This window comes from Bosea vestrisii (genome assembly GCF_030144325.1).
In the GTDB taxonomy this organism is placed as follows: Bacteria; Pseudomonadota; Alphaproteobacteria; order Rhizobiales; family Beijerinckiaceae; genus Allobosea; species Allobosea vestrisii_A.
In genome coordinates this window covers 171,904-229,574 of record NZ_CP126308.1, presented here as the reverse complement: position 1 = coordinate 229,574, position 57,671 = coordinate 171,904, and the positions used below count along the sequence as shown (strand labels likewise).

Here is a 57,671-nt window from a genome sequence, read left to right as displayed (position 1 = left end):
TTCCCGATAACTGAGTGTCGATGGTGTCAATGTAAACATTCAGGCCGCCTGCCTTCAAATAGGCAGCGATTCCGGATGCAATCTGGCTATCTTCTTTCTTATGCGAGACAAAAACCCTCGGCATATTATTCTCCCTATTAACTAAATTCTCTTCAGGATCGCCAAATTTCTGTAATGTGCACCGAGGGCAGTCAGCCGACACCCCTTCTCTTCGAGCGCCGCGTAGAACATGTGCTCCGCATCGACTGGCGCGACCAATCCATGCCTGTTGCACATCTGAAGTTCCTTGAACGTGCGCTGGTTATCCTCGTTATTGGGGAAAGTACTCTGCTGTTCCTCCGACAGAGCTTTGCGATCGGGCTCAAAAAGAGGGGTCGAGTTTGAACTCGAACGCCGGATCCGGGAAATACTCAGGAAGCCTTCGGAGCACTTCGAGAGGTATCTTCGGCGCAACGCTACGAAGTACCACGAAGGTCTGGACGTTAGCCTTATAAACGGGCCGCTGCTCCCACTCACCAAGCGTCTGATCGATGAGCGAATACAGACCGGCTGGCGTGATGCGACCGCACACATCCGCGGCGCTGCCGCTCAAGCCGTCCAAAAGAAGGCCCGTGAAGAGGCCATGGCCTCCCGATTCACCTGCTACGCCGTCCCGGTGGCAGGCTGTTAGTATCGTGACGCCATTGCCAATGAGAGCTGAATGGGAGCCCGAAAGGCCCTGGAGTTCACCCGCGTAGCCGGACTGGCAGCTATCCAGTACAATGACGGTTGATTTGATCCGGGGATAAGCTTCGTTGGCCAGGCTTAAGACGTCGGATAGCGAAATTCCCCACGTTGGCCGGGTGCCGTCCTGGCTCACAAGATAGCCAGAGTTGGTCTCGGTATTGATGATGCCGTGCCCGGCGAAGAATAGCAGCGCAATGTCTGCATCCGCCTTGAAAAGCTCGACGATGGCATCGTACATCACAGGCGTAGATATTGGTCCGGTGTTGCTCGTGAGGACTCGTACGCCGAAATTCGGAGAGCCATCTCCGTTACGCTCAAGAGTGTTCGCAAGAGAGATCGCGTCGTTGACACAACCACCGAGCGGCTTCACTGAATAGTCGTCAATGCCGATGACCAGCGCGCGCTTCATTATCTGCCCCCATCGATGAGGATTTTCAAATTATCCCATGTCCACTTGTACATCTTGTCGGTGGTAAGGGCGGCAGTAGGTTTAATATTGGTCCGGTCCTTGTATCCTGACAGCAGGAAGTAGGGTATCGCCTCATCTCGGGCGATGGCGAGCTCAGCGCTCACTCCGGCGGCGGTATTTGTATTGAGTCCGCACAATACGATAACGACATCGACGCTTCGAATTCTGGCTCTAGCTTTTTCCTTCCAGTTTCCAGTCATATGCTCTTTGATTGACCAGTCAGCCAGTTCAAAAGGGCTGTCAGGCAGCTTGGCTTGGCCGATCAGAAATGTCTTTAGTGTTTCGTCGTGATCATAGTCGAAGCTAATGAAGACGCGTTTCTTCGCCATTTTATAGCGGCCCCCCGGACCTCGTTATTGCTGTGGATTAGCGAGTAATTCTAATGCTCCACTCTAACGCATGATTTTCCGTTTTGCACGCTATGGGCGTGCGTTGTCTACCAATATTCCGGAAAAGCATTGATTTGGCACCCGCGCCTGCCACGAGGTACGGATAACACGACGCGCGCAGTGGCCGGTCTACAATGCCTTGATAGCCGGTGCGTGGGGACAAAAGCTCAATTTGGGCGTGTGAGTTCGCCGCGAACAGCTCGTGCGTCAGCAAGAGCTTTTTTGTGCTTCTGCATAAAACGCCGCAGCGCCGAAAAAGTCGTGTGACTCGTGATCGAAGCTTCGAGCTTGTCGTGCCATTCAGGCAAGCCGGCGATGAGAGTCAGCGCATCGACTATTTTATCGACCACAATACCCCGGCTGGTTTTCGGGAATAATTTCCCGTTCAGGGCCGCTGCATAAGCCTCCATAAAGTTCAAGAATTCAATGAAGGCTTGTTCGCGCTCGAGCTCATTCTGACCTTTCGCGCGGAGGAGTGCGCCTTCGTGTTCCTTGGCGTCCCGTAGAAATGTCTGCAGCGCCTGGAGGTCGGTGGTTCGCCGGGCGACGGATATCTGCCAGCCGATGAACCCCAAGCCGAAGATACCAGCCGCTGCGGAAAGGCATTGCCCAATCGCGGAGGCAAGATCCGTCTCGGCACTCACGCCTTGTCAGATCCTGGGGAGGATGCAGCAGGTGCGGGTGCCGGCGCTGTAGGTTCCGAAGCGGCTGGCGCCGGAGCCGGCGCGGTGGGAGCGGTTAAAGCCGCCTGCAAGTTTGCCGAGCTCAGCCCCCTTTCAATGATACTCGAGCTAAGGCTGTGGTTCGACTGAACAACTTCGGACGGCTCGTCATCGGTCATGGCATTTTTCCTTGTTGATGCGTTTGAGTATGCATCACAACGTACCGTCGTCACACGCGGACGTGCAAGAACAAACCATGAAATTTGCACGCACTCAGGGGATCGCCCTGGAGACGGTCGGCGCTGAACTGCCGAGGTGACTTCGGGGCCATGCCTGAGGCGAAGGGAATTCATCCAACGTATGCCTGAAGGATTGGCGTTGCGGGTTTCGCCGCCTTGGATCGCCGTTCAGTCGTTTGTCTGGACGCGCGCCGGATAACTTCCAATTTGCGCTTATTGCCGTCAACGCAGGCCAAAATCGTCGCTTCGTCGGCATTGTCGATAGCAACCGGTTCACAGAGGCCGCTATGTGCGAGGCGGCAGTAGTCGCCTCGCAGGAGCTCATTGCCGGCCTCGCGTGCCAAATCAACGGCGGGAGCCGGGATCCCATAGGTCAAACGCACCGTCAGGCGCGACACGCGATCGCTGAGTTTCAGCGACGGATGAAGGATTTCAGCGACCTTAGCGGCTGTCGGTAATACATCACTGGTTCGCGCGGCAACGGCACGCACAGGGCCGGCGGCACCGCCAAAAGCGCCGCCAAATTGCGTGAGGATTTGCTCGATTTCCTGCATCGCCTGGCCGGAAACATACAGCAGGCAAGCCACAGCTTTCTTGGCCCGAAGCGTGGGTTGGTGGCTATCCACGGCAAACCGTTGGAACGCGTTTAAAATGCGATGGGCTACGCCTTGGTTGCGGAGTTCCTGGGCCCAGAGAGCGGGCTCCTTTTGAGTACTCTTCTTGGTGATCGGGAAGTGAAGCTGATCGAGCTCAAGCGTGGACTGGGCAGCGCTGATGAGAGCGGGGTCGGTCACGTCGTCAGGGGCGATTCCTGAAAGACTTTCTACCAGCCGAATTATCGAGCCCACTTCTGTTGCAGATTCGCCTGCCAAGCGGCCGAGCGGCAGCAGATGATAGGCCTCGTGCTGGTCGGTTTCGATGAGTCCATGGCTTTGCAGGTCGCCCAGCGCAGCCAGAAGATCGGTCCGGCTCCAGCGCCAGCTTTCCCGCTGAGCCGCTGCCTGAAACGCACCGAAGCTCGCTTCCAGGAAATCAATGATCTCGTCCGCTGTGACACCATCGCCGGTTGCGCGTCGGGCAGCAGCAAGGACCCGAACAATCAAGGAGCGGGGATCGGTTCCGGAGCTGAGGAAGCGGGAGACGAGGTCCTCAGGAGTGCCCGTGACATAGCGCGACCAAAAATTGAACTCTGTGCGCGGCTCCATCGCGATGAGATAGGCGGTCCCTTTTTCGGCGTAGCCCAGCCGGCCCGCTCGGCCGACCAGGTTCTTATATTCTGCGATGGAGTATGGCTTGTCGCCGGGATGTTGCAGCCCGGCGATGATCACCGATGATGCCGGCGTATTCACCCCCATGGCCAGGGTTGTCGTCGCCGCGATGACGCGCAGCTTCGCAGCAGGATCCCGGAACGCCTCCTCGACGATCCGGCGCTCCTCAGGCTCCAGATCAGCGTTGTGGAATGCGACCCCTTGGGCGAGCGTCGTTCGCAGATCTTGGCTGGCTTGAGAAGGATCGCCGGCCGGGAGCTGTTCAAGAGCTTCAGATGCAGGCGGTAAGCCCAACGCGTCTGCGAGATAACGCGCGCACCCCCGGGTTTCGCCTTTCTGCTCGCGAAAGACGATAACCTGCTGTCCCTCGCCGACCAGCTTTTGGACCAGAGGGATGATGAGATCCTGACTGGAACCCTTTCCAAACAAGCGCCGGATGATGGGACCATCCGAACGGCGTTCCTGGCCGGCTGCCGAGTCCAGAAAACGGTAGCTGCCGTCTCCTAGGAGAAGTCCCTCGTCGAGCGGTACTGGCCGCTCGGTGCGACGAAGGAGCTTCGCGCCGAGCCATCGTTCGAGGCCATTCGTGTCACCGATGACAGCGGATAGGGCGATGATTTGCGGCTCAACATCTGCGCGCCGCTGCATGCGGATCAAGGTCAGGACGAACTCGAGATTCGCGCCGCGGCTCTCATCAGCGATCATCTGGGCTTCGTCGACGACGATCACGCCTGCCTGGGCGAGCACGTGAGGATAGCTCAACGCGACGGCAGCGAATTTCTCATATGTCAGCAGCGCGATGTCGTACTGGCCACGGATGAATGGCGAGATGTCGTCTGTCTCACCCGTTGCTTCGATCGTTCGAACACCGAAGGCAGCGTAGGTGCTTTGAAAATGTCGTCTCTTGTCGGCAACCAGGGCCTTTAGCGGAAGGAGGAAGATGGCCCGCTTGCGTTCAAGAACCTGCTTCAGGGCAGCCAGCTCCCCGACCAGCGTCTTGCCGGATGACGTTGGCGCAGAGACGACCAGATGGTTGCCGTCGAGTACGCCGAACCCATTGATTGCGTCGACCTGAAGCGCGTTAAGCGACGGGATCGGGCCGGCCCATGCATCGACCAAGGCAGAGGGAAAACCAACCTTCTCAAGTGAGCGAATGTCCGTCGTCACCGGGGCCGGCATGCTATCGGGGAAGGCAGCGAAGAACTTCGCGCCTGGCACGAAGACAGGCCAGTGGAGGCCGCCGTCGATGCTGCCGCGGAATGTCGGATTCTGCGGCCGGCCGATCTGTTGGGCGGCTGCCTTGACGCGTTCTGTTACGTAGTCGAGCAGACGGTAGATCGGCAACTTCCCCGCTTCGACGATATCTTCGACACCGCGCAAGGCCTCCAGGAGATAGAAGGTCAGAAAGCCATGGCCATAGCGGTTGTGTTCGTAAGCAGGCTCGTGAGCGTTCGACGCCGTAAAAATAATACGACCTTGACCCGCAAGGTGGTCGAGTTTCATCTCAACCGAGCGCAGATCTCGCGGGCGAGCCTCAACCTTGAGTACCTTAGCCCCTATGCCGCCCGAGAAGCAGCAATCCAGGAAAAAGACCAAACGGCGTGCCGGGATGCGGGAAAACCATTGCTCAATGAGCTCAAGAGGTATGGCGGTCGCAGCAAGGTCGTCGATCTGCGTATCGTGGGTCACCAATTCATGCGTTTCCGAGCCGTGCCCGGAAAAGCAGATGACGACGGTATCCTCAGGAGCACATCCCTCCAGCGCTTCAAACTCGGTTTGGAGCCGCGCGCGCGTGGCATCTTGGTCAACGAGGAGAGTCGACGTTCCGCCCAATGTGTCCGCGAATAGCGCTTCCAGCGCCACGGCATCCCGGCGGGCACAGCTCAACTCATTGATATCCGTTGAAAGGTATCGATCAATCCCGACAAAAAGCCCGCGGAATGCCATGCGCTTTTCAGCCGCCAAGCTTTTTCAGCAGGTCCGCGGCTGAGCCGAGGCGTTGACGACGTGCCTTGACCCATTGCATCGCTTGGCCGGCCAGGCCGGCGTTATGCGGTTCGATCTGAGCAGCTTGGCGCGCTAGGTATTCCGGAATCTGGTTGATCGTATCCTCAATGTATTTGGCAGCCTCGTTCGCTTGTTGCGCGGGCACGGTGATCCCGACAATGAGATTGCCGCCGCGGATATCGCCACGCGGTGGGTTCATGTTGAAGGGATTTGTCCGCAGGCGCCAAAGATCAGGATCGCCTTTGAATGGGATTGCTTTGGTAGCCTTTAAGCCCGGAACGCGAGTGGGGCCCCGATTGAAACCGTACCGGTCGTGAACTTCGACTTGCGTTTCCTCAACGCTCGGCTTCGCGGCCGCAAAATCTACTTCCAGTGGCTTGATCGTCGCCTCTTTCGCAACGAGTTCCGCGATCTCATCGTCCGATTTCTCTGAAAAAAGCTTGTCTGAGAGTTTATCAACGTGCTGCCGCAGCAGCTCGGCGTGGTGCCGGAGAATCGCGTCGAGGTCGACCTGATCCCGCCGATAGAAAAGAAGTTCGCCCAAAACAGTCATTGCCACCTTCCAGCGATTTGCGATGCAGCCTAACGGATCATGCCCAACAAGGAACGTACCACGAACGGCGCCATATTACGACGCGAATCTCCTGCATCTCACAAGCTTTGAGTGTTGTTCTGGGCAACGACAATGCGTCGTCCACAGCTGTTTCATTCTGAGTCGTGGTAGCGCGCGAAGGGTTGCCCTTCCTCTCCGTCGGCCTGATGCCCGATTTTCCGGCCCTTGCCGATGGGCGGGGTTGGAGCAACCGATGTTGCGCAGTCCAATTTAGAGCTGACAGCAATGCCGTATGGGATCAGCGCTTCGGCAAGCGAGGCCGATCATCGGCGCCAACGCCGCTATCGTTTTCTCCGGGCCTCAGTTGGATTCGAGCTCTATCAATGCCATGTTGAGGAAGTAAGCGATGCTTTTCTGGCCTTTCGCTTGCGCGTCCGCGACCAAGGCTTCGATGCGGCCAACAAGATCATCGGCGCGCTTGAGTGGCACCCGAGGGACGATCGAAACCATGTGCAGCTCCTCTGCTAGCGACGGAAGTCTCTTCGTTGTCGCCTTCACTATCGCGTCGCTCGAACGCTCTGCCATCGGCTCCGCCGGGATATAGACAAGTTGCCAACCCGTCACCGGCGGTTCAGCCAACTGGCCTGTTCTCCTAATGCAGGCCCTTGTCGGTGCGTTGCTGCGGCTGACAAACTCTGGAACATACGAAGCAAGCTGACCGAGAGCAGCGAAGGTCGAACACCTCCCCGGCCCAGCCCCCCGCGGGCCGGGGGGTATTGTGTCGGGTTTAGGGGCAGGCCTCCCACCACAATTGGTAGCATCTGCGTCCTGTTCTCTGCACCCAGATCTGAAGTGAGCGAACGTCGCTCAAATCCTCGATGAGATCTGGAACCTCCGTATTCCGATGGCCCACCGCTCGCCGACCGGAAGCCTATCGTCGACAGACGCTATCGGATCATTGGCAGTGCACAGGTTGGATGAGCCGGAGGCAGCGGGGATTACGCAACATTGCTGTCGGCGCCATGGTGCCCTACCGGTGGGCGGTGGGGCATTGCAGAAGAACGGCCAGTAAAAATTGATACATAAGAACAGTAGTTATCTGGCACTCTCAAAAGATACAGACATTAGTGTTCCGCATTATAGCTTACTAAATTGAATTACCCCAATCTGCTACTCAGGTTGCCGACCCTGAACCAAATTCTTTCTGAAGCTGCCGCTCTGTCCGTACGTTGGCTTGGGTCGGAAGTTCGTGGACGTAAGCCAGCGGGGCGGGTCGGGTCGTGACCAGTCGCTTCAGTATCCTCTCAGGGGGCGCGAGACCAAGCCGCTGCGCGACGATTGACGAATTGGCCTCGATCCAATCGCAGCGTTGAAGATGTTTATGCAGCTTGTCGCCGTCGCGCCCATGGAAGTCCTGCATCCACGCGGCCACCTCGCGAGGGGTGCGGGCAGCTCCGAACCATTTGCATTCAACAACCACCCAGGTCTTGCCATTTGCGCTGACCGCCAGCACGTCGATTTCACCGAGTTTTTTGCTGGCCCCGAAGCGCGCCATCGGGATCGACTTATGCGGCGTCCAGCCGCCCTTGGCGAAGATGCTCGCGATTTTGTCTTCAAACGCGCGGCCGCGGCGGGCGACCTCGGTGTCCATATATTCCTTAGCCGCTGGAGAACGCAGCCTCGCCTTGTCCCAGATTCCCATTTCCAGCAATAGCATTGCATAATCGCTCCCCATTCGGACCTGGCGAACGCCAAACATGATCTCAGGATCGTCCTCGCCGCTCAGGACCAGCAGAGGACGGGTCATCAGCGATAGCCGACGCTCGTAGAACCAGGGAAATATGTCATTGGCGGTAAAGTCAGGAGGTGGTTTGTCCCAGGCAGAGCGCGTCGGTAAGCCGAAAGCCGCTATAAAGCGGTCAATCTCGCTGCTGGTAACGGCGTGCCCCAGCCGGCCAGTCATCTCGATCACGGCTGCCGTCAAGGCGGACTGTCGCAGACAGGTGACCTCAGAGGATCTCTCACCGGCGATGCTTTGCAAGGCGAATGCGATTGTCGCGACCGCCAAAATGGTCAGGCCGATTTCCTCCAAGACTGCATTTTCGAAGGCGCCGTTGTCTTCTGCCTCGATGTCAGGTGGCAGCAGATCGTCCTCATGCCCGGCGACCCACTCCGTGTCGTCTTGCGGTGTGTCGTAGAGGTTTGAATAGCCCTCCTCGTCCAAAGTTACGGACTCCTCGAGGCACGCGTGAAGATATTGCGTCATGAACTCCTCAGCGCCTCCGCCATAGGGCAAGATGGAGCCGTTAGGCAGAAATGTGAGCTCTCCCTTCACGAGTTTGCGCTGTGCAGCATCGCTGAACTCGGCCATGCGGACGAGCGCCGCCACCTGCGCTGCGATGGCGTCGATGTCCGAAAGTCCCGGTGGGCGTCCGCTTGTCAGCGGACAGGCGCAAAGCGCCATCTCGGCAACGACGCGATAGGTTCGGAAGGCTTGATCGCGCTGGTTGGCGCGCCGGACTCCAAGTTGTGGGTCATCTGCGTAAGCGATACGCCGTGCCCGCGCGCCGCGCTCGTCATCGACCCGATGTCTATGCGTCGCCTCGATCAATCCGAGGACAAGGCGCAACGTCGCGCTTCGGTCAAGGGTTGAAAGTCGATCGCGGCATGCCTCCCAGTGTACGTCCACGGCTGCGTTGAGGATCGTGTTGACCTGTACGGCATCGCCGATCAGCGTCATGGGGGGTGCGACCGTGAGGTCACCGCGGACGGTCAGGCGCTCGTCCATCCAGCGGCCTGCGGTCGCGAGGTCGTGTTCCTGCAGCGGGCGATAGCGGGTTTTATCCGCCGTAAGATCGATGGCGAAGGCCTGATCAACACCGTGAGTGATGTGGATCATCTTCAGATCCGGATTGGCGAGGATCTCGCGCGCCCAAGCCATCGGTTTGACCGTGGCGGTCTCGCCACGAAGCGTCAGGATGCCCTCGAGAACCCAAGCCAACACCTGAATCTCGGCCTCATTATCCACCCGGACCATGCGCTCCATGAGATCGGCGGGCAGCATAATCCTCACCTCCGAGCCATCTGGGCAGTAGAAAAACTGCGCGTTGTCCGGCCCATCGGTGATCGTGGTCGGTATCGGAAGCAGCGTCACAAGCAGAGGCTTCGCGGCAGCCGAAAGCCGCTTCGTTGCGCCGGCGGCAGCGCGAGTTAACCATTCCAGCACTGCCTGCCACAAAAGACCGAGAAACTGCCGATCTTCTGTGCTGAAGGGAGGGCGGCCAACCGATACCCACCACGGGCCGTGTTCGTTCTCGATCGCCCCGAGGAGTGTTCCTCCTGAGATCGCCAAATGATCATGGTAGACCGGGATCTGCAGATCAGGGGAGGTGCCATCGTCGCTAGGATATCGCTCCACCACAGCAATCTCACCCCAAGGGGTGCGTACACCATGGGTATGCCATGCTTCCCTAATCCGACGGATCAATGGTGCCAGAAGCGTTGTGTCGCCGATAAACGCAGTGCCGCGCATATCCGCCAGCGCCGGCGCGAATGTGAATCCGAAATTTTCCCAGACGCTCCAATAGACGAGCGGATCTGGCCAGAGTTTGATGATCGTGCCGCGTTGCATTAGCTCCCGGAGCTCGGCGAGCATTTTCCAGAGCTTGAGAAGCTCGAAACCCGGGGCGCGCAGGAGCATCGAAAATGAGTAGGCGCTCATCGTGACGACAAACCACTTTGGCCCAATGTCGGGTAGCTCGCCGATCTCAAGGCCCCAGCCCGGCGAGTTGTGCACGACCAGACTCAGGCCTGCGTCGCTGACACTGTCTTCTTCGAGAGTCTCATGGAGTTGAGCGACTAGACGGCTCACCGCGATAGCCAGCGCACGGCCACCACCCAACCGTATTAACTCGGCATCTTCGCGCGATTCTGGCCACTTAGCTTCCAGCAGCAGCAGATGCGCGTGCTTGTCATGGTCGAACTCAAGCGCCAAGGCACGATCCTTGATCGACCTGCTCCAGCCCGGATCAGGCAAGCCTAGCTCGCGCCCTGGAAGGGGTTTGGCGCGGGCCCGCGGCAGATCCACCCCAAGCCAGCGCACAAGATCACGCTGATATAGGGTTTCGGCGTGCGAGGGGCCCAGTGAGAACACCAAATGCGCCACAGCTGCATTCGCAAGGCCGGACGGGCTCAGAACCTGCAAACCGTCCTCACACTCGATGAGGGGAAAGTGGTCAAGATCTGTGCCGCCAAACGGTTGCTCCAGCAGCCTTCGTGTTGGCTGAAGAACAAACCTATTCAGCTGCTCGCGTTCGATGCTCAATACATCCAGCTCCTCAGCACGAAAGAGGGCCAGTGAGCCGAATTTGAACGCCCGACGCACGTTTGGCCGCAGCTGTGTGCCGGGCTCGCTCTCGGCGAACGCGCCGACTTCGAGCCTGCGTCTAGCCGCGAGAGATTCGCTCAGACGCAGCAACGCCACGACGTCGCGTACCCCCGAGATGTCGGCCACGTCGTCGCCGGCTTGCTCGGCGGTATCGAGCAGGCGTTGGAGATGGAAACCAACGCCGGTGTACATGCCCGGAAATATCCGGAGACCCCACTGAGGGGTCCATACGATGTCAACGAAAACATCCTCTGCCGGGTCTTCGTATGAGAAAGAGGAGTGATCGGACATAGCGGCAAAGAGAACCGTCAGATCGTTCTTGGTCGGCGGTCGTCGCCCCTTGGCTAGTACCAGCGTCCAATGCAGTAGCGTCAGGATGCGGGCGTGATTAGCGAGAAAAGCAGGTTCGAGCAGCAAGCCCGTCAACATGAGACGAAGTGCTACGCCGTCGAGCGGAGTGAGACTGCGGATAATCGCGGGAGGCGGGCGGAGGGAAAACAATGAGGGTTTCCGAATGTTCGTGCTGATCCGCTAGGGAGTTGGCGATTGGCATTGCCTTATCCCTCAGCTTATCATCCCATAGCGGAGTTCATGACAGCTCTCATTTGGGGCGCCCGGCAAGCTAGACTTGGGCCCTTGCCCCTGAGAAGCGGCCGTTCCGCTCGTCGGTTGCGGCGAAAGCAGCCAGTAGCAGATTTGGTGAAAACCTAGTCCGTTTCCGTTGGGCATCTGGCCAACTCACAGCGAGGACCTCGTACGGTTGACCTCGCCGACACCGCGCTGGGAACATAGCCTTTGTCCGGCGCCTTGCTTTCGCCATGGCCAGCGCCGGTGAGGGAAGCGATCGATCTAGATCGCTCATAGAGCTGCCGGATGGAGCTCAGACAGCCGCAAAGAGAACAGGGCAATAAGCACTCAACTCAGTACCAGTGCCGAGGGGGGCAAGTTTTTGCTTGATTGCTCAGTAGGCCTAAGCAAATTACTGTCGTGCCAACACAACATAGCCAATGCTTTATGGGTGGAGATGACTGATGCAGTATGCCAATGCCTGGCTCCGTGGCATCTGCCTGTTACTGATCTTCGTCTCATGGCCGAGAGAAGCCTTTTCTCAGACTTCGGACCCACAGAGGCGTCGCGATGAGCTGGCGAAGGTTCGCGAGCAGATCAACGATCCCGACCCGACGATGCGACTGTCTTTGTTTGAGGCACTGGTTGGCGAGCGCGACACGCTAAAACTCCAGATCGCCATTCAGACGGCCCTGTCAGGTAACGACACCACGCTGCGAGGTGCGGCCTTCCGTGCCTATCTTCAAGGTGTCGGACGCTTTATCGCGGACCTTGCGCTGGAGCCCAATATTCAGCAGCAGCTCGAAAAGGCCCGTCAGCACGATGCTCGCGAGTTATCGCGTGTAACACACGCATTCAACGGTCTGGCCAGGATGATGTCGGCGACGTCGATGCGCGCGGAATTCAACATTACGGAGTTCGATTTCAAATCATCGCGCGGAAAGCTGAGAATTAACTGGTTCTATGGGGGCAAGACGGATGCCAATTTCCAGGTCAATGGTGATCGGCTGATTACAGTTGTTGGAATCGATCACGCGAGTTCAGGGCTTTCTTGCCCGTTGGAGCTCGTTTCGACGCGCAACCTGACCATCGAGGGGTTTTTCGTCTGCTCCGGCACCAGCTACGGTCGGGTTCGCATAACCGCCCCGATGTACTGAAGCACCTCACCGCTCAGCGGACTGTTACGGATCTGATTGAAACTGGGTCGGGGCTATTGGTCGTCAACGTGACTCGAATTGCATCGCGGGTCTGCTCGCCGAAAGCGCAGGCTATGAGACGCGCCGGAGCTGAAGCCTTGCAGGTCTGAATGGTCAGAAATGGATCGCGACGGCGAGGTTCAAGCCTGACTTCGATCGTCACCCCGGTGAGGGCAGGTGAACTTGCGTCGTTGTCCTGCTCAACGGCGACTTCACGGATGGGGATCTGCTTGTCAGATTCAAGCACGAAGGAAATCAGATTGGCTTGCGGCTTGACGGCCCATGCCGGCCTGGAAGGATCGACGAGGCCCGATGGGCCCGCTGCCGCGTCGACCGTGTCGCCCAGCTCAGCGCTGACGTGGCCGAATGCGGGGGTGGACCGTACCTTTGAAGGTCGCGCCTGTTTTAACCGATCAATGACGTCGACCCGCACCGCATGGGCGTGGCCGGTCTTGCCATCGACGTCATAGATCACGCCGACAGGCCCATCCGGATCCAGAACGATCGAACCGCTCCACCCCTTGACGACCTCGACGGCAGGATCGCGTGGCTTCACGGCGAAGAGCTCGCCGCCGCGCATGTCAATGACCGTAATCGCGCGATCGACCCGGACGCGCTGGAGCTCTGTTCGGCCGGTCGTCTCGATCACACCGTCGACCAGTGCCAGCGCTCGTCGCTCGACGCCGATCCGGGAAAGCCGTGATTGCGAGCAGGCGGCGGGGCTTTGAATAGATCTGATCGGCAGCAGGGCGATGTCGGGGCTCAGCGAAAAAACCTCTGGTTCATCGGTTTCGAGTTGACGCGCCCTCCGGTCGCGCACAATCGTGTTCACTGGCCGACCATTGCGCGACACCACATGGGCGGCGGTCAGAACTTTGCAGCGGCCGTCCTGATCGACGAAGAGATAGCCTTGGCCAAACAGGTCTTGACCGGTTTGCAGGCGGACGATCTCGGCCCTGACGCCGGTCGGGGCCCAAAGCATGAGGAGCGCGAGAAGGAACGAGTTACGACTACTCACTTTTCGTACACCAGCGGCAAGATCGATGTGATCACCTGAAGGATGGCCAGGAGGCCTAGCAGTGCAATCTGCAGCCGGACGATATTGGGGTCGGCGATTGCCTGGGTGAAGCCTGAGACGGTAATGATGTCGGGCCGTTCAGGGCCGGGTCTGAATACACGCAGGCCGGTGGCCTCAGTGGCAAGTTGGACCTGGAGAGCGACCTTCTGCGGATCGATATAGGCGGTCCCCCACCAGAAAGACGCCCTATCCTCGAAATCGGCCGCCTCGATCCGGGCTCCTACCGGCAGGCTCATGTCCGAGATTGGATAAACCCCGGAATCGCCAATCTTTATCCCCCAAAGCTGCGTAAGTGACCTGGCCTGGACCTTGAGTTGTCCTTCAAGGAGAAGGCCGCTCGATTGGCCCGACGCAGAGACAGGCCGCGGCTCCTGGCCCAGTCTGACCCGCCCCCATATTGGCAGCCTGATCGGGGAGCAGGCAGGATGTTGCGGCGTTGTCTTGCAGGCGACCTCAGGATCGGCGCGCTTTGAACACTTTTCGTCAGCTATCAGGTCAAGGGGACCGGTGAGCCGACGCTCGTGTGCTGGCAGACTGGCGCTGCCTGAGACCAGTGAAATCACCACTTCTCCAACGACGGGCCGTTCATAGGCGATCACAGCGCCGATATCGGGGACGAACGTTCCTGTCAGGCAGGCTCCGTCCTTGTCGGCGCTTTCTATGGTGCTGCGCATGCCAGTAATAGGGATTGTCGCCAGCCGGCGATCGGTCACCAAGAACTCGACGCGCTCCGCGAGGGCCGTGATCGTGGAAAGGGTGACAGGCGTCGGCAGATTGCGAAGGGCAAAGACGTAGATTCCAAACAATAGGCAAACCGGTAAAGTCAGCCAGAAGATCCTGTTCCAGACTCGCCGGTTTCTCCGAGGACGGCTGGCCTTTGGGCTTGGTCTCAAGCTGTGGTGTTCTGCGACCGGATCGACTTTGTCGCCATCGTTTTGCTTTTCGTTCATGGCCGATCCAATAAAAGCTCGTAGGCGCTGACGGCGCTTGAAAACGTCTCGCGTACCGCGACTTCCAGCGCGTATTTGCCTGATAGCGGGCCTGGCGGAAGCGGCAGTGTGCAGATCGAGCTGAATGCCGTTGATGTCAGCGTCGCGTCGCCCCGGCAGGTAGCTTTGCCGAGGTCCTTGCCGTCGCTGTCCGCGACTTTCACAACGATGCGTTCGACAGGTGCATTGAGCGCGAACTGCAACGCTTCCAGGCGTGTCGCATCCTCGTCGAGCGCAGGCAAAATCGCGCCGACGCGGGGACTTTCGCAATCGTCGATTGCACGTATGAGCACGCCAAAACTCGATTTCGGGGACACGGCAAGACGATCGCGGTAGCGCGATTCATATTGGAATGGCGCTTTCAGAACGCCCCGATCCGGCACGCGGTAGAGGTTCTCAGCCGAGTAGAGGCCGTCGCGACTAGATACGGAGAGGCACAAATGTCCTGCGCTACGCTGCTGACCGAAGCGCACGGCAATCTTTTCGGGACGGAATAGGCCCTCGAGCGTTCCGGAGCCAGACGCCGACGAGCAGGCTCCCGGACACTTTGGCCCGGCCGTCGAAACGCTCGACCCAAGGGCTCCTAGCGAGCTGCAATCTGTTTGCAGCTTGGCTCCAGGCGTCAGCTCCCGCCAGTGCTAACAACGCCGCCAATATCCACTTCATCGGGCCCTCACGAAGGTGACTACCCGCTATCCTAACGGCACACGCGTCGGTTGCTACAGATTTCCTAAGTAGTTATCCGGCTTATGATCTCGTGTTGCCATGCCCCATTGTTATTGGCCGAAGCGGCTCCACGCGACACTCGGCGCGTGGCGACTTCGCAGTTGGCCTTCGCCAAAACCTCAACGTGATGGCGCTTGAGGGCGGGCGCTACGAGGTCGTTGCCGGAGGGCGGCGGCTGCGGGCGTTGAAGAAGCTCGCCAAGGCCGGAGCCGTTGCCAAGGATGTGTCCGTGCCCTGTCTGGTGCTGGGGGAAGGGGACGACCCCGCAGAAATCTCCCTCGTCGAGAACATGGTACGCGTCGCCATGCGGCCCTGTGACCAGTTCGAGGTCTTCAAGGGCCTGATCGACGGGAAGGGGATGACCATCGAGACCGTGGCGGAGCGCTTCGGTGTGAGGCGGCCGTCATCCAGCGATGCTCGCCGGCATCTTCGCCGAAGTACAAGAGAAGATAGGAATGGCCATAGGGGCCGACGTCATACGGCCCTTCGCCATAACCCCCGACTCTGAGCGTTTCGAGCGCTTTGCTGCGCACGAAACGCTTGGTGCCGTTGGCAAGCTGCTGAATGGTCCAGAACGAGAAGCAATGTGCCTCAATCCACCTTAGAAACTCCACCTTGTCTTTCACGCCCAGTTGGGCGCGGAGTTGGAAGTCTCCTTTCAAGAGATCGCCCCAGACCCACTCATGGAGATGATAGGCTGTGATCACAGTGCATGGCCCGGCGCGCCGAATCTGACTCGGAATGGAAATCGTCGAAATCGGCGACCAGCATGGCGTAGAAGTCACGCCAGCCCTTCACATCGAACATGAAGACCTCCCTCCGCGACCTCAGATTAACACCCGCTCGACCTCGTCGAGCGTGATGTCCTCGGAACGGTGATCATAGAGCTGGGTCGTGCGGGTCGAGGCATGATTGGCCATCGCGGCGGCTTTCTCAAGAGTGCCGCCGTTTTTCAAGTAGGCGGTGATGCCGGTGGCTCGGAAGGTATGGTTGCCGATCTTGGTCCCGATCTCGGCCGTCGCCGCGCGCCGCCCGATCATCTGGTAGGCGCTGGCCTGGGGCAGCGGATCGCCGCTGAGCTGGCCAGTGCCGCGCAGGATCGTCTGGAACAGCCAGGCGCGCGGCTGATCCCGCAATTCGGCGCGCTCCAGATAGTCGCTGAGATAGGTTTCGAGATTGTGGTGGCAGGGCATCTCGTGGCGCTTACCGCCCTTCTCGTGCAGCCGCCCCCACAGCCGGCGTTGTTGCACAAACACGTCCTCGACGCACAGGCCGATCACCGCGCCGATGCGCGCGAACGAGTGGACGGGGAGCCGACCCCTATGGGCCATTGGAAGCAAATCGGGGTCAAGAACCGCCAGCAGGGGGCGAGGCACGCGGCGTGGTCCTGGTGGCGCCGGTATGGGCTGAGCCTGCTGATTGGCCTACTGGCCCTAGCAGTCTGGCTGGTAGTGCTCGCCCCGCTTTGGCGCAGGCAGTTGTAAGTCTACCGCCGTGGCTGACGGAAAAGAGGGCAGGGGTCGCTGACGTTTCACAACGTTCCGGGCATGCTTATGGCATGCGCTCGATACTGCTCGCGGCTTAGCTGGAAGCCCCGCCATTCACATGATTTGGCGGTCGCTGAGATGCAATCTGGCTATCCACTTCATGCGGTTGCGCCTGTTCAGATTGCTAAAGCGAACGAATTCAACGCGCTGACTACGCTCGCGGGGTATGGGTATTCCAATGTTGATAATGGAACTAAGGGGCGTTTTAATTTGACATGGGTTGCGCCCGTGAAGCGCGAGTCAAACGAGATGAGCTTTAACCCGCAATCCGATGGAAAGAGGACGGGATTTTGTGGAGGAGACTCCGGTGGTCCTGTTCTTGCGGGGCGTTACAGGGGTTGTAAGCCCGTTGACATTTATCCGGAGCGGAGGCCGAAGCTCATCCAAGGGCTTATATCTTACTATTACCCGGAAGCACCTGAAAGCGGCGAAACCGACGAACAACTTAGCGCGCAAGCTTGCATCGCTTCTAAAAGAATGGTGCTCCAAGAATTACGGGACCAGAACGCAGGCGCTGGATTTGCCGAGCGACCGGCGGCTCTGCTCTGGGATGCCAAGGAGAATGAGGGGCTTCGCCCTTCACCTATGGAGTTGCGCTGTCGCTGCCTTCTATTGCTCAGCTATATCACCAGTGGTTGCCTGTTCAAATTCGTTGGCTGCTTCGCGAGAGGTGGCCGGCCGCCTGTTCAATATCGAGGTAGAGCGGTTGGTTCTATCCCGAACCAACAGCGTTGAAGTTCGTGTCGTGCGGCCTGGATTCGCAGCATCATCGGACTATAGGGCGCGTCGAGTGACAATTTTGTTAGATATCAAAGATCGAATAGTCGCCGTTACCTGTGGGTAATGGTAAGATAGGCGTTACATGAAGGTTCTTTTTTGTCGAAAATGGACGATCACGCTCGTTTATCCTTAAAGTGGTTGAAAATTACTTCGAAAACTGACTTCAAAATCGAGAAAAATCCCGTTTCTAATACTGCCTCGAAATCAGATAAGCAAGCGTTCTACCTCGTCTTGAGTGATGTCGTCAGACTGGCGGCCGTAGAGCTGTGTGGTACGGGTAGAAGCATGATTGGCCATAGTAGCTGCACGCTCAAGGACTCCGCCATTTTTCAGGTAGGCAGCGCGCTGGAAAGTGGTTCTGCGCGTCTCACTGAGGACAGCTGTGCCGCAGCGGTGGGGGCCATGGCTGAAGGCTCAGAAGCGGATGGGTCACAGGCGCCTGCGAATTCTGGTGGTTGGCTGTCGCAGCGTGAAACCCGGCCGGTGAACGGCGACGCATGGTAATGGCACTCTGTCGCCTCTCTCAATCCGAGTTGTCGGCGCCGTCCCTCCACTCGCAATGGTAGCAAGTGACACAGCGAAAGCTAAAGGTGCAGTCAGCCAACACGGATCGCCATGTCAACGCTGGCAAAGGCGAGATCCACGTCTGGTCGTTTAGCGTCTGTCCCACTCGGCAGGCGAGATAGCGCGGGGAAGAGCAGCGTTGCTGCTTCATCGGTCTCTTCGCCATTTAGCCGACAGCCGGCTCAATGCGGCAGTGACGCTGTCTGTGCTGCAGTGCGTCCAACGCAGCAGCATCATGGTCGCGCTAGCGTTGTGCGTTATCGCATGTCTGCATGGCCTCCTCCGACGAAAGCTGATCTAGCTTTAGGCTGCAGGGGGCTTCGTTTCGCCGCACAGGCACAAGCTGGGGTAAATTGTGACATATCGCTTCGTACATGCGGCGGATATTCACCTGGATTCGCCGCTGCGATCCCTTGCGCTGCGCGACCCAAACCTCGCCGATCTGATCGGAAACGCCACCCGGCGCGCCTTCGTGCGGCTCGTCGATCTCTGCCTCGACGAGCAGGTCGATGCGCTGCTGCTGGCCGGCGATCTCTATGATGGCGATCAGACCTCGATGAAGACAGCGCGGTTTTTGGCCGAGCAGCTCCGGCGGCTGCATGAGGCCGGCATTCGCGTCTTCGTCATTCGTGGCAATCATGACGCGTTGTCGCGGATCACCAAGGAACTGTCCCTTCCGGATTCCGTGAAGCTGTTCGGCGGCCGCGCCGAGGTGATTGCGATCGACCGAAGCGGCGACCAGTTTCCCGTCGCGATCCACGGTCTCAGTTTCGCCCAACCCCACGCTCCCGAAAGCCTGATCGGCCGGTACAAGCCGCCAGTCGAGGGCGCCGTGAATATCGGACTGATGCACACCAGTCTCGCCGGCGCCGCCGGACACGATGTCTATGCGCCATGCAGCCTGGCTGACCTGCAGGGCACCGGCTTTCGGTACTGGGCGCTCGGCCATGTTCACAAACGCTCAGTTGCCGAGGGCGACTGCGCCATCGTGATGCCCGGCATGCCGCAGGGCCGCGACATCAACGAGGCCGGCGCCAAATCGGTGACCCTGGTCACGATCGGCGACGATCGCTCGATCCGGATCGAAGAGCGCATCACCAGCATCGCGCAGTTCGAGAGGGTTGCCGTCGATGCGACGGGGATCGACGATTGGCGCGACCTCGTCGCTTTGCTGGCGCGAGCGCTGGAGCAGGCGCGCGGCGATGTCGCCTCGGAGCACCTCGTCGCCCGCCTGCGGATAACGGGAGCGACGCCGCTGGCTTGGCGCATCCGGCGCGATCTCGACCTCCTCAAAACGGAGGCCGACGATCGGGCCTCCGTCATCGGGAGCTGCTGGGTCGAGAAGCTCGAGGTCGATTGCCGGGCGCCAGGCATGGTGGCCGGCTCATCGGCCGATCCGCTCACCGAGCTGCGCCGTCTGATCGACGAGGAGGTCATCGGCTCCGACGCCTATCAGGCTGAGGTCGCTGCCATTGCTGAAGAACTCAGGACGCAGCTTCCACAGGAATGCCGCAGCCTGCTCGGCTCAGATGAGGAAGCGTTCAAGGCCACGATTGCGGCGTTGGCGAAGGATGGATCCGAAGACGTGCTTGCCAGGCTTCACGCCGGTGCGGAAGGCGGCGTTTCCCGATGCGCCTAAAATGCCTTGATCTCACGCGCTATGGCAAGTTCACCGACCATCGCATCGAGTTTGGCGAGCGGGTGGAAGGCCAACCCGACCTGCACATCGTCTATGGCCCCAACGAGGCCGGCAAATCAACGGCCCTGGCCGGCTTTCTCGATCTCCTCTTCGGGATCGAGACCCGCAGCCGCTTCAACTTCATCCATCCCTATCCGACGATGCGCGTCGGCGGGACATTGGAGCTTGCCGGCGGTCCCCAGGAACTCGTTCGGATCAAGCGGCCACAGAACAGCCTGCTCGACGCGCGTGACCAGCCGATTGCCGAGGGTGTCCTCCTGGGAGAACTCGGCGGCATCGACCGTGATTCCTATCGGACCATGTTCTCGCTCGACGATGCGACGCTGGAGGCAGGCGGCGAAAGCATCCTGTCGAGCAAGGGCGATCTCGGCCAGCTCCTGTTTTCCGCGAGCGCGGGTCTGGCGGATCTCAGCAAAGGTCTCGTCGATCTCAAGGCCGAGGCCGAGGGCTTCTACAAATACCGCGCCCGCAGCGGCGAGCTGTCGGAGCTCAAGGCCCGTCTCGGAGAGCTCAAGGCAGGGCGGGAGCGGGTCGATACGCTTGCGTCCGACTATGCCCAGCTGATCGATGCTCGTGATCGGGCTGCCGTCCAGTATGAAGAGGCGATCGTCAGCCGCAGCCGGATCCAGGCGCGCATGGACGAGATCCAGCGCCATTTGAACGCCTTGCCGCGCCTGGCGGATTTGCGCGCGCTCCGTCAGCGTATCGCGCCCTTGGCCGACCTTCCCGACGCTCCGCGCGGCTGGGCCGAGGAGCTGCCGCAGTTGCAGAAGGACGACATCGAGCTCGGCATTCGCGCGCAAAGTCTCACCGAGGAGATTGCGGAGCTGTCGGGGCAACTCGATGCGATCGTGGTGGACGAGACGGCGTTGCGGCTGGCCGACAAGGTCGATCGGCTTGCCGATCTTCGTGCTCGCCATGTCACGGCGGAGAAGGACATCCCTGAGCGCCGTCTGCAACTGCGCGAAGCCGAATTCGCGATCTCCACGATCCTGGGCCGCATCGAGCGGACCGGAGAGACAGATCCCCATCGCCTCGTGCTGGGAGCCTCGGTCATGGGCGCTCTTCGCGCCCTAATCGAGACGCGCTCCGGCATCGAGGCTGCGCTGAAATCGGCTGCCGATGAGCTGTCCGAGGCTCGTCGGCGATTGGAGGAGGCGCAGGCGAAACTGCGCGAGGCCGGCGGCGATCCGGAGATGGGACAGGGACGAGAGACGCGGATGTCATTGCTCGCGGCGACCGTTGCGGCCGCGCGGTCGGACGACCACGCTACGCGTCGTCGCTTGGCCGAGCGGGCTCGTGAGGCCGCCCGCCTGACGTTGGCGGATCGCATGCGCGAACTGCGGCCCTGGAACGGTGACATCGATGAGCTCGTCGATCTGCCGGCTCCCGATGCGGGGGAGATTCAGCGCTGGAAGCTCGCGACCGCCGAAACACAAAAGCAGATCGATCAGCATGCCGGCGAGGTCGAGCGACTGACGACGGAGCAGATCCGCCTGACGGCTGAGCTGGACGCGCTCAGCGGGATCTCAGGTCTCGTCTCCGATCAGGAAGCCGCGAGCATCCGCGCAATCCGGGAGCAGGCCTGGGCCGAGCATCGCGGTAAGCTCGACACCGCTTCTGCCGACGGCTTCGAGGCGGTGCTTCGGCGTGACGACATCGTCACGAGCGGACGGCTCGGTCACATGGGGGATGTGGCAAAACTCCACCAGGCGAGCCAGGCACTGGCCATCGTCAAGGCAGAGTGCCATCGCGCCATCGAACTTCGGGATGTCGCGACAACGGCTATGCAGGACCTCCAGCGCGAGATAGCGGCAGCCGTAGCTGCGATCTGCCCGGCGCTGTCGAATAGTATCTCGCTGCCTCAGTTCGAAGCCTGGCTCGGCCGGCGTGACAAGGCTTTAGAGGCGCGGACGCTTGTCCGCGCGGCGGAGAGCGATCTCCGCGAGGCGGACGCCGATGCCGTGGCCGTTCGGGATCGGCTGGCCGCCGCGCTCAACGCGGCGGGTCTGCCGCAGGGTGCGGATGCCGGCTTCGAGGCGCTGCTGGTAGCAGGGCAGGGGGCGATCGACCGGGAGGTCGAGCTGAAGGCCTTGCGGGCCAGTGTGGATGAGCGGCAGCGCGACTTGGCGAGCCGCGAGCGCGAGGTCGAAAAGGCTACGGAAGCCGACCGGGACTGGACCGCCTCGTGGACCAAAGCTTGCTCGGTCTGTTGGCTAGGAGAGGGCGGCACAGCGCCGACGCTCGCGACCGCTCGCGAAATCCTCGCGGCCATTACCGAACTTGGCCCCGTGCTGGAGAAGAAGGCCAGTCTCGTCGACCGGATCGGCAAGATGGAGAAGGATCAGACCGCATTCCGCGATGAGGCTGAAGAGCTCGCCAGTGAGATGGGGATCGTTGCGCCGTCGGGCGATATCCTGGATCTGGCGCAGGCGGTCAGCGCTCAGATTCAAGAAGCCCACGCCGAGCGCACGCGGCGGGCGACCGCGGCCCAAAACCTCGAGGCTGCTCGGACCCGGCAACGCACGCTCTCCGAGACCTTGGCGATTCACGATCGCCGCAAGGCGGAGATGACCGCGTTCTTCGGCGCCGCGACCTTGGCGGAGGTCTCCGGCAGGCTGTTGGCCATCGAGAAGAGGGCGGAGTTGGCGGCGTTGGCCGATGCTGCCGAGCGTGACATCCTGGGTGCTCTTCGGCTGCCCACAATAGACGCGGCGGAAGCCGCCCTCGATCTCGCCGATCACACCGCCCTGGAGGTCGAGCTTGTCGAGCTAAAGGCCCGCTTCGATGATCAGGACCAGCGCAGCCGCGACATGTTCTCCGCTCACAGCAAGGCGCTCGACCAGGTCGAGGCCGTCGGCGGCGATGGCGCCGTGGCGAGGATCGAGGAAGAGAAGCGTACGCTGCTGCTCGACATCGAGGATCGCGCGCTACGCTATCTCCGGCTGAAGCTTGGCGCGGCCGCGGCCGAACAGGCGCTGCGCGCCTATCGCGACCGGCATCGCAGTTCGATGATGGCGAAAGCCTCCGAGGCCTTCGCCACGATCAGCCGTGGCGCGTATACCGGGCTTGCCGCCCAGCCGGAGAAGGACGGCGAGATCCTGATTGCGCTGGCAGCTGGCGGAGGCTCGAAGGAGGCGGCGGAGCTGTCGAAGGGCACGCGTTTCCAGCTCTATCTCGCGCTGCGCGTCGCCGGGTACTACGAATTCGTCGCCTCTCGGCCGCCGGTGCCGTTCATCGCCGATGACATCATGGAGACCTTTGATGATTTTCGGGCCGAGGAGGCGTTCCGGCTCTTTGGTGAGATGGCCCAGGTTGGACAGGTGATCTATCTCACCCACCATCCGCATCTTTGCGAGATCGCGCGGCGGGTGTGTCCCGGCGCAAAGATTCACGAATTGGCCCCGGGCCCGCAGTAGTCCCGAAGGGAACCATCTCGGAATTCGAAACCATCTTCGCTCAGGCCTGCTTTCTCGGCGAGGGAAGTTACAAAGGGCTCGCCGGTTGATTCTGAGATTTATGATGCGGGGAAGAATCTTCCTGCGGCGTCATGGCAAGATCCGCGTCAATCGCCAAACACTTGTAAAAAGGCGCAGAGGGATAGATATCGTCTGCATTGATTTTTTGGCCGAGGAACAGAATGCCCGAAAACAACGAAGAACTTCTCGGCCTGACCGCTACGATCGTTGCAGCCTATGTCGCGAACAATAATGTCCCGCGTGGCGATCTGGCCGACCTCATTGCCAGCACTCATGCTGCGTTTACAAAGCTTGGCGGCGAACCCAAACCTCTTCCGGTGGCGCCACTGGTTCCCGCGATTCCGATCAGGAAGTCTGTCACGCCGGACGCGATCATCTGCCTGGAAGACGGCAAGAAGTTCAAATCGCTGAAGCGGCACCTGAGCAGCAAGTTCGGCCTAACGCCGGAGCAGTACCGCACGAAATGGGGTCTGCCTCCCGACTATCCCATGGTCGCGCCCAATTATGCTGAAGCCCGCTCCGCACTGGCACGGTCAATGGGCCTTGGGCGAAAGGCCGCGCCGATTCCAGTCCCTGCTCCCGAGCCAGCCAAGCCGGCAAGGGCGAAGCGTGCGAGCCGGCCAAAGCAAACCACCTAACCGTGTCGGGCTGAGCCAAGCTGCCCCCCGCCGCGAATTCGTATCGGCAGCATGAGGGCAGACGTATGGCGAATTTCATGCCCACAGTGCATGGCAAAGCTATCCTATGCTGCATTGCAAAAAGGCGCTTGGCTTCTAGTTTAGCACTTACGGTTGTTCGAGACGGGCTCTGCTACCTCCTCCCGGCATCGAGTTCGTTTCAGCCGTTCCCCACTGAGATGTTTGGCGGAAACGCCGGATGTTTCAAACTTTTGGGCCGGCTCCTCGCGGACGCCGGCCTTTTTTGGGCTATGAGCCTGAGCCGCTCCGTGACTTGGGCACTGCGGCGGCCGATGGGGCAGGCTTTGGGAGCGACGCCGGGATGCGAATTGCTCGCTGCAACAGCACGCGTGCCATTTCGATCACGCCGAACATGAGAATGGCCGTCAGCACGCAACACCTCTTGTCGAACTGCGTCGGCCGCGAGAACGTCGCAGCCAGATCGAGGGAGGTGCTGATGGCTGCGTCCAACTCTTCCGAAACAGAGATGGCAAGGGCTAACGGGGTTCTGATCCGAGCGGCGATCGTCGTTGTGGTGGGCGCGATTGTGCTGGTCCCGCTGATCAGATGATCCCGTCCTCACAGAACGGATGACGGCCTCGATGCGGCTCAGGTTAGGCCCTTGTCCAGAGCTGTTGCTGGCCTTGGCGTAGCCTGATCGAGGAAGAGCTGCACCCCCTTGGCGGCTAAACGCTCCTCACCCTGCTCCCACAAACCGACAATGATGTAGCCCAGCCGCTCGCGAGCAACGGACTGCCCCGCGGGGGCAATCGGCGTTGCGCTGTTGATGCCAATCCATGCAGCGTCGAAGGCGGCAGATAGCTTCGCCAGTTCCTGCGGTTCGGCAACGATTGAACGAAACGGCATAGCCACTCCAGTGTCCTCTAAGAGCATGCGGGGTATTAGCACCGACACGCCCGACAAGCGCCATTGGCAGGGTGAGCAGGCGAAGTCCGGGCAAGATGATGTCGCGCGATCCCTCGTTCGTGATCGAAATTCAGGGCGAAGGCTCGCCGCTCACAGGTTTTCGTTGCTGGTTACTAATTTTCATGAGATAAGATGTGAAGTATTGATTTTCATGATCTGGTGTCGAAATTCATGCTGAAAGGCCCACAGAGGTCATTTTCAGGGACCGTGACCGTTTTTCACGACCGATGGCTGCCGGAAGCGGCTATGCCGGTCGGCTATGCGGCCCTGATTGACGCCTATAATCTGGCGGTCCCGATCCCGCTCACCCTTGCGGCTGTTGGTCCTCGCCACAAGGTCTATAAGGCCGATGGCTGGAGCATCTATACCCCCCGTCACGCGCCAGATGCCGAACTCGGCGGGCATCTTACCTTCGCCCTGCGCTATGAAGGGCTGGATCTGGCCGTGCTGAAGGCGCTGTTTCGCGTCGCCGGCTCCGACCCGATCGCCGATATAGTCCGAGCTGCTCCGACGGGCGCCTATGCGCGGCGGCTGTGGTTTCTGTATGAATGGCTGCTGGACGAACCGCTCGATCTGCCCGATGCCGGGCAGGGCGCCTATGCCCTGGTCGTGGATCCGGAACGGCAATGGGCGACGAAGGGTACAACCTCGACCCGTCATCGCGTGAAGAACAATCTGCCGGGAACGCCTGCGTTCTGCCCGATGATTTTTCGGACGCAGGCGCTGGAGGCGTTCGTCGCCCGCAATCTGGCGGAGGAGGCCCGGCGTCTCGTCGCCGAAGTGCCAGCAGATCTGCTGGCGCGAACGGCGGCCTTCCTGCTGCTGAAGGACTCACGGTCGAGCTTCCAGATCGAAGGCGAAGACCCGCCGCAGGACCGCATCCAGCGCTGGGGGCAGGTGATCGGGGAGGCGGGACGACGTCCACTCGACCGCTCAGAGCTGGAACGCCTGCAGCGCATCGTCATCGGTGACGCGCGTTTCGTACATCTGGGGCTGCGTTTGGAGGGTGGCTTCGTCGGAGAGCATGAGCGCAATACAGGGGCACCCATTCCCGACCATATCAGCGCACGGCACCAGGATCTGCCCGAGTTGGTCAAGGGATTGACCGCCTTTGACAGGGGCGCAGCCCAGGAGTTCGATCCCGTGCTTGCCGCCGCCATTTTGGCCTTCGGCTTCGTCTATATCCACCCCTTCGAAGACGGGAATGGCCGCCTGCACCGCTATCTCATCCACCATGTGCTCGCCGAGCGCGGCTTCAATCCACCAAGCTTAGTCTTCCCTGTCTCGGCGGTCATCCTTGACCGAATCGGCGATTACCGCCGGATCCTGGAGAGCTACTCTCGCCGCATGCTGCCGCATGTGCGCTGGCGACCGACCGACCGCGGTAATGTCGAGGTGCTGAACGAGACGATCGACTTCTACCGCTACTTCGATGCAACCCCCCATGCGGAATTCCTGTTCGCCTGTGTCGCTCGCACGGTCGATGTCGACCTGCCGGCGGAGACCTCCTTCCTCAGGGCCCATGATACGTTCAAGGGCCGCGTCTCAGCCATTATCGACATGCCCGATAGGCTTCTGGACCTGCTGTTCCGGTTCCTGCGCCAGAATGACGGGCAGCTGTCGAAGCGAGCGCGCGAGCGGGAATTCGCCGATCTGACTGACGACGAGGCCGCAAGGGTTGAGGGTATCTATGCCGAGCTCCGCGCGGTCTTCTGAGCACCGTACAAAAGGCGCGTGATAATGCTCTGATGTGTTTGAGCACCGAAGACTGACCCCACCTCAAATGGGCATATAAACCGTTCAATTTAAAAGGTTATCTGCATTCGGAGAGGGGCACGTCAGCGCCGATGGTGGCCCCTCTTCGAACAGAAAAATACCAATCAAGTCAGTAGGTTAAAAGCAAAAATCGCCGGGTCAATCTTCGGCGCCTGTTCACACCTGACGGCGGCCACGATCGATGGCCTTGACGCGCTGGAGGCCGATGCCTCGGAGACGAAATAGCTTTCGGCGTCGGAGACGGCCTGCGAAAGCGGATCGGATCCTCTTCCCTGTTCGTCGTTGGGCGCGGCCTCAGCGGGCACCTGCTCCGATGAGGGCGCGCCAGGTCTTGATAAATTTTGCGCGCTTCACCCAGAATGACGACATCCGTGTGTTGCGGCGGCAGCCTCATGCGCCGAGACGCCTGAACGTGTTCGGATCGCCGGCGAGCAATGGCAAAATCACTGACGCGTCTTCCAACTGCTCCAGCACGTCGACCGTCATCATCAGCGTCTCCGTGGCATCCTGACAAAGCGCGCGCCGCGCTAGTCCCCTGAATTTGCCCCGCAGCTCGGAATCGGACAGTGGATTTGTCGGAGACCCCTTCGGGTCGAAAACCTGATGGGAGTGAATGCGCCCGTCGGTATCCACGATTTCCACGAAGGGATTCTCGGAATGGGGCAACACCTTGTCCGGGACCATCCTGATTTTTGCCAGCATGGCCGTCACCTCCGGCGCACGCAGCTGTGCGTCCTCGTAGGAACGCAGGTCGCAAGCGCCCCAGACGAACCGCAGAGCCACGGCGAGGGGCAGGCTCATCTGCGCTCCAGCCAGGCTCGAAATGTCACGTCCGCCGCACATCTCGTCGAGAAAGGTGCTGCAGTGGAGCCGGATCTCGGCGACATCCATCATGCGGATCCCGTCGCGATCGATGATGTGACCAACGCAGTCGATGCCGGAATGTGTGCCCCGGCATGAGGCATAGGGCTTGATCGAAACGCGGCCGAGCCGCCAGACGTCGCCCATGCCGACGCACAAGGCGGTCCTGTCGGCCGTCGCGAGAGCGAATGTATTGAGAAAGCCGCCCCAGATATCGTCCAGAACCCCTTGCGGGCCTTTCAGGCCCTCCATCGCCAGCAGTGCCGACATCACGCCGCCTTCCGCCGCTCGCCCGGCATGGAGCCTCTTGCTGTGCGCCGCGTCCTGCACGAACGCCCAGGTCCCTCCGCTGAAGCTGGCGGAGAGTCCGATCGCCGAGGCCATCTCAACGGGAGACCGGCCGAGAATGCGGGCGCTGGCGACCGCAGCACCGAATGTCCCGCAGGTGCCGGTCGAATGCCAGCCCGCACCGTTATGGGGGTGATATCCCCCGCAGGCCTCCAGCGCCCGCCGGGCGAATTCGTAGCCGAGCACGACTGCCAAGATCAGTTCGCGGCCGGACACTTTTCCTTGGGCAACCGCCAGGGCAGCCAGCGCAGCAGGCAGGACGACGGCGCCGGAATGATCGCATCCGCCCGTATCGTCCAGTTCGAAGGCGTGAGATGCCACACCGTTGGCCCAGGCCGCGCTCGTAGGCGACAGGCCGACGTCCCGACCCCAGACCCCGCAAGGCCCGCCAGCACCAAAGCGCGTGTGGACGGCGGTCGCCGCGATCGCTTCCCTGGACGTCGAGCCCGCCAGCGCCACGCCGAGCGTGTCCAGAATATGCAGCTTGGCCTTGGCGACGATCGCACCGGGCAGATCCTCGAAGATGGCCTGGCTCGCGAAGCGGCTCCAGGTCTCGACAACGCCGACATCCTTCGTCATGGCAGGAATCTCCGGCCGGCAGGAGCCGGCGAGCACTGGTGTGAGTTTGGAAGGGATGCAGCTATCATGGCGCGTCCGCCGAACCGTTCAGATCGAGACCGATGACGACGTCGCAGAAGTTGGGATTCGATCTTTGGCAATTGGAGATCTTTCGAACGGTCGTCGCCGCCGGCAACCTGACGAAAGGCGCGCGCCAGGTCGGGTTGACGCAATCGGCGGTGTCGCAGGTCGTGGCCAATCTCGAGAAGGCCATGGGCGTCGCCCTGCTCGACCGCGACATACGGCCCGTGCAGGCCACGACAGCCGGTCGACTGCTCATGGAAAAAGCCCATGACTTGCTGGAGCAGGCTCGTGAGCTCGAGACAGCCGTCAAATCGACGGCTCACCATGTGATCCCGACATTGCGAATCTCGATGGTCGCCTCGCTGACCACGACGCTCGGGCCAGATTTCGTCCGAGAACTGGGCAAGAGCGTCAAACGATGCTCGCTGTTTGCAAACATGCGGGGCATCAGCGAGGAACAGTTCCAAGCCCGTGAAATCGACATCCTCATTGGCATCGATCTTCTCAGGGAAGTCGATGCAGCCATCACGATTCCGCTCCTGATCGAGCCTTACGCCCTGGCGCTGCCTGCCGAGTGGGATATCGAGGTCCGGTCTTTGGCGGATCTCAAAGGTCGCAATTTCATTCGGCATACCCATCGCACGAGTGCCGGCCGCCAGGTCGAACAGGTGATCCGGCAATTGAGGCTGGAGTTCCCGCGGGAGTTCGAGAGCGATACGGCCGATACGATCGCGACAATGGTGTCGGCGGGTCTGGGATGGTCGATCACCACCCCGCTGATGGCCTTGCAGACCAAGGAGCGGATGACGGGGGTTCGACTGCTGCCGCTGCCGGGCATCAAGGTGCGGCGGCGCATCGATCTTTATTCCAGGAAGTCCGAACTCGGCACGATACCGCACGAGGTAGCCCATGTCCTTCAGGTCTTGCTTCGGGATAAGATTGCCCCCAGCCTGCATGCCATCGCTCCGTGGATGGGTGATCAGCTCCACGTTTTCGAGCATCCGCGCGGATGACTCGCCGCGACGGGAGCCTGCGGGACGACAATCCCGCAGGCCCGTGCTGGTTACTTCAGCGGCACTTCGTTGACGGAAACCTCGGTGATCGCGCTGGGCTGCACCTCGTATTTGTCGACGATCTTCTTATAGGTCCCATCAGTCAGCAGCGCCTTGAGCGCGCCCGCGACGGCGTCACGCAGCTCGCTGTTCTTCTTCGACACACCGATGCCCTGATAGGTGATGGCGAAGGGAGCGCCGACGAGCTTGTAGGTGTCGGGGTCGAGCTTCATCAGGTAGGGTAGGCTCTCATTGCCCTGGGCGCCGGCATCGATGCGGCCCTGCCGGAGCTGCGCGCGCGCGTCGGCGGAGCCTTCCGTTCCGACCACCTTGATCGCGGGTTTGCCGGCCTTGACGCAGAACTGCTCGCTCCACGCCTCGATGTCCTTGGGAAAGTTCGTACGACGGCTGGCGCCGACCGTCTTGCCGCAGAGGTCGGTCGCCTCCTTGAATTCGGCCGCACGCTTGGGCTGGACGAAGTACTGAACGCCCGACTTCATGTAATCGACGAAATCGATGGTCTCGCGGCGGGCGGGGAGGTCGTTCATGCCGCCGAGGATCAGATCGATCCGGTCGGTCGTGACCGCGCTGATCATCTGCTCGAAGCTGGTGTCCTGCCATTCCACCTTGATGCCGAGCTTCTCGCCGATGGCGTTGCCGATCTCGATGTCATAGCCGGTGAGCTGGTTGGTCGCCGGATCCTTGAACGTCACCGGCGGATAGTTCGGCGTCGTGCCGATGACGATCTTGCCGGCCTTCTTGAACTTTTCGGGCAAAGCCTGAGCCTGTGCGGCCGCGGCGTTGAGGGCAAGCAAGGCGGTCGTAGCGATAATAGCGAACTTCATATCCCACTCCTTTGTTTTCGTTGACGATCTTTCGGCAGTTCAGGCGCGCACCGCGGCAATGAAGTTCTGGGTCCGCTTCTGACTTGGCGAGGAGAGGACCTCCTGAGCGGGGCCGACCTCGATGATCTCGCCCTGGTCCATGAAGACGATGCGGTCGGCCACTTCGCGGGCGAAGCCGAGCTCGTGCGTCACCACCACCATGGTCATGCCGCTGATGGCCAGATCCTTCATCACGGCGAGAACATCGCCGACGAGCTCCGGGTCGAGGGCCGAGGTCGGCTCGTCGAACAGCATGATCTCCGGCCGCATGGCGAGACCGCGCGCGATCGCCACACGCTGTTGCTGACCGCCCGACAGTTCGGACGGATAAGCGTTTTCCTTGTCGGCCAGACCGACCTGGGCAAGCAGCGCCCGGCCACGGGCCTGCGCCTGCTTCAACGGTTCGCCCAGGACCTGGACCGGACCTTCCGTGACGTTCTCCAGTGCCGTGAAGTGCGGGAACAGGTTGAAGCGCTGGAAGACCATGCCCACGCATTGCCGCTGCCGAGCGATCTCGGCGTCCGTCAGGTGATAGAGTTTGGTCCCTTCGCGGCGATACCCGATCAATTCGGCGTTGACCCAGATGGCGCCGCCATCGATCTGCTCGAGCTGGTTGATGCAGCGCAGGAGCGTGCTCTTGCCTGAACCGGACGGACCGATGATGCAGACGACCTCGCCAGGATTGACCTCCAGATTGACGTTCTTGAGCGCCTCGAAGTTTCCAAAGTGCTTGCAGAGGTCGATCGCCCGCACGATCGGGGTGGTGGAGACGGAGGTGGTGCTTGGATTCATGTGGCGCTCCTGTCACAAGCCATGGCGGACAGGGGCGACGCCGCGCCCGAAATAGCGCTCGACGAAGCTCTGGCCGAAGCTCAGCACCGAGACGACGGCGAGGTACCAGATGCTGGCGACCACGAGCAGTTCGAGCACGCGGGAATTCGCGTAATAGATCGTCTGCGCCGCATGGAGCATCTCGGAGTACTGGATCACGCTCGCCAGCGAGGTCAGCTTCACCATTCCGATGAACTCGTTGCCGACCGGCGGAACAATGACGCGCATCGCCTGCGGCATCACGATGCGCCTGAGCATGCGCAGGCGGGTCATGCCGATCGCCTGCGCCGCTTCGTACTGGCCGCGATCGACCGACAGCAGACCGGCGCGGACGACCTCGGACGTGTAGGCCCCCTGCTGGATGCCAAGGCCCAGAAGTCCGGCGACAAACGGCGTCATCACGTCGACCGTGCGGAAGTCGAACAGGCCGGGGAAAGCGATCCGCGGAAATATCAGCGCCAGGTTGAACCAGATCAGCAACTGCAGCAGCGCCGGCGCGCCGCGAAACAGCCAGACATAGAGCTTCGCGACGGTGCTCAAGACGGGGTTCTTGGACAGCCGCATCACGGCGAATAGCACGCCGAGAACGACGCCGAGCACCATCGCGCAGATCGCCAGCAGGATGGTGTTGACGAGGCCAGTCATGATGGCTGGCGCCGTCAGGAACATGCCGACATAGCGCCATTCGATGTCGCCGACGGCAAAGGCCCTGCCCAGCGCCACAAGCACGGCGATGATCAGGATCGTGGCGATGATCCGGCCGTAATGGCGCCGGGGCACGATCGTGTAATGCGCGATCTTGTAGGCGTCTGCCGGCAGTTGCGACATGTCGCTGGCCCTGGCGGCGTTGGTGGTGACGGGCGGCATGGTCATCCTCCCGTGCTCAAGCGAAGCCGAGCCAGCCGACGAAATGGATGGATCGAGTTGGATGAAAGCGTCGTCGGTTTCATGGCATTTTCCCCTCGGCTTGTTTGCGCGACCGTCGTGCGTAGGCGGATCGTCGCGTCAAACGACCCGTTCCGTTGGGCGCATCTCTGAGACAGTGTTCCCGGCGGGCGCGGCGCTGGGATTGCCGAGATAATCCAGTGCGCACATGACCTGCAGCTTCAGTACGGCGATGGCCTCGTCGATGGTGACGTGCTCGTCGTCCCGTCCCATGCTGATCGGCGAAGGCCCGCAGATGATCGCGGGGATCTTGCGCCAGCGCCAATAGCGCGTGTCGGTGCCGCCCAGACTCGAAACCGGCGGGGCGTCATGCCCGAGCAGGGACTTGATGTTGCATCGGAGGATGGTCGCCATCTCGCCGAAGGGATCGGTCATGCTCGCCGGATAGCTGTGATCCTCGTTCATGATCATCTCGCAGCCATGCTTGGCAGCGAGCGTTTCGAGATCGCGGCGGATGGCGTCGCGGTCGGAGCCGATCGGCACGCGAATGTCGAGATGCGTGGTGCAGAGGGTGGGGATCTGCGTCGCCTTCTGCCCGCCTTCGATGATGCCGACATTGACGGTGATGCGGCGCGCGATATCGCCTGCGCCCTTGCCGAGATTGGCGTCCGCGGCTGCGATCGTCTCGGGCGACGTCAGGACCGCCTCGATCTCGGGAGGCAAGGTCGCCAGCTTGAGATGATAGCGTTCGTAGATCAGGGCGACGAGCTTGCAGATGATCTCGATCGGATTGGGTGCGCGATGAGGATAGCCGCCATGCCCTCCCGCGCTCCTGGTGGACAGGGAAAAGCGCAGGGTTCCCTTCTCCGTGAAGCGCAGATTGGCCAACCCGCTGGGCTCGCCGTTGAGGCAGCAATCGCCGGAGATCTCGTCGGCGAACTCGTCGAATAGATACTTCGTGCCGTAGCGCCCGCCGGATTGCTCGTCGGAGACGACCGTCAGGGTCAAAGCCCCGTTGAGATGCTCGCTGTACGGATGGAGGTAGCAATAGGTCAGGATCGACGCGAGCGTGCCGGTCTTCATGTCGGACGCGCCGCGCCCCATGATCTTGGCGTCGACGATCTCGGCGTCCCACAGGCGCTCGTTGGTGACGGGGAAGACGTCCATATGGCCGTTGAGAACAAGGTGACGACCCGCGCGGGGCGCATCCCACCGACCAATGATATTGGGCATGTCGGCCCTGAGGGAGACGGTCCTGTGTGGGCTACCGAAACTATCGATGATGCCGCGGACGAAATCGGCGGTTTCGCGCATGTCGCCGGGCGGATTGATGCTCTTGATCCGAAGAAACCTGCGCAGGAGATCGACGATCTCATCGCGCTGTTCGTCGATCCTGTGAAGGATTTCGGATTTGATGGCAGCGATGTCTTTGGACATGTGATAATCCGGAGCCGTTACGATATCTGGGAGATGTCGGCACACGACCGAACCGCTCTCCTTTGAAAATCCAATCACGGCACCGGCACAGCCCGAATTAATATAAGAAAATCTACTGGATTAGATCGATCTGGCTAATGGTTATCGGCGACTCTTTTTGGGTTGTGCGCCGCTGTTCTTCCCCGTTGACCGGAGGAGCCGAACCTCGCAAATCGCGATTTGGGGGTCTGCGCAGGCGGATCGTGGCAATCCCACGCTTGTGGACGGCTCGTGTTTCGCCGCCAGGCCCGAGATGAACTAAGCCGAGCCAAGGCGGACGGCTCGACTTCGACAATCAGGAGTTTGGCGCACCTGCAAATCCTGCTGTCGCGACGTATCCTCTACGACCTCGGCACCATCGAGGTCGTTGGCACACCGACCATTGAGTTCGGTTCCTGAACTCCGCGACGCCGACATCAGGCTTGATCGGACAAGCCCTGTTCGCAGCGCAGCAGCATCCCGAAGAGATCGCGCGGATCATCTGGGTCGGCCAGCAGATCGAGCTCGGTATAGAAGCCGGTCCCCGGCAGTTGCATCCGGACGTACCGAAGCGCGGAGAAGTCCTCGATCGCGAAACCGACGCTGTCGAAGAGCGTGATGGAGCGGTCGCTGCTCCGGCCAGACGCCGAACCGTTCATTACCTGCCAGAGTTCGGTGACAGGGTGATCCGGCTCCAGTTGCTGGATCTCGCCTTCGATCCGCGTCTGCGGCGGATATTCCACAAAGATCTGCGAGCGGAGCAGGATGTCGCGGTGCAGCTCCGTCTTGCCGGGGCAGTCGCCGCCTGGAGTTGACCCGGTTCCGTGGACTGTTCACGGCTTAGGCGGGTCATGTCAGCTCATGATGCTTCCTTTCGTATTCGATGGGCGAGAGGTATCCCAGTGCCGAATGGCGGCGTGACGGGTTGTAGAAGCCTTCGATGAAGTGGAAGACGGCCATCCGCGCCTCGCTGTGCGAGCGGAAGCGGTTTCGGTCGAGCAGCTCGCATTCCAGCGTCGCGAAGAAGCTCTCGCACATGGCATTGTCGTAGGCGTCGCCAACGGAGCCGGTCGAGGGTCTGACGCCGGCGTCCTTGCAGCGACTACCGAAAGCCAGCGAGGTATATTGCGAGCCCTGATCGCTATGGTGGATGACGTTCTCGGGCTTGCGCGCGGCGAGCGCCATGTCGAGGGCGTCGAGCACGACCCGGGTCTTGAGATCGGCGGAGAAAGCCCAGCCGACGATGCGCCTAGACCATGCGTCCAGCACGACCGCCAGGAACAGAAAGCCTGCCAGCGTGGGCACGAAGGTGATGTCGGCGACCCACAGCTCGTTGGGCTTCTCGACGAAGAAGTTTCTCCGGACCAGATCGTGCGCCGGCCGATGATCAGGATCGCGCTTCGTCGTCGTGACGCTCCTGCGCCGGCTGGCGCCGACAAGCCCGGCGGCGCTCATCAGCCGAGCCACGCGCTTCTTGCCGATCGCCACGCCCTCGGCCTTGAGCTCGGCGTGAATGCGCGGTGCACCATAGGTCTTGTGCGAGGCGCCATGGATCGTGCGGATCTTCCGGGTGAGATCAACGTCCCGTGCCGCCCGCAGCGACGCGGGCCTGCCGCGCCAAGCATAATAGCCTGACGCGGAGACCTTGAAGACACGGGCCATGGTCTTGATCGGAAAGACGGCCTGGTGCGCGCTCATGAACCGGAAAACCCGTTCGGGTTCGCCTTGCTCTCCCGCGCGAACCAGGCGGCCGCCTTTGACAGGATATCGCGCTCCTGGCGCAACCGATGGTTCTCACGGCGAAGGCGGATCAGTTCTTCACGCTCGGCGCTGGTCGGGCCATCGCTGCGCTTGCCGGCGTCGCGCTCGGCCTGACGAACCCAGTTGGCGATCGACCGCGCGGTCGGCTCGAACTCCCGGGCAAGCTCTTCAGGCGTTCGCCCGGATCGGACCAACTCCACCATCTGTCGCCGGAACTCCGGCGGATAGGCACTTCGAAAACGCGGCATCGGACACTCCGGAAAATGACTTCCAGGGTGTCCACAAAACCGGATCAACTCCACCCTCGAAGCGGTCCCGAACAATGGTCTCCGCGATTGCCGTTGCGAGATCACGTGCGATGTAGACCAGCCGAAACGCACGATCGGGACTCGAAAAGCGGGTCTGACCAAAACCCATGCCGAGCGGGGTCGCGGTATGCGCGGCCGGCATGACGCGCAGGTAGGATTGCGGCCGGAATGCTAGGGCAAGCTCCGCGACGGTCCTGGGATCAAGCTTCACGATCAGCCGAAGTCACGTTCGGCCGCGTCGATGACCTCGTCAAGATGTCCAGCCTTGAGCCGATCGAGCGGAGTTCCGCCGATGCTCGGCTTGGGCTGAATGAGCCACTGCCAGGCGGCTCTCGGGTTGTCGATGATCCTGGTGACGTCTGACATGCCTTCAACTGGCCGGCCGTCAACGAACTGCTCCAGGGGGAAGACATGCTTGCGCTCGCCCTTGAGCAGCCCAATGACGGCGCCTCGCCTTTGCCAGTCATGCAGGGTCGATCGCTTGGTGCCGAACGCCTTTTCGATGTCACCCGGTCCGGCAACCGCCCCCGCCCAATCCTCAAGGCGAACAGGCGTCGCGTAGGCCGCAAGGCGGCGGCGGCCTTCGTCGAGATCCACCACGTCGGCCAAGCCGACACCCTGGCTGACCTCGACGGTCTTGCCGACCTTGATCTGGATCAGCTTTTCAGTGTGGCGGCCGGCGAGATCGGCGACCACGGTCTGCATAGCCTCGGCAAGGTCGTTTTCGTGAGCCAGAATCTGACGCTGCTGCTCGTCAGACAGCCGGACAGCGGCCGCCGTGAGCGCGGCGACAACCTTGCTCTTGCCCTTCAGCACGGATCTAGAAATTCCAGGATTGTGCCGGGCGAGGACGTCGAGAATGTCGGCGACGGCTGCGCTGTTCACGTTGAACCGCGCTCCACCGCCCAACTTGCGAACCGTTGCGACCATGTTGGCCTCCATACCATCGGAGGTTGATATAGTCCGGATTGTCCGATTTGTCCAGATTCTGCGGCTTGGATGCTAGAGTGCCAGTTGAAGACACCTCCACGGCCAACGGCCGGCTGATGTTCAACTTCTTCGCGGCGCTGGCGGAGTTCGAGCGCGAGTTGATCATCGAGCGCACCAACGCCGGCCTCGCCGCCGCGCGAGCCCGCGGGCGCAGCGGCGGCCGGCCCTTCAAGATGACGTCGGCGAAACTGCGGCTAGCACAGACGGCCATGGGCAAACCTGAAACGAAAATCGCCGATCTCTGCGCCGAACTCGGCGTCACCCGTCAGACGCTCTACCGCCATGTCGCGCCCACAGGCGACCTCAGGCCAGACGGCGAAAAGCTGCTCGGCCGCAAGCCCAAACCGCCGCGTTCCCGGTCCGTCCACCTAAACGCGGTTTAGCGAAATAACTTTGAGTTGCCCCCTTATAGGCAGAATTCGCGAGGTCAATCTACGGCGCTTACTCACATGCTTGCGGCCGCGGATCGTGATACGACCTCATCGAGATGCCATTTATCACCGAATTGGGGCGCGCGACGGCGGATCGGTCCGGCAAAATTTCGTCCGAATTTCTCGGCCCAACGCCGGATGGTCTTAAGGCTGACGATGATGCCCCTGGCGGCCAACAAATCTTCGACCTTTCGCAGGCTGAGCGGAAATCGGAAATACAGCCAGACCGCGTGGCCAATGACCTCGGCGGGAAACCTGTGACCACGATAGAGGGAATTTTGAACCTCGCCGATGCCCCTTGAGTAGCCCGACAGCCGACACCGGTGTCAACGTGACAGTGCCGCAGATATCGTCCGCCACAAACTGGCAGCACATCATTTCCCAACTTTACACACTGAAGAGGTGATGACCCACTCTGCAACCGGTGTTGATGCGTAGTCTTCTTCTGGATCGCGCACGACGAACGCGGCGACATAAATGAATCGGAAGGGAGCGATCGATGAAGCATATTCAGGTCATATGCATGGCTTTCGATAGGCTGGCAGCCTTCGGATGCTTGGCATTGTTTCTTCTTGCTACCGCGTGGCCAATCCAGGCCAGCGCACAATCGATCGACGACATCATCAAGCGCGGGAAGGTCATCATCGGCGTCAACACGACGACGCCGATCTTCGGTATCCTGGGCAAGGACGGCCAGCCGGAAGGCTACGATCCCGACGTCGCGCGACTGGTCGGCAAGTATCTGGGCGTCCCCGTCGAGTTCGTACCGGTCACTGCCGCCAATCGCACATCCTTCCTCCTCACCAACCGCATCGACATGATCATCGCTCTGTTCGGGATCACGGCCGAACGCGCGCAGCAGGTCTGGTTCTCGATGCCCTACGGCTCGGACGGTGCCGTGTTGGTCGGCGCCGAGAAGACCAAGGCCAAGACGATCGAGGATCTGGCCGGGCTTCGGATCGGCGTGCCGCGCGGCGCGACGCAGGATCTCGTGCTGACGCCTTCCGCCCCCGCCGGCGCGACCATAATGCGCTATGACGATGAAGCGACCGGTCTCCAGTCCCTGATCTCCGGCCAGGTCGATCTCGCGGGCACGGGCATGCTTGTCTACAAGGCTCTCAATCGCAACGATCCGGGCAAGAACTACGAGGTCAAGCTCGTGCTCCGCCCGCTGCATTTCGGCATCGGCATCCGCAAGGGGCAGATCGAACTGCTGCAATGGCTCAACACCTTCGTCTACACGATCAAGAACAATGGCGAGCTCGAAGCCATCAGCCGGAAATGGCGCGAACTGCCGCTCGGCGAACTCCCGACATTCTGATCGCCGGACGCGGCAGAGAGTCGATATCCCATGAAGTATCATCGTCTCGGAGCCAGCGGGCTCTCCGTCTCGCGCCTGTGTCTCGGTGCGATGATGTTCGGCGACCAGACTAGTGAAACGGATGCGGCGCGTATCGTCGGCGCTGCGTCCGAAGCCGGCGTGAACTTCATCGACACCGCCGACGTCTATGCCGGAGGGGACTCCGAAAGGGTCGTCGGACGGGCGCTCGCGCGGGAGCGCGACCGGTGGATCGTGGCGACAAAGGTGGGAACGACGGTCGATCCCAGAATCCCCAACCAGGGAGGGAATGGCCGGCAGTGGCTCATTCAGTCGGTCGAACAGAGCCTCATGCGTCTCGGCACCGACCGGATCGACATCTACTATCTGCACCTCGACGATCTCACGACACCGCTTGAGGAAACGCTGCGCGGCATCGACGACCTTATCCGCGGCGGCAAGATCCGCTATTGGGGCGTCAGCAACTTCCGGGCTTGGCGGATTTCGGAGATCGTCAACCGTTGCCTGGCGATGGGCGTGCCCAAGCCTGTCGTGGGCCAGCCCTACTACAATGCCATGAACCGGATGCCGGAGGTCGAGTATCTACCAGCATGCGCGAATTACGGCATTGGCGTCGTGCCCTACAGCCCGCTCGCACGCGGCATTCTGAGTGGCAAGTATACGCCAGGCGCCACACCCGAGCCCGGGTCGCGCGCAGGCCGCAAGGACATGCGTATGCTCCAGACCGAGTTTCGGGCCGAATCCATCGAAGCCGCGCGCATCATTCGCGAGCATGCCGAGCGCACGAACCGGACCGCGATCGGCTTTGCGGTCAACTGGGTTCTTGCCAACCCGATCGTCAGCGCGGTGATCGCCGGGCCGCGCACGCCCGAGCAATGGCAGGCCTATCTCACGGCGCTCGATGAGGAGTTCGGACCGGAAGACGAGGCACTGGTCGATCGGCTCGTCCCGAAGGGCCATCCCTCGACGCCGGGCTATACCGATCCGATCTATCCCGTGCTGGGGCGGCCGGCGAATTTTCCGAGGTGATGACCGGTCCTGCCGTGCGGCATGCAGACATCGGGGCGCGCCCGTGAACTACGTTTTTCAGTTCGGACCGGTGTGGAAGGACTTCGATCTGCTTCTCGGCGGAGCGTGGCTGACGCTGAAGCTCTCCTTCGTCACGCTTCTGGTGGGTTTGCCTCTGGGGGCGCTCGGCGCCGTCATGCGACGCGCGCCCAGCAGGCTGCTGCGTGGAATCGCGCGCGGCTATGTCGAGGTGATCCGCAATACGCCTTTCCTGGTGCAGCTGCTGCTGGTCTACCTCGCACTGCCTGCAATCGGGCTTCGCTTCACGCCGCAGCAGGCGGCCCTTTTTGCGCTGATCGTGAACTTCGCCGCTTATGCCACCGAGATCATACGGGCGGGAATCGAATCAGTTCCAGAAGGCCAGCGCGAGGCCGGCCGGGCGCTTGGTCTATCGAAGGCACAGATTTTCTTCCTCGTCGTGCTCAAACCCTCGCTTTGCGCGGTTTATCCCGCGCTTTGCAGCCAGTTTGTGCTCCTCGTCCTCACCTCGAGCGTCGTCTCGGTTATCTCGGCGGAAGAGCTGACCGCGGTGGCGGACCGGATCGCCTCGCGGAACTTCCGCACATTCGAGGTCTATTTGGTCGTCACGGCGATGTATCTCGCCTTCTCCGTCTTCCTGGAAACAGCTTCGTCGCTGCTCTACCGGCACCTGTTCCGCTGGCGGGAGGCCGCGCGATGATCCGCGAATTCACGTCCAGCGAGTTGTTCTACCTCGTGCTGGCGGTCCGGTGGACGCTCGCACTTTCGGCGATCGCACTCGTTGGTGGAGCGCTCGTGGGGCTGGGCATTGCTCTGCTTCGCATATCCAACCGCCGAGCAGTGCGGATCGCCGGGCGCATCTACATTCGAGTCTTCCAGGGGACACCGCTGCTGATGCAGCTTTTCCTGATTTATTTCGGCGGCAGCATCATCGGCATGGAAGCCGACGCCTGGACGTCCGCGGCTCTTGGCCTGACGCTCTATTCCAGTGCGTTCCTCGGCGAGATATGGCGCGGCTGTATCGAGGCGGTGCCGTCCGGCCAATGGGATGGAGCCCGATCCCTGGCACTTCCCTATCATCGCCAGCTGAGGTTGGTGATCCTGCCGCAGGCGGCGCGGATCGCCATCGCGCCGACCGTTGGCTTCGCGGTTCAGGCGATCAAGAGCACGTCGCTGGCATCCGTCATCGGTTTCGTCGAACTGACGAGGGCGGCCCAGATCATCAACAACGCCACGTTCCGCCCCGCACTGGTCTACCTGACGGTCGCGGCGCTCTATTTCCTGCTATGCTGGCCGTTGTCGGTTTACAGCGAACGACTCGAACGCAGGATGGGGTCCGACCGCGCCCGCGTTCCGGCGGTTTCGGCATGATGGTCGTCGCAGTGGCGCCTTAAAGTCCAGCCGTCGGGCTTGCCTAATTTTACTCAAGCTATAGCTGATCGACGTTGCGTCGTCGGGCCTCGCTGGCGAGTCTGCCCGCCACGATGTGAGTAGGCGCCGAAGATTGACCCCGCGAATTCTGCCTTTAACCCGCTGACTTGAATGGTATATTGCCGTTCTCAGAGGGGTTCCGCTCGGCTCCGCTCGTGTCCCTCTTCGGTTGCAGATAATGTTTTAAATTGAACGGCTTAGATCCCAGTTGAGGCGGGGTCCCGCTTCGGTGCTGAATCACATTCAGACGAACGCCACCTGCTCCTGGGCGACGCTTTGCGCCGCGGCCTTGGCTGCCTGCCGCAGCCAGTCGCCGCCGCGGCGGACGAGATCCTCCTGGATCGTGAGCAGGGCATCGGGGTCGCTCGCGTGACAATTCGCGATTTCCCGCCCCATGAGCTCCAGCATCCTAGGCGACAGAAGCTTGTCGGTTGCGTCTTTCACCTCAATCTTGCGGCTGTTCGGCGAGAGGCGGCGGACGACGATTCCATCGCTGACCTGATAGTGCGGGTCCGGTGCTCGGCACCGGCCGGCGGCGATTTCGCCGGCGCGGATCGTCCTGCTGCGGGGCGCATACCGAAGCGACCACGCCGAGACGACGACGGCTTTCGCCTCGCGCAGGACCGGCCCGCCGCGCCAATTGCCGCTGGCGACGAAGCGAGGCCGCCCAAGGCTCCCGGTGCCGGCGGTGCGTGGGGAGATCACCATGCGCGCAGCCGAACCAGGCATGGCGCCGCGCAATGCGTCCTCGTAGCGCTGCGGGACGGCGGTGGGCACGAGCGCATCGACCTTGTCCCAGAACGCCGCTCGCTCCGGCTCCGGCAGCATAACCGCCTTGCGCAACCACTTGCAGTCGCGCTCCAGGACCAGCGGGGATGGGCAGGCAAGGCCTTCGGCGTAACCTTCCAGGATTGCGGTGCAAATCACCGATGCGCTCGGGCCGTCCGTGCGGGCGAGGAGAGCGCTGGCGGCGAGGCGGACGAGATCGAGCGGATAGGGCATGACGGCGGCTTCGTCGAAGTCGTTGGCGCCCCAGATCAGGCGGCCCTCGGCATCTCGCCAAGTGCCGAAATTCTCAAGGTGGGTGTCGCCGATCGCAAGAATCTCGGGAGCGCCGGCGAGGTCGGGGCAAATCTCCAGGATCGTCTCGGCCCAGCGCCAATAGGTTGCGCGTAGAAATGTGAAAGCATCCTTCTTCATCTTTTCGTGCTTGATATCGAGATCGGCCGTAACGAAGTCCGATCCGATTTGGGCTATCAACCAGCTCTCGTAGGCATGCGTCGAGTCAGCAATCGTTGGCACGTCGGTTCCTTCCGGGCACAGAGTGTCATTAGGGCCCTGAGGGTGCCGGGTAGCTGACGCCCTGCACTAAGCCACCATCCCTGTAGAAGCGGGACTAGGCTGCATCTCAGGCCATGAAATTATCGCGGTGCAACCGAATTTTCGGCCACTACACGCGCGTCGGCGGCAATGCACAGCTCAGGGTCAGCTTTTTGAGGGAAGGCGATCGAGCAGCGCGGACAAGGCTCTGAGTATATGCTTAGGCGCTGAATGTCGGCAGTAGCAATGTCAGGAACGTTGCGTACGGCACAAGCTTTTTCGGCGCAGGCGTTCCGATGCAAGCGCGAACGCGTCTATGGTTCAACGCCGAGGCGCCTCAGCCCCACGCGCGCCTCTTCTTCCTTTGGATCAAGCGCCAATGCGCGTTTGTAGGCCATTGCGGCCTCTTCGGGGCGGCCGAGCGCCTCCAGGGCATGCGCACGCGTATCATGCGCGTACGCCGCCTGCGGATCCTTGGCGAGCGCAGTATCCGCGCTGGCAAGCGCTTCAGCCGGGCGGCCGAGCTTAAAAAGCGCCCAGCCCTTCAGATTATGGGCACGCACATCGTCGACTCCATGCGCCAGTGCCTTGTCTATATCGGCGAGTGCGGCGGCATTGTCCTCCCTGCGGGCATGAAGGGTGGCGCGTTCAAACAAGGCGGGGCCGCGTTGGGCTTGGCCGATGTCGATGACCGCACCGAGATCCGCGAAGGCACCTGCCGCGTCGCCCTTGAGGCGCTTCAGCTTGGCGCGCTCGAACAGCATTGCGCCCGCATTGCGGGTATCGAGTTCCATGACCTTGCCGATATCGGCGATAGCCCGATCGAAATCGTCCAGCCGGGCGTGCAGGGATGCGCGCGACCAGTAGAGGCGCGGATCGGCCGGACTTTTGGCGATCAGCACGTCGTAATCGGCCAGAGCCGGTGCGAGCTTGCCTTGCCTCGCCAGCAATGCGCTGCGCTGGCGCCGCGCCTCGTTATCGTCCGGCGTCGTTTCAAGCACCGTATCGAGCGCAGCCAGAGCTTCGTCGGGCTTGTCACGCTGCGTGAGGATGGCGGCGCGGGCCGCGAGAGCCGGCGCGAATTTGGCATCGAGCGAAAGCGCAGCGTCGATGTCGGCCGAGGCTCCGTCGAGGTCGCCGCGGTCGACCTTCGCTTGGCCGCGAGCGGCGAGCGGCTGCGGATGACCGGGAGAGCGCTTCACCGCATCGTCCAGGTCGAGCAGGGCACGCGGCAGGTCGCCTGCAGCGCGATAGGCCTCGGCCCGACCGAGATAGGCCGCCATGTCGTCGGGGCGCAGGCGCAGCAGAACCGTATAATCGGCAATGGCGCCGACAGGCTCGTCGAGGCGGACCATCGCCGCCGCGCGTAGCTGCAGCGCTTCGGTCGAGCCCTGAGCGACGCGCAAAGTCTGCGTGAACTCGGCCACCGCTTTCAGAAAGTCGCCTTTCAGGAACAGCACCTTGCCGCGCTTGACATGGATGTTCGGATCCTGCGGCTCTAGCCGGACGGCCTCGTCGAAATCCTTCAGCGCCTCGTCGAGCTTGCCCAGTTCGACAAGATAGACGCCGCGGTTGTAGCGGGCATTCGCAAAACGGGGGGCCAGCGCGATCGCCTTGTCGAAATCGGCGGAGGCCCTGTCGAACTCCTTCTTGACGAAGAGCGCGGCTCCTCGATTGTCATAGGCTTCGTGGAAATCACTCTTCAGCCGGATCGCTTCGGTGAAGTCGGAGATGGCGAGGTCGAGCTCGCCACCGTCTGCATATTCGACGCCGCGGTTGAAGTAGTGCAGCCCGTTCTTGGGGTCGCGGGCGATCACCTGGCCGTAATCCGCAATCGCGCGGTCGCGTTCGCCCTTGTAGGAATAGGCGACGGCGCGGTTAGAGAAGTAGCGCAGGTTGTCCGGGTCGAGCGCGATCGCCGCATTCAGCTCCTGGATCGCCCGTTCCTGATCGCCGCGTGCCTGGAAGACATCGGCGAGCCTGCCATGTGCCCGCGCGCGAACGGCAGGCGGATCCTTGGCGTTCGCAACCGCTGTGCGGCAATGCTTCCAGAGCCGCGCCTCGTCCGAAAGCGAGAAACAGGAGCGCGCCTCGCGGCTGACTTGAGCCAGCGTCGCGGCGGGAACCAGGGTTCCAGCGAGCAGCGTGATCGCGGTGGCCCCACGCCTCAACCGTTCTCGCATCTACGAGTCTCCTTCGCCGAATTGCTGCCTTGCGCGGGTGGACGCGCCTTCCAACGGCCGGCCATCTCCTGCGCCGTGTTCAGCTGGTTCGGTGCTAGCTTCTCCTTGAGCCCCGACAGAGCCTTTCGCGCATCCTCGCCGGATGGTTGCGCGGCTGCCAGCATCAGCCACATCGCCGCCTGGACGGGATCCGCCTTGACGCGCGTGCCGTCACGATAGGCGATGCCGAGATTGGTCTGCCCGTCGACGTTGCCGCGCTCGGCTGCGAGCCGGTAAAGCCGCAGCGCCTCGGCCAGGTTCTGCGGCGCGACCGTACCGCGGGCATAGAGAACGCCTAGGGCATTGAGCGCATGTGGAAAATCCTGGTCCGCAGCCTTGCGAAACCAGCCCAGAGCGATGCCGTCGTCGCGAACAACGCCTTCGCCGCGGGCGTAACGCAGGCCGAGATTGTACTGGGCCGTCGCATCGCCGGCCTCTGCGGCCTCGCGATAGAGTGCGATCGCAGCGGGAAGATTGGCCGGGGTGCCGTTCCCGCGATGATAGGCAAAGGCCAGCGCGGTCTTGGCCGGGATGCAGCCGGTGCCCGCCGCCTTGCGCAGCCAGTCCAGCGCCATGCCAGGGTCGGCAGTGACGCCGCGCCCGGCCTGCAACATACCGGCAAGCCCGATCTGTGCGTTGATATGCCCCTGCTCTGCCGCCTTGCGAAACAGTGCGACGGCGCGGGCTTCATCCCCGCCGCCTTGCCGCTTAAGCAACAGCGTGGCGAGATTGTACTGCGCGACCATATTGCCGGCCGCGGCCGCACGCTCGTAGAGCGCTTCGGCCCGCACTGTATTGGCCTGCACACCATCGCCGCGTTCAAGAGCGGCGGCGAGATTATTGACTGCCGGCCAATAGTCGCGTTCCGCAGCTCGCTCATAGTAGCTGAATGCGCGCTGCTGGTCGCGTGGGACGCTGTCGCCGGTCTGGTAGGCCTTGCCAAGCTCGAACAGCGCAACGGCGTCGCCCTGCTCGGCGCGCTTGCGGATTTCGACGATGTCGATCGCCAGCACGGACTGGCCGGCGAACGACAAAAGGGCGAAGACAGCGAAACGCAGGCGCAGCATGATGCCATGCAGCTTAGTTGAAGCGGAGCGATCCTGAGAATGGCCTCGCGACATGACAGCCATGAGTCATCCGTGCCCCACTCCGCAATGTGATCGGCTCCTGTCCAAGACACATTGGATGGATCCGTCTGACGACTGCTGTCGGGCGGTTTGCCAGTGTCCGCTGCTGGCGCAGCAGGAACCCTCAGCCGACAACCCACCTCCTGTTTTCGATAGAGAAGAACTTCGACAGCGCCGCCAGATGCGCTGATGCGCCGCAATCGGCTGATCGTGCCCTTAACCGAGACTCGCGCTCTTGTCGGGCAGGCAATGGCGGATCGCCGTATGGAGTTCGCGACACGAAGAAAGCGTCTTTCTCTCGGCCCTTGAAAACCAATTCTGACACGTCCAAATCGGGCGCAACCATCTTGAGGTTCGAGCACCGGCATGACGACCGCAACCACGGAAAACCGCAGTTTCGAAGCCGATGTGTCGCGCCTTCTGCCTATGATGGTGCATTCCGTTTATTCCGACCGGGACGTCTTCCTGCGCGAACTGATCTCGAATGCCGCCGATGCCCGCGAGAAGTTGCGCTACGAGGCCATAGGAAAGCCAGCATTGATCGAGGACGGTGAAAAACTCGCCATCTCCATTGCCGCCGACGCGGAGGCAGGGACGCTCTCGATCAACGACAACGGCATTGGCATGAGCCGCGATGAGATGATCGAGGCTCTCGGCACAATCGCGCGCTCGGGCACGCGTGCCTTCATGGAGCAGGTCGAGGCGGCGAAGGGCAAGGAAGGCGCTCAGCTCATCGGACAGTTCGGCATTGGTTTCTATTCCGCTTTCATGGTCGCAGGTGAGGTCGACGTCGTCAGCCGCCGTGCCGGCAGCGAGGAAGCTTGGCGTTGGACTTCCGACGGCAAGGGAGAGTTTTCTATCGCACCCGCAGCGCTCGAAGATGCTCCCTCACGCGGCACCCGCGTGACAGTCAGTCTCCTGGATGACGCGAAGAGCTATACCGAGCGCTGGACACTGGAGCGTATCGTCAAGGCTCAGTCGGGCCATGTTCCGGTGCCGATCACGCTGGTGGAAAAACCCGGAGCAGAGCCGACCTCGCTCGCGGATGGCGCGGCGCTCTGGACTAAGCCCAAGAGCGAAATCACCGCTGCGGACTATACCGACTTCTACCGCAGCGTGGCTGGCAATATGACGAGCCGGCAGCGACGGTGCATTTCCGTGCGGAGGGCCGCCACGAATACACGACGCTCGCCTTCATCCCCGGCAGCAAGCCGTTCGATCTGTTCGATCCCGACCGCAAAGGTCGGATGAAGCTATGTGAAGCGGATTTTCATCACGGACGAAGCAGAGTTGCTACCGCGCTATCTTCGCTTCGTGCGGGGGCTGGTCGATACGTCCGATCTGCCATTGAACGTTTCGCGCGAGATGATTCAGGACAGTCCGCTGCTTGCCGCGATCAAAAAGGGCGTCACCAACCGGATCCTGTCCGATCTCGGCAAGCTGGCCGAGAACGAGCCGGACACCTTCGCGACGATATGGGAGAACTTCGGCGCGGTCGTGAAGGAAGGACTTTACGAGGATTTTGAGCGACGCGAGCAGCTGCTTGGGCTTTCGCGCTTCAGGACGACGGCCTCGGGTGAAGGCCTGCGCAGCCTTAAGGACTATGTTGGTGCCCTGAGGGAGAACCAGACGGCAAACTATTACATCGTCGGCGACGACCTCGCCCGGATTTCGGCATCGCCGCAGCTCGAAGGGTTTCGCGCACGCGGGATCGAGGTTCTCCTGCTGAACGATCAGGTCGATAGCTTCTGGGTGTCGAACGCGCCCGATTTCGAGGGCAAACCGTTCAAGTCGATCACCCAGGGTGCAGCCGATCTCGGACTGATCCCGCTGGCCAGCGGCGAGCCGTCGCCTTCAGCCGAAACCTCGCCAGAGGTTGGCGCACTGATCGGTTCACTCAAACAGATTCTCGGAGCCGAAGTCGCCGATGTCCGAGCGTCCGATCGCCTGACCGATAGCGCGGTGTGTCTCGTGGCGCCCGACAGGGGCCCGGACCGGCAATTCGAGAGGCTGCTCTCCGCTGCAGGGCGGCTCGACAGCACAGCCAAGCCGATCCTCGAGGTCAATCCCCAGCACGCGCTCATGCTGAAGCTCGCCGGATCGCAGGACGATGCGTTGCGCAACGACTTGGCCCATCTTCTGCTCGACGAGGCCCGCATTCTGGATGGAGAGCGCCCCGGCGATGCGCAGCTCTTTGCCGAGCGGCTCGGACGATTGATGGCCCTATCGCTTCATTAGGTCTTGCGAGCTGCGTCGGCACCGAATGAACATCGGGCGATGGTTTTCTTCGGTGCCGCTGCAAGCTAAAATCATCGCCCGCGATCCGACGCCCGTCGACGCAGCTTCCCCGACGGCTGCAAGCTTCCATCGAGGAGTTGGATTCGCCAGGAGGTTCGGCACATCTCAACTCGGACTGAGCCCGCCAAACCGGCCATGACGAAGCGCGAGCCGAGCAAAGCAAAGCCGATAACAGGATCGAAACGTGTTGTAAGCTGAGCGGCCGCGAAGCCATTAGCAGCATCATGGCGGGTTTGTGGGCAAATTCATGCTCCCGGCGCATGGCGAAGGCGGCTGATGTTGCATTGCAAAAAGGCAACTGCCGCATATCATCGCAGTTGCGGTTGTTCGGAACGGGCTCTGCTGTCTCCTCCCGAGCTGAGTTCGTTTTAGCCGTTCCCCTCTGAAATGTTTGGCGGCAACGCTGGATGTTTCAAACCTTCAGGCCGGCATCCTTTATGGATGCCGGCCTTTTTTGGCTGTGCCTCAACCGCCCCTGGCTTCGGCCTGGCGGGTTGCCCGACGGCGCGATTGCACCGTCGCGACGAGGCCGGGAGGGCTTTCGCGACCGATGATGGGCAACGTGGTCGGAGTTCGCCTCGCTCGTGGCCGGTCTAGGAACGGGCGAAGAGAAGCAACGGCTCGATATCGTGGTTATCGGCCGCCCGCAGCGCCTCGACATAGTGAGCGCGGGTCGCGCCTGCATCGATCACGTTCGTGCGCCCCCAGGAGAAAACGGGTTGGCCGAGTTGGCGAGCAAGGAGGTCGCCGACGAGGCGAGAGAGCCGTCCGTTGCCATTGGGAAAAGGATGGATGGCGACAAGGCGATGGCTGAACCGCACGGCGATTTCGTCGGGCGGATAGGTCCCATGCTCGACCCAGTAGCGCGCATCGTCGACGAGCTGCCGGACATCCATCGCAATGCGATAGGCGTCGACGCCGATGTTGCGCGCGGTCGTGCGATATTGCCCGGCCCAGCGCCAGACGCCGCCGAACATGCGTTTGTGCAAATCGTTCAGGAAGGCCTGATCAAGAACGTCGCGCTTGCGCGACCTAGCCCAGCGCAGCGCCTCGCCGATATTGACCTGCTCGGCCTCGTTCAATTCATGTCGTAACGTGATGTAGGCTGGGATGAGTTGCTCGCGTTCCTCCGCGGTCAGCGGCGTATTGGCGTCATCGTCCTCTTCGAATAGCGGGTCGGGCATGGCGATCAGTCGTCGTCCCAAAGGCTGCGCGATGAGCCTGAGAGGATGACGTCGATCACGCGGCGCTGCTCGTCATCGAGATCCGACTTCAGGAGTGCCTGGTTTTCCAGCCGCATGGTGTGGTCGAGGCGCGCGATGTCCCGCCCCGCTTTTTGAGCGGCGCGGTCGCGCAGGATTTCGTCGAGGGGCTTGGTTGGGACGAAAGCGTAGACGAACGTGCAGTTCATCGCCGCGGCTGCTTCGCGCAGTGTCCTGATCGTCGTCGCGCCGGAGACTTCCGCCTTCTCGATCGCAGGAACGCGGGAGGGAGCGGCCTTCATGCGAGCGGCGAGCTGCCGTGTGCTCATGCCCAGAGCGTCGCGGATGGCTCTCATCCAGCCGCGAGGTGGAGCGACGACGTTGAGGTCGCGCAAGGGCGCGACACGTCGCTCCAGTTGCTTGCGTGCCAGGGCAGTCTGATTAGGGTTCATAATTATGTGTCCAATCGAGGAGGTGCTTAGCACTTATATATGATCATATCAAGAAATAATGTACATTAATATGTGTTCAATAAGGTATGATTTGATCATAAAAATATGATAGATGGACATGACGGGCCAGCGAGCCGATCCGATCGCCAGCTGTGCTTTTCGGCTAGAGGCAGCGCAGCTCTTGCGCTTGCCGATGAGATAATCGGCCCTGTCCGGCTGGATCAGCGCTAGGGAGACGGACGGGTTCGTAAGCGATTGCGGTGACCAAACCCGCCGAAATCAATCAACTTCTTCGTCAGCTGGTCGATACTGATTGCATACCAAACGTTTGCCCCCGAGGACTCAACATCCAGCCCGTACGGGAGCCCGGAAATATGGATTGGCGCCAAGACCTTGCTTTTGTCGGCTGCGAGCTTGTAGGCCGCCTTAGCGATCGAGCCGCCCTGAAGCTCCGAGATTTGCGAGCTCGGCACCTTTGGACAGCCCTTAAAAAAGCCTTTCAGACTAGGGCTAGTGGCGACATTGAAACTCAACTTGCCGCCCGCCGCACTGCGATGTCCGACGTTCGCCACCTCATCTGCTTGCGCAGCTCACCGTCGAGCGACTGCCCAAAGTGCCTCAGCAGATCCGATGCGATCTCGCGGGGCACCGCTGGCGAGAACAAGTAGCCTTGTCCCAACGTGCAACCGATATCCGTCAGAAGGCTTGCCTGCGCTTCTCCCTCGATGCCCTCGGCGATGATCCAAATGTCGAGCTTACGTGCGATGTCGACCAAGCCTTCGACGATCGCCAGGCTCGGGTCGCCCTTGGCAAGGCGGTCAATGAAGGTCTTGTCGATTTTGATAATATCGACAGGCACCGTGAGCAGATGCGTGAGCGAGGCGAAGCCGGTGCCGAAATCGTCCAGCGCGACACGCAGGCCATGGTCGCGCAAGGCTTTGATCTCACGCGCCACGACCGGATCGCGCTGCCCGAGATAAACCGACTCGGTGACCTCCAGGATGATGTGTTTCAACGGAACGTTCTCGCGGCCGAAGGCGGCTTCGAGACGCGCGTAGAGCGTACCGCTATGGAAGTCGGCCGAGGTGATGTTGATCCCGACGTGTTGAAGGGGAAGGCCTTGCGCAAGCCAGGAACGTGCATCGGCAGCGACGATCGCCATCATCCGTTCCGTCAGCTGCGAGGCGATGCCGACGTCGGACGTGGCGTGATGGAAAGCGGCCGCTGACACGATCTCGCCGCTTGGCTTGCGCAGGCGACAGAGTGCTTCCAGCCCGACGATCTCGCGGGTCTCGAGTCGCACGATTGGTTGGTAGAACGCGTCGATCCTGCCTTCGCGCAAGGCCGCGCCGACATCCCGGATAACCTCGATCCGAGTCTCGATCGCACTCCCAATCCCGGGCGAATACAGCACGAAGCCGCCGCGCCCATTGTCCTTGGCATCATAGAGGGCATAGTCGGCGTGGTCTCGGACGCTCGTCGCGTCGGCGTCCTCCGGTGACAGTACTGCGCCCCCTATCGTGGCTCGCGGCAGGATCATGTGACCGCTGCATTCGGCGGGCACTGCCAGAGCCTCGCGAATGCGTTGGGCAACACGCTCGATATCGCCGATGGCCTCCGCTCCCTGGAGAATGACAACGAACTCGTCGCCCCCCACTCGAAACACGCGGTCCGGCGCCACAATGTCGCTGACCCGCGAGGCAATCGTTTGCAGCAGAGCATCCCCCGTTGCGTGTCCGAAGGTGTCGTTAATGGTCTTGAGATTGTCGAGGTCGAGGGCCAGCAGTGCCCACGCACCCGGCTCGGCGCAGGGCAGACGCTCCAGCGCCCCATCGAAACCTGCCCGGTTGGGCAAGTCCGTCAGGACGTCGACGAAGGCACGGCGCTCGCGCTCGATTACGCGCTGGTGACGCTCCAGCGCTATGGCGCACAAAGAGGCGCAGGACGCGACTACTTTTCGCTCTCTTGGGGTAGGGCCCCGTTTCTCCGGAAAATAGAAGGCGAAGGTGCCCAGCACCGTGCCGTCCGCGGCCTGGATCGGAGAGGACCAACAGGCCCTAAGGCCCAAGGCCAGAACCGGATCCTTGAAGTCGACCCACCGGGGATCGGAGGCGATGTCGGTCACCGCCACCCCCGCCCCGAGATAGGCGGCGCTGCCGCAGGAGCCAACCTGCGGACCGATCATCAATCCTTCCAGCAAAGCGGTATATGCGTCGGGAAAGCTCGGCCCGGCAAGCGGATAGAGAAGACCATTGCGCTCCACCCGTAGAACGGAACACCAGACGCCCGGCAGATGCAGCTCGATTTCGCGGCAAAGCCGATCCGTTGTCGCTTCAAGGGCTTCCCCTTTGGCGATCATTTCAAGGATGATGTTCTGGAGCTGCAGCACGATTGCCCGGTGTCCCCAACGCGTACCCCCTCCAACACCATTCCACCCGCGGGTGAATTTGATGTGATGAGGCGTGATGAACGATCACCTAAGAGCGGTAGTGGCTTATGATGTTAAAAGGCATGCCGTTGCACCGCAGTAATCAACCCGCTTCACTTCGCCATTATTGCTATCGCCGTCGGCGCCGGCGAGCAGCGGGCGGCAAGAACGGCACTTTGACGATCGCCGACCATGATGTCGGTGACGCACTCGGCCGACCGCTGCGCGGGTCCTCCCCGTTGCCCAGTTTTACACATTGGCGGGGGTGGACAGGATTGCGCCCCCGGACTCGACCCGGTGAAGTCGCCCCAAGAACCAAAAATGAGAAAAGCGCTCCTGGGAGGATATTGTGCTGACAAGGTCAGGATTATTCGCCGCCGCAATCGTATGCGCGATCACCGGTCCGGCAATCGCCCAACCGAAGACGATTAGTCTTTGGCACCCGTTCACGCTTGAGACCGACATGATCTATGGCGGCATCAAGGCCTTCAACGAGTCGCAGAGCGAATACCGCATCGACCCGCGCATCGTGCCCGGGCCGCAGATGGATTCAGAGCTGATCAAGGCGATCGCCAGCGGCTCGGTCCCGGATCTGGTGACGCTCGACAATCCCGTCGTCGCCAGCTTCTCGGCGCAGGGCACGCTGACCGACCTGACCGAGCGCGTCGGCAAATCGGCTGTCGTGAAGCCGGACGTCTATTTCAAGGGGCCGTGGGCCTCCGGCCTCTGGAAGCAGCGCATCTTCGCCGTGCCGCGCGACGCCAACACCCTGGCGCTCTGCTACAACGCGGACATGTTCAAGGTGAAGGGGCTCGATCCGGACAAGCCGCCCAAGACCTGGACCGAACTGCTCGACGCCGCCAAGGCGCTGAAGGACCCGGCCAAGAACGTCTACGGCTTCGGCTTCAGCGCCGTGCAGGCCGAGGAGGGCGTGTTCCAGTTCCTGCCCTTCCTGCACCAGGCTGGCGGCGCGGTCGACAAGCTCGATACGCCGGAGGCGACCGAGGCGCTCGAATTCTGGGCTGGCATGGTCAAGGACGGCGTCGCCTCGCGCGACGTCATCAACCAGCGCCAGTACGAGGTGACCAACACCTTCATGGCCGGCAATGCCGCGATGGTGATGTGCGGCCCGTGGGAGCTGCCGCGCCTGCAGAAGGAGGCCAAGTTCGAGTGGCGCCTCGCGCTGCTGCCGGTCAAACCCGGCAAGGATATCGCGGCCTCCGCGCTCGGCGGCTATGACTGGGTCGTGCCCAAGGGCGCCAAGCAGGCCGACGGCGCCTTCCGCTTCATCGAGTTCATGTCGGACCCGAAGATCCTGAACGAGGGCTGGAAGACCGGCCGGCTCGCGCCGCGAACCGACGTCACCGTCACCGACCCGCTCTGGCCGCAGGCCTATGGCATCTACCGCAAGCAGCTCGAAAGCGCCCGCGCTCGCGGCCCGCATCCGCAATGGCCGGAGATATCGCGCGCGATCCAGATCGCGATGCAGGAAGCCGTCACCGGCACCAAGCCTGCTGCGACCGCGCTCGCCGATGCTGCGCGGAAGATCAAGCCCATCCTCGCCAAAACGCCCTTGTGACCGCAACCGGGGAGCGGACTGCGCCGCTCCCGCCTGCCTAAGCCGAGTTCGGAGCGAAACAGCCCATGCCGGGATCTCCCTCAGCGCTGCTCTATGTCTTCCTGGCGCTACCGATCCTCTATCTGCTCGGCTTCGTCGGCTTTCCGATCGTCTACAACCTGATGATGAGCGTGCAGGAGGTGAATCTCGGCAACATCACCGAGTTCATCCGCCCCTTCGTCGGGCTCGACAATTACCGCACGGTCATTGCCGACGAGTCGTTCCAGAAGGTCCTGGTCAACACCTTGCTGTTCGTCGGCTGCAATGTTCTCGCGCAGGTCGCGATCGGGCTCGCGGTCGCGCTGTTCTTCGCCCAGGATTTTCCCGGTGCCGGCTTCATGCGCGGTCTTCTGCTCTGTTCCTGGATGCTGCCGGCGCTGGTCGTCGGGGCGCTGTGGAAATGGATCTTCGCCACGGAATACGGCGTCGCCAATTATGTGCTCTCGGCGCTGCACCTGATCGGCTCGCCGATTCATTGGCTTTCCGACCCGGCGGTGGCGCTGACCTCGGTGACGCTCGCCAATATCTGGTTCGGCATGCCCTTCAGCATGATCCTGATCGCGGCGGCGCTGACCGCGATCCCGAAGGAGCATTACGAGGCCGCCTCGCTCGACGGCGCCGGCAGCACCGCGCGCTTCTGGTACATCACCTTGCCGGCGCTGAAGCCGGCGCTGCTCGCCGTTGCCTGCCTGGTGACGATCTACACGATGCGGGCCTTCGACCTGATCTTCGCGATGACGCAGGGCGGGCCGCTCGACGCCTCGAACGTGCTGCCGCTGCTCTCCTACCAGTTCTCGTTCAAGCAGTTCGATTTCGGCACCGGCTCTGCCATGGGCTCCTTCGCCTTCCTTATCGTCTTCGGCGTGGCGCTGCTCTATGTACGCACGCTGAAGCAGGAGACGGCGTCATGAGCGTCAGGCTCCGCCAGCTCGGCGTGCTGCCCTTTGGCGGCTGGCCCGCCACCGCCATCGCCGTCATCGGTGTCGGGATTTATCTGTTCCCCATTTACTGGATGCTGATCTCGGGCCTGAAGGATTCGGCCGAGATCTTCGCCAATCCGCCGACCTTCGTGCCGCGGGCGCCGTCGCTCGCCGCCTTCGAATATGTCTTCGTCCGCGAGAACGTGCTGCGCTACCTGCGCAACAGCCTGACCATCGCCATCCCGGTGACCATGCTGACGCTCATTCTCGGCGCCATGGGCGCTTATGCGATGAGCCGGCTGCGCAACCGCCTCGTCGATTTTGCGATCGTCATCGTGCTGCTGCTCCAGGTCTTCCCGGAAGCGCTGCTGGCGACGCCGATGTTCATCATCTTCCGCTCGCTGGAGCTGCTCAACACCTTCGCCGCCGTCATCCTCGCGACGACCTCGAAGACGCTCGCCTTCGCGCTGGTGATTCTGCGACCGATGTTCCGGCAGGTGCCGTTCGAACTGGAGGAGGCCTCCTTCGTCGATGGCTGCACCCGGCTGCAGACTTTCCGGCTGGTCGTGCTGCCCTTGATGAAGGTGCCGCTGATCGTCGTCGGCACGCTCTGCTTCGTCCAGGCCTACGGCCAGTTCGTCTACGGGCTGACCCTGCTCAGCCAGCAGGAGCTGCAGCCTGCGACCGTCGGCATCTACAGCTTCGTCGGCGCCGAGTATGCCGATTGGCACCGGGTCATGGCCTTCTCTTCGATCTTCGTGCTGCCGATCTTGGCGATCTTCCTCGCCATGCAGCGCCGGATCGTCTCGGGCCTGACGGCGGGGGGCGCTCAAATGACCAAGATATCTGTTTTCCGGAGGTTCGAACGATGCGCGTGACGGTGTGGAACGAGTTCCGGCACGAGATATCGAACCCAGTCGTCGCCGACATCTATCCGGACGGCATCCATGGCGCGATCGCTGCGGGCCTTGCCGAGAACGGCGTCGATCAGATCACGACCGCGACGCTGGACGAGCCGGAGCAGGGGCTTTCGGCAAAGCGCCTGGCGGAGACCGACGTGCTGGTCTGGTGGGGGCATCGTCACCATGACGAGGTCGAGGACGTCGTGGCCGCGGCGGTCTGCGAGCGGGTCAATGCCGGGATGGGGCTCGTCGTGCTGCATTCCGGGCATTTCTCAAAAGTGTTCAAGCGGCTGATGGGCACGCCCTGCACTTTGCGCTGGCGTGCCGAGGGCGAACTGGAGCGGCTCTGGGTGGTCGATCCAGCTCACCCCGTCGCCGCCGGCATCCCGCCCTTCTTCGAGCTCGCGCGCGAGGAGATGTATGGCGAGCCCTTCGAGGTGCCGCCGCCGGATGAACTGGTCTTCCTGAGCTGGTTCAAGGGCGGCGAGGCCTTCCGCAGCGGCTGTGGCTATCGGCGCGGGCGCGGCCGGATTTTCTATTTCCGCCCCGGTCACGAGACCTTCCCGACCTATCATAACGCGACGATCCGCAAGGTCATCGCCAACGCCGTGCGCTGGGCCGCGCCGGCGCTGATGGAGGGCCAGCCCTTCCAGAACCGGCGCATCATGCCGCCGCTCGAGCTGATCTGAGGGCGGCGCGATGGGCAAGCGCGTCTACATCGCTGGCACGCTCGACACCAAGAGCGCCGAGCTGGCTTACGCCCGCGACGCCGTCCGCGCGATGGGCGAGCCGGCGGTCATCGTCGACCTCTCGACCCAGCCGCATGGCCATGCCGCCGATATCCCGGCGGCGGAGGTCGCGGCGCATCACCCCGATGGCGCGAAGGCAGTCTTCACCGGCGATCGCGGCACGGCGATCGCGGCGATGACGGAAGCCTTCGCTCGCTTCCTGCCGGCGCAGGACGACATTGCTGGCGTGCTCGGGCTCGGCGGCTCGGGCGGCACGGCGCTGATCGCGCCGGCGCTGCGGATGCTGCCGGTAGGCACGCCGAAATTTCTGGTCTCGACCGTCGCCTCGGGCAATGTCGCAGGCTATGTCGGGCCGACCGATACCGCGATGATGTATTCGGTCACTGACATCGCAGGACTGAACCGGATCTCGCGGCTGGTCATCGCCAATGCCGCGCATGCGGTCGCGGGCATGGTCCGCGGCGCCGCGATGATCACGCCATCCACGGAGGAAAAGCCGTCCATCGGCCTCACCATGTTCGGCGTCACCACGCCCTGCGTGAACCAGACGGTGGCGAAGCTCTCTGGCGAATTCGAATGCTTCGTCTTCCACGCCACCGGCACGGGCGGTCAGTCGCTGGAGAAGCTGGTCGATTCCGGCCTGATCACCGCTGCGATCGACGCGACTACGACCGAGCTCTGCGACCTCATGATGGGCGGCATCTTCCCCTGCACGGAGGATCGGCTTGGCGCCTTCGCCCGCACCGGCGTGCCCTATGTCGGCAGTTGCGGGGCACTCGACATGGTCAATTTCGGGCCGCCGGAGACGGTGCCGGCTCGCTATGACGGCCGACTGTTCTACCGTCACAATCCGCAGGTGACGCTGATGCGCACCACGGCGGAGGAGAATACCCGCATGGGCGCTTGGCTCGGCAAGCGGCTCAATCGCTGCAACGGCCCAGTGCGCTTCCTGATCCCCGAAGGCGGCGTCTCGCTGCTCGATACGCCCGGCCAGGCTTTCCACGACCCGGCGGCCGACGCAGCCTTGTTCGATGCGCTAGAGCGCACGCTGAAACCCGGACCGCGCCGCAAGCTGCTGCGCCTGCCCTACGCCATCAACGACCCTGCATTCGCCGACGTCCTCGTCGCGCAGATGCACGAAGCCCTAGCAGAGGCCTGAGCCATGCCCCCATTCCAGAGACAGCAACTGGTCGACCGCTTCCACGACATGGTCCGCCGCGGCGAGAAGATCGTCGGCGGTGGCGCCGGCACCGGGCTCTCGGCCAAGTGCGAGGAGGAGGGCGGTATCGACCTCATCGTCATCTACAACTCTGGCCGCTACCGCATGGCGGGCAGGGGCTCGCTCGCCGGGGTGCTCGCCTATGGCAATGCCAACGAGATCGTCATGGAGATGGCGCGCGAGGTGCTGCCGGTGGTGAAGCGCACGCCGGTGCTCGCCGGCGTCAACGGCACCGACCCGTTCT

The 57,671-nt window shown here is 61.8% G+C and carries 45 protein-coding genes and 7 pseudogenes (2 of these 52 only partly in view); 21 read left to right on the top strand and 31 right to left on the bottom strand.

Annotation, left to right across the window (positions count from 1 at the left end; translation table 11 throughout):
* The 8 genes and pseudogenes from QO058_RS30235 to QO058_RS30200 form a co-directional block, all read right to left on the bottom strand.
* Positions 1-124 carry the 5' end (the start) of a toll/interleukin-1 receptor domain-containing protein gene (locus QO058_RS30235; RefSeq protein WP_284173135.1) on the bottom strand. 353 nt of this gene lie to the left of the window's left edge, so the window shows 124 of its 477 coding nt (coding positions 1-124); the start codon lies at positions 122-124; its stop codon lies off the left edge, out of view.
* A gap of 17 nt (positions 125-141) precedes the next feature.
* Positions 142-1,135, bottom strand: a pseudogene (locus tag QO058_RS30230) (caspase family protein).
* Positions 1,135-1,524 carry a TIR domain-containing protein gene (locus QO058_RS30225; protein WP_284173134.1) on the bottom strand — a complete coding sequence of 130 codons (390 nt, stop codon included), beginning with the start codon at positions 1,522-1,524 and terminating at the stop codon, positions 1,135-1,137. Before QO058_RS30225 ends, QO058_RS30230 begins: the two are co-directional and overlap by 1 nt.
* 227 nt (positions 1,525-1,751) lie before the next feature.
* Positions 1,752-2,228 (bottom strand): hypothetical protein, encoded by a 477-nt coding sequence (locus QO058_RS30220; RefSeq protein ID WP_284173132.1) that lies wholly within the window; start codon positions 2,226-2,228, stop codon positions 1,752-1,754.
* Positions 2,229-2,595: 367 nt separating this feature from the next.
* Positions 2,596-5,718 (bottom strand): DEAD/DEAH box helicase, encoded by a 3,123-nt coding sequence (locus QO058_RS30215; protein WP_284173131.1) that lies wholly within the window; start codon positions 5,716-5,718, stop codon positions 2,596-2,598.
* Positions 5,708-6,313 (bottom strand): hypothetical protein, encoded by a 606-nt coding sequence (locus QO058_RS30210; protein ID WP_284173129.1) that lies wholly within the window; start codon positions 6,311-6,313, stop codon positions 5,708-5,710. Before QO058_RS30210 ends, QO058_RS30215 begins: the two co-directional genes overlap by 11 nt.
* 360 nt (positions 6,314-6,673) lie before the next feature.
* Positions 6,674-6,952 carry a hypothetical protein gene (locus QO058_RS30205; RefSeq protein ID WP_284173128.1) on the bottom strand — a complete coding sequence of 93 codons (279 nt, stop codon included), beginning with the start codon at positions 6,950-6,952 and terminating at the stop codon, positions 6,674-6,676.
* A gap of 535 nt (positions 6,953-7,487) precedes the next feature.
* A complete protein-coding gene (locus QO058_RS30200) occupies positions 7,488-11,201 on the bottom strand; it encodes a hypothetical protein (protein WP_284173126.1) in 3,714 nt (1,237 codons plus the stop codon).
* Positions 11,202-11,731: 530 nt separating this feature from the next.
* On the opposite strand from QO058_RS30200, the gene QO058_RS30195 reads away from it, so the two are divergent.
* The gene (locus tag QO058_RS30195; protein WP_284173125.1) at positions 11,732-12,424 is read left to right on the top strand and encodes a hypothetical protein; all 693 of its coding nucleotides are present in this window, start codon (positions 11,732-11,734) and stop codon (positions 12,422-12,424) included.
* Positions 12,425-12,437: 13 nt separating this feature from the next.
* Here QO058_RS30195 and QO058_RS30190 read toward each other — a convergent pair whose 3' ends face one another.
* Genes QO058_RS30190 through QO058_RS30180 form a run of 3 tightly spaced genes read right to left on the bottom strand, consistent with a single transcriptional unit; the run spans position 12,438 to position 15,003 of the window.
* A complete protein-coding gene (locus QO058_RS30190; protein WP_284173124.1) occupies positions 12,438-13,445 on the bottom strand; it encodes a hypothetical protein in 1,008 nt (335 codons plus the stop codon).
* 32 nt (positions 13,446-13,477) lie between these two features.
* The gene (locus QO058_RS30185; protein WP_284173123.1) at positions 13,478-14,491 is read right to left on the bottom strand and encodes a hypothetical protein; all 1,014 of its coding nucleotides are present in this window, start codon (positions 14,489-14,491) and stop codon (positions 13,478-13,480) included.
* On the bottom strand, positions 14,488-15,003 hold the full coding sequence (locus QO058_RS30180; RefSeq protein ID WP_284173122.1) for a hypothetical protein: 516 nt from the start codon (positions 15,001-15,003) through the stop codon (positions 14,488-14,490). The genes QO058_RS30185 and QO058_RS30180 overlap by 4 nt, the downstream gene beginning before the upstream one ends.
* A gap of 284 nt (positions 15,004-15,287) precedes the next feature.
* On the opposite strand from QO058_RS30180, the gene QO058_RS31600 reads away from it, so the two are divergent.
* Positions 15,288-15,764: a ParB/Srx family N-terminal domain-containing protein gene (locus QO058_RS31600; RefSeq protein WP_432212093.1), complete on the top strand. Its 477-nt coding sequence runs from the start codon at positions 15,288-15,290 to the stop codon at positions 15,762-15,764.
* Between the two features lie 173 nt (positions 15,765-15,937).
* Here QO058_RS31600 and QO058_RS30175 read toward each other — a convergent pair whose 3' ends face one another.
* The gene (locus tag QO058_RS30175) at positions 15,938-16,063 is read right to left on the bottom strand and encodes a hypothetical protein (protein ID WP_284173121.1); all 126 of its coding nucleotides are present in this window, start codon (positions 16,061-16,063) and stop codon (positions 15,938-15,940) included.
* Between the two features lie 20 nt (positions 16,064-16,083).
* Positions 16,084-16,662 (bottom strand): annotated as a pseudogene (locus tag QO058_RS30170) (tyrosine-type recombinase/integrase); the annotation flags it as partial.
* A gap of 412 nt (positions 16,663-17,074) precedes the next feature.
* Between QO058_RS30170 and QO058_RS31595 the strand changes: the two are divergent.
* On the top strand, positions 17,075-17,647 hold the full coding sequence (locus QO058_RS31595; RefSeq protein WP_432212092.1) for an I78 family peptidase inhibitor: 573 nt from the start codon (positions 17,075-17,077) through the stop codon (positions 17,645-17,647).
* Between the two features lie 140 nt (positions 17,648-17,787).
* Here the strand turns inward: QO058_RS31595 and QO058_RS30165 are convergent.
* Positions 17,788-17,922: pseudogene (locus QO058_RS30165) on the bottom strand (tyrosine-type recombinase/integrase); the annotation flags it as partial.
* Between the two features lie 580 nt (positions 17,923-18,502).
* Between QO058_RS30165 and QO058_RS30160 the strand changes: the two are divergent.
* The 3 genes from QO058_RS30160 (at position 18,503) to QO058_RS30145 (ending at position 23,963) form a co-directional block, all read left to right on the top strand.
* The gene (locus QO058_RS30160) at positions 18,503-19,786 is read left to right on the top strand and encodes a metallophosphoesterase family protein (protein ID WP_284173119.1); all 1,284 of its coding nucleotides are present in this window, start codon (positions 18,503-18,505) and stop codon (positions 19,784-19,786) included.
* Positions 19,777-23,265 (top strand): ATP-binding protein, encoded by a 3,489-nt coding sequence (locus QO058_RS30150; RefSeq protein ID WP_432212091.1) that lies wholly within the window; start codon positions 19,777-19,779, stop codon positions 23,263-23,265. Before QO058_RS30160 ends, QO058_RS30150 begins: the two co-directional genes overlap by 10 nt.
* 221 nt (positions 23,266-23,486) lie before the next feature.
* The gene (locus tag QO058_RS30145; RefSeq protein ID WP_284173118.1) at positions 23,487-23,963 is read left to right on the top strand and encodes a Ros/MucR family transcriptional regulator; all 477 of its coding nucleotides are present in this window, start codon (positions 23,487-23,489) and stop codon (positions 23,961-23,963) included.
* A gap of 648 nt (positions 23,964-24,611) precedes the next feature.
* Here QO058_RS30145 and QO058_RS30140 read toward each other — a convergent pair.
* Positions 24,612-24,869 carry a hypothetical protein gene (locus QO058_RS30140; protein ID WP_284173117.1) on the bottom strand — a complete coding sequence of 86 codons (258 nt, stop codon included), beginning with the start codon at positions 24,867-24,869 and terminating at the stop codon, positions 24,612-24,614.
* 231 nt (positions 24,870-25,100) lie between these two features.
* Between QO058_RS30140 and QO058_RS30135 the strand changes: the two genes are divergently transcribed.
* A complete protein-coding gene (locus tag QO058_RS30135) occupies positions 25,101-26,645 on the top strand; it encodes a Fic family protein (RefSeq protein ID WP_284173475.1) in 1,545 nt (514 codons plus the stop codon).
* Between the two features lie 450 nt (positions 26,646-27,095).
* Here QO058_RS30135 and QO058_RS30130 read toward each other — a convergent pair whose 3' ends face one another.
* Positions 27,096-28,493: an MmgE/PrpD family protein gene (locus QO058_RS30130; protein ID WP_284173115.1), complete on the bottom strand. Its 1,398-nt coding sequence runs from the start codon at positions 28,491-28,493 to the stop codon at positions 27,096-27,098.
* Between the two features lie 101 nt (positions 28,494-28,594).
* Between QO058_RS30130 and QO058_RS30125 the strand changes: the two genes are divergently transcribed.
* Positions 28,595-29,569: a LysR family transcriptional regulator gene (locus QO058_RS30125; RefSeq protein ID WP_284173114.1), complete on the top strand. Its 975-nt coding sequence runs from the start codon at positions 28,595-28,597 to the stop codon at positions 29,567-29,569.
* Positions 29,570-29,619: 50 nt separating this feature from the next.
* Here the strand turns inward: QO058_RS30125 and QO058_RS30120 are convergent, their stop codons facing one another.
* From QO058_RS30120 to QO058_RS30105, 4 genes are all read right to left on the bottom strand, one after another.
* The gene (locus QO058_RS30120; protein WP_284173113.1) at positions 29,620-30,453 is read right to left on the bottom strand and encodes an ABC transporter substrate-binding protein; all 834 of its coding nucleotides are present in this window, start codon (positions 30,451-30,453) and stop codon (positions 29,620-29,622) included.
* A 39-nt stretch (positions 30,454-30,492) separates the two neighbouring features.
* The gene (locus tag QO058_RS30115) at positions 30,493-31,284 is read right to left on the bottom strand and encodes an amino acid ABC transporter ATP-binding protein (RefSeq protein WP_284173112.1); all 792 of its coding nucleotides are present in this window, start codon (positions 31,282-31,284) and stop codon (positions 30,493-30,495) included.
* 12 nt (positions 31,285-31,296) lie between these two features.
* Positions 31,297-32,151 (bottom strand): amino acid ABC transporter permease, encoded by an 855-nt coding sequence (locus tag QO058_RS30110; RefSeq protein WP_284173474.1) that lies wholly within the window; start codon positions 32,149-32,151, stop codon positions 31,297-31,299.
* Between the two features lie 177 nt (positions 32,152-32,328).
* A complete protein-coding gene (locus QO058_RS30105; RefSeq protein ID WP_284173111.1) occupies positions 32,329-33,375 on the bottom strand; it encodes a M20/M25/M40 family metallo-hydrolase in 1,047 nt (348 codons plus the stop codon).
* Between QO058_RS30105 and QO058_RS30100 the strand changes: the two genes are divergently transcribed.
* A complete protein-coding gene (locus QO058_RS30100) occupies positions 33,376-33,711 on the top strand; it encodes a hypothetical protein (protein ID WP_284173110.1) in 336 nt (111 codons plus the stop codon). It begins immediately after the preceding gene.
* Between the two features lie 389 nt (positions 33,712-34,100).
* Here the strand turns inward: QO058_RS30100 and QO058_RS30095 are convergent.
* The 4 genes and pseudogenes from QO058_RS30095 to QO058_RS30080 all read right to left on the bottom strand — a co-directional run.
* A pseudogene (locus QO058_RS30095) lies at positions 34,101-34,469 on the bottom strand (ornithine cyclodeaminase); the annotation flags it as partial.
* A gap of 43 nt (positions 34,470-34,512) precedes the next feature.
* A protein-coding gene (locus tag QO058_RS30090; RefSeq protein ID WP_284173473.1) for an IS3 family transposase occupies positions 34,513-35,672 on the bottom strand; the annotation gives its coding sequence in 2 pieces (ribosomal slippage) (positions 34,513-35,411 and positions 35,411-35,672; 1,161 coding nt in all).
* A complete protein-coding gene (locus QO058_RS30085) occupies positions 35,593-35,841 on the bottom strand; it encodes an RES domain-containing protein (protein WP_284173472.1) in 249 nt (82 codons plus the stop codon). Before QO058_RS30085 ends, QO058_RS30090 begins: the two co-directional genes overlap by 80 nt.
* A 104-nt stretch (positions 35,842-35,945) precedes the next feature.
* Positions 35,946-36,662: an antitoxin Xre/MbcA/ParS-like domain-containing protein gene (locus tag QO058_RS30080; RefSeq protein ID WP_284173109.1), complete on the bottom strand. Its 717-nt coding sequence runs from the start codon at positions 36,660-36,662 to the stop codon at positions 35,946-35,948.
* An 89-nt stretch (positions 36,663-36,751) separates the two neighbouring features.
* On the opposite strand from QO058_RS30080, the pseudogene QO058_RS30075 reads away from it, so the two are divergent.
* Positions 36,752-37,105, top strand: a pseudogene (locus tag QO058_RS30075) (recombinase family protein); the annotation flags it as partial.
* A gap of 89 nt (positions 37,106-37,194) precedes the next feature.
* Here QO058_RS30075 and QO058_RS30070 read toward each other — a convergent pair.
* A pseudogene (locus tag QO058_RS30070) lies at positions 37,195-37,446 on the bottom strand (IS6 family transposase); the annotation flags it as partial.
* Between the two features lie 269 nt (positions 37,447-37,715).
* Between QO058_RS30070 and QO058_RS30065 the strand changes: the two are divergent.
* The 4 genes from QO058_RS30065 to QO058_RS30050 are packed head-to-tail and all read left to right on the top strand — an operon-like array spanning position 37,716 to position 40,910.
* Entirely contained in the window at positions 37,716-38,474 is a 759-nt protein-coding gene (locus QO058_RS30065; RefSeq protein WP_284173108.1) for a transporter substrate-binding domain-containing protein, read from the top strand.
* A 30-nt stretch (positions 38,475-38,504) separates the two neighbouring features.
* Positions 38,505-39,521: an aldo/keto reductase gene (locus QO058_RS30060; RefSeq protein ID WP_284173107.1), complete on the top strand. Its 1,017-nt coding sequence runs from the start codon at positions 38,505-38,507 to the stop codon at positions 39,519-39,521.
* A gap of 43 nt (positions 39,522-39,564) precedes the next feature.
* Positions 39,565-40,239: an amino acid ABC transporter permease gene (locus QO058_RS30055; RefSeq protein WP_284173106.1), complete on the top strand. Its 675-nt coding sequence runs from the start codon at positions 39,565-39,567 to the stop codon at positions 40,237-40,239.
* A complete protein-coding gene (locus QO058_RS30050; RefSeq protein WP_284173105.1) occupies positions 40,236-40,910 on the top strand; it encodes an amino acid ABC transporter permease in 675 nt (224 codons plus the stop codon). Before QO058_RS30055 ends, QO058_RS30050 begins: the two co-directional genes overlap by 4 nt.
* 303 nt (positions 40,911-41,213) lie before the next feature.
* Here the strand turns inward: QO058_RS30050 and QO058_RS30045 are convergent, their stop codons facing one another.
* The 3 genes from QO058_RS30045 to QO058_RS30035 form a co-directional block, all read right to left on the bottom strand.
* Entirely contained in the window at positions 41,214-42,272 is a 1,059-nt protein-coding gene (locus tag QO058_RS30045) for a DUF2252 family protein (protein ID WP_284173104.1), read from the bottom strand.
* 332 nt (positions 42,273-42,604) lie between these two features.
* Positions 42,605-44,473 carry a tetratricopeptide repeat protein gene (locus tag QO058_RS30040; protein ID WP_284173458.1) on the bottom strand — a complete coding sequence of 623 codons (1,869 nt, stop codon included), beginning with the start codon at positions 44,471-44,473 and terminating at the stop codon, positions 42,605-42,607.
* Positions 44,458-45,579 carry an SEL1-like repeat protein gene (locus tag QO058_RS30035; RefSeq protein ID WP_284173457.1) on the bottom strand — a complete coding sequence of 374 codons (1,122 nt, stop codon included), beginning with the start codon at positions 45,577-45,579 and terminating at the stop codon, positions 44,458-44,460. Before QO058_RS30035 ends, QO058_RS30040 begins: the two co-directional genes overlap by 16 nt.
* A gap of 426 nt (positions 45,580-46,005) precedes the next feature.
* Here QO058_RS30035 and htpG point away from each other — a divergent pair.
* Positions 46,006-47,877: pseudogene (gene htpG / locus QO058_RS30030) on the top strand (molecular chaperone HtpG).
* Positions 47,878-48,530: 653 nt separating this feature from the next.
* Here htpG and QO058_RS30025 read toward each other — a convergent pair.
* The 3 genes from QO058_RS30025 to QO058_RS30015 all read right to left on the bottom strand — a co-directional run bounded on the left by QO058_RS30025 (position 48,531) and on the right by QO058_RS30015 (position 51,983).
* Positions 48,531-49,121, bottom strand: a complete 591-nt coding sequence (locus tag QO058_RS30025; RefSeq protein ID WP_284173456.1) for a mobile mystery protein B — start codon at positions 49,119-49,121, stop codon at positions 48,531-48,533.
* A gap of 5 nt (positions 49,122-49,126) precedes the next feature.
* Positions 49,127-49,591 carry a mobile mystery protein A gene (locus QO058_RS30020; protein WP_284173455.1) on the bottom strand — a complete coding sequence of 155 codons (465 nt, stop codon included), beginning with the start codon at positions 49,589-49,591 and terminating at the stop codon, positions 49,127-49,129.
* Between the two features lie 529 nt (positions 49,592-50,120).
* The gene (locus QO058_RS30015) at positions 50,121-51,983 is read right to left on the bottom strand and encodes a sensor domain-containing phosphodiesterase (RefSeq protein ID WP_284173471.1); all 1,863 of its coding nucleotides are present in this window, start codon (positions 51,981-51,983) and stop codon (positions 50,121-50,123) included.
* A gap of 499 nt (positions 51,984-52,482) precedes the next feature.
* On the opposite strand from QO058_RS30015, the gene QO058_RS30010 reads away from it, so the two are divergent.
* From QO058_RS30010 to QO058_RS29985, 6 genes are all read left to right on the top strand, one after another.
* A complete protein-coding gene (locus QO058_RS30010; protein WP_284173454.1) occupies positions 52,483-53,598 on the top strand; it encodes an ABC transporter substrate-binding protein in 1,116 nt (371 codons plus the stop codon).
* Positions 53,599-53,663: 65 nt separating this feature from the next.
* Positions 53,664-54,548, top strand: a complete 885-nt coding sequence (locus tag QO058_RS30005; RefSeq protein WP_284173453.1) for a carbohydrate ABC transporter permease — start codon at positions 53,664-53,666, stop codon at positions 54,546-54,548.
* Positions 54,545-55,435 carry a carbohydrate ABC transporter permease gene (locus QO058_RS30000; protein WP_284173452.1) on the top strand — a complete coding sequence of 297 codons (891 nt, stop codon included), beginning with the start codon at positions 54,545-54,547 and terminating at the stop codon, positions 55,433-55,435. Before QO058_RS30005 ends, QO058_RS30000 begins: the two co-directional genes overlap by 4 nt.
* Positions 55,426-56,148, top strand: coding sequence for a ThuA domain-containing protein (locus QO058_RS29995; RefSeq protein ID WP_284173451.1), 723 nt, complete (start codon positions 55,426-55,428; stop codon positions 56,146-56,148). Before QO058_RS30000 ends, QO058_RS29995 begins: the two co-directional genes overlap by 10 nt.
* Positions 56,149-56,158: 10 nt before the next feature.
* The gene (locus tag QO058_RS29990) at positions 56,159-57,367 is read left to right on the top strand and encodes a Tm-1-like ATP-binding domain-containing protein (RefSeq protein WP_284173450.1); all 1,209 of its coding nucleotides are present in this window, start codon (positions 56,159-56,161) and stop codon (positions 57,365-57,367) included.
* A 3-nt stretch (positions 57,368-57,370) separates the two neighbouring features.
* Positions 57,371-57,671, top strand: the beginning of a protein-coding gene (locus QO058_RS29985; protein WP_284173449.1) for a phosphoenolpyruvate hydrolase family protein. The gene runs 539 nt beyond the window's last position; only the first 301 of its 840 coding nucleotides appear in the window; its start codon is at positions 57,371-57,373; its stop codon lies beyond the right edge, outside the window.

What these genes read in the sequence shown, in the direction of transcription:
- QO058_RS31595 (WP_432212092.1), top strand. Translation starts at nt 17,075, where the DNA reads ATGGAAAGAGGACGGGATTTTGTGGAGGAGACTCCGGTGGTCCTGTTC.
- QO058_RS30145 (WP_284173118.1), top strand. Translation starts at nt 23,487, where the DNA reads ATGCCCGAAAACAACGAAGAACTTCTCGGCCTGACCGCTACGATCGTT.
- QO058_RS30130 (WP_284173115.1), bottom strand. Translation starts at nt 28,493, where the DNA reads ATGACGAAGGATGTCGGCGTTGTCGAGACCTGGAGCCGCTTCGCGAGC.
- QO058_RS30035 (WP_284173457.1), bottom strand. Translation starts at nt 45,579, where the DNA reads ATGCTGCGCCTGCGTTTCGCTGTCTTCGCCCTTTTGTCGTTCGCCGGC.
- QO058_RS30010 (WP_284173454.1), top strand. Translation starts at nt 52,483, where the DNA reads ATGATCTATGGCGGCATCAAGGCCTTCAACGAGTCGCAGAGCGAATAC.
- QO058_RS30020 (WP_284173455.1), bottom strand. Translation starts at nt 49,591, where the DNA reads ATGAACCCTAATCAGACTGCCCTGGCACGCAAGCAACTGGAGCGACGT.
- QO058_RS30060 (WP_284173107.1), top strand. Translation starts at nt 38,505, where the DNA reads ATGAAGTATCATCGTCTCGGAGCCAGCGGGCTCTCCGTCTCGCGCCTG.
- QO058_RS30105 (WP_284173111.1), bottom strand. Translation starts at nt 33,375, where the DNA reads ATGGACGTCTTCCCCGTCACCAACGAGCGCCTGTGGGACGCCGAGATC.
- QO058_RS30005 (WP_284173453.1), top strand. Translation starts at nt 53,664, where the DNA reads ATGCCGGGATCTCCCTCAGCGCTGCTCTATGTCTTCCTGGCGCTACCG.
- QO058_RS30195 (WP_284173125.1), top strand. Translation starts at nt 11,732, where the DNA reads ATGCAGTATGCCAATGCCTGGCTCCGTGGCATCTGCCTGTTACTGATC.
- QO058_RS30085 (WP_284173472.1), bottom strand. Translation starts at nt 35,841, where the DNA reads ATGGGTTTTGGTCAGACCCGCTTTTCGAGTCCCGATCGTGCGTTTCGG.
- QO058_RS30050 (WP_284173105.1), top strand. Translation starts at nt 40,236, where the DNA reads ATGATCCGCGAATTCACGTCCAGCGAGTTGTTCTACCTCGTGCTGGCG.
- QO058_RS30000 (WP_284173452.1), top strand. Translation starts at nt 54,545, where the DNA reads ATGAGCGTCAGGCTCCGCCAGCTCGGCGTGCTGCCCTTTGGCGGCTGG.
- QO058_RS30150 (WP_432212091.1), top strand. Translation starts at nt 19,777, where the DNA reads ATGCGCCTAAAATGCCTTGATCTCACGCGCTATGGCAAGTTCACCGAC.
- QO058_RS29995 (WP_284173451.1), top strand. Translation starts at nt 55,426, where the DNA reads ATGCGCGTGACGGTGTGGAACGAGTTCCGGCACGAGATATCGAACCCA.
- QO058_RS30115 (WP_284173112.1), bottom strand. Translation starts at nt 31,284, where the DNA reads ATGAATCCAAGCACCACCTCCGTCTCCACCACCCCGATCGTGCGGGCG.
- QO058_RS29990 (WP_284173450.1), top strand. Translation starts at nt 56,159, where the DNA reads ATGGGCAAGCGCGTCTACATCGCTGGCACGCTCGACACCAAGAGCGCC.
- QO058_RS30120 (WP_284173113.1), bottom strand. Translation starts at nt 30,453, where the DNA reads ATGAAGTTCGCTATTATCGCTACGACCGCCTTGCTTGCCCTCAACGCC.
- QO058_RS30080 (WP_284173109.1), bottom strand. Translation starts at nt 36,662, where the DNA reads ATGGTCGCAACGGTTCGCAAGTTGGGCGGTGGAGCGCGGTTCAACGTG.
- QO058_RS30100 (WP_284173110.1), top strand. Translation starts at nt 33,376, where the DNA reads ATGGCCGTTGAGAACAAGGTGACGACCCGCGCGGGGCGCATCCCACCG.
- QO058_RS30040 (WP_284173458.1), bottom strand. Translation starts at nt 44,473, where the DNA reads ATGCGAGAACGGTTGAGGCGTGGGGCCACCGCGATCACGCTGCTCGCT.
- QO058_RS30125 (WP_284173114.1), top strand. Translation starts at nt 28,595, where the DNA reads ATGACGACGTCGCAGAAGTTGGGATTCGATCTTTGGCAATTGGAGATC.
- QO058_RS30185 (WP_284173123.1), bottom strand. Translation starts at nt 14,491, where the DNA reads ATGAACGAAAAGCAAAACGATGGCGACAAAGTCGATCCGGTCGCAGAA.
- QO058_RS30175 (WP_284173121.1), bottom strand. Translation starts at nt 16,063, where the DNA reads ATGTTCGATGTGAAGGGCTGGCGTGACTTCTACGCCATGCTGGTCGCC.
- QO058_RS30025 (WP_284173456.1), bottom strand. Translation starts at nt 49,121, where the DNA reads ATGCCCGACCCGCTATTCGAAGAGGACGATGACGCCAATACGCCGCTG.
- QO058_RS30135 (WP_284173475.1), top strand. Translation starts at nt 25,101, where the DNA reads ATGCTGAAAGGCCCACAGAGGTCATTTTCAGGGACCGTGACCGTTTTT.
- QO058_RS30110 (WP_284173474.1), bottom strand. Translation starts at nt 32,151, where the DNA reads ATGTCGCAACTGCCGGCAGACGCCTACAAGATCGCGCATTACACGATC.
- QO058_RS30140 (WP_284173117.1), bottom strand. Translation starts at nt 24,869, where the DNA reads ATGCCGTTTCGTTCAATCGTTGCCGAACCGCAGGAACTGGCGAAGCTA.
- QO058_RS30225 (WP_284173134.1), bottom strand. Translation starts at nt 1,524, where the DNA reads ATGGCGAAGAAACGCGTCTTCATTAGCTTCGACTATGATCACGACGAA.
- QO058_RS30210 (WP_284173129.1), bottom strand. Translation starts at nt 6,313, where the DNA reads ATGACTGTTTTGGGCGAACTTCTTTTCTATCGGCGGGATCAGGTCGAC.
- QO058_RS30190 (WP_284173124.1), bottom strand. Translation starts at nt 13,445, where the DNA reads ATGCTTTGGGCCCCGACCGGCGTCAGGGCCGAGATCGTCCGCCTGCAA.